Origin of the sequence: Curtobacterium sp. VKM Ac-2922 (genome assembly GCF_022815645.1) — a bacterium.
Taxonomy (GTDB): Bacteria; Actinomycetota; Actinomycetes; order Actinomycetales; family Microbacteriaceae; genus Curtobacterium.
This window is the reverse complement of the sequence record NZ_JALGRO010000012.1, coordinates 57672-112668: the sequence shown is the minus strand read 5'-3', so window position 1 is coordinate 112668 and position 54997 is coordinate 57672. Positions and strand designations below refer to the sequence as shown.

The 54997-nt window shown below is 72.6% G+C and carries 59 protein-coding genes, 1 pseudogene and 1 riboswitch (1 of these 61 running past the window's edge); of the genes and pseudogenes, 27 read left to right on the top strand and 33 right to left on the bottom strand.

What is annotated here, in order from left to right; all coding sequences use genetic code 11:
- Nucleotides 1–38 carry the 5' portion of an HNH endonuclease family protein gene (locus tag MT346_RS14515; RefSeq protein WP_243563805.1) on the bottom strand. The gene continues 802 nt to the left of window position 1, outside the view, so only the first 38 of its 840 coding nucleotides appear in the window; it begins with the start codon at nucleotides 36–38; its stop codon lies beyond the left edge, outside the window.
- 86 nt (nucleotides 39–124) lie between these two features.
- Here MT346_RS14515 and MT346_RS14510 point away from each other — a divergent pair, with 86 nt between their 5' ends.
- Both MT346_RS14510 and MT346_RS14505 read left to right on the top strand, forming a co-directional pair.
- Nucleotides 125–904 carry an aldo/keto reductase gene (locus MT346_RS14510; protein WP_243563804.1) on the top strand — a complete coding sequence of 260 codons (780 nt, stop codon included), beginning with the start codon at nucleotides 125–127 and terminating at the stop codon, nucleotides 902–904.
- Between the two features lie 21 nt (nucleotides 905–925).
- Complete coding sequence (locus MT346_RS14505) at nucleotides 926–1474, top strand: cysteine hydrolase family protein (RefSeq protein WP_243563803.1); 549 nt, start codon at nucleotides 926–928, stop codon at nucleotides 1472–1474.
- A 4-nt stretch (nucleotides 1475–1478) separates the two neighbouring features.
- On the opposite strand, the gene MT346_RS14500 is transcribed toward MT346_RS14505, so the two are convergent.
- The 3 genes from MT346_RS14500 to MT346_RS14490 form a co-directional block, all read right to left on the bottom strand.
- On the bottom strand, nucleotides 1479–1904 hold the full coding sequence (locus tag MT346_RS14500; RefSeq protein ID WP_243563802.1) for a PIN domain-containing protein: 426 nt from the start codon (nucleotides 1902–1904) through the stop codon (nucleotides 1479–1481).
- Complete coding sequence (locus MT346_RS14495) at nucleotides 1901–2101, bottom strand: hypothetical protein (RefSeq protein WP_243563801.1); 201 nt, start codon at nucleotides 2099–2101, stop codon at nucleotides 1901–1903. Before MT346_RS14495 ends, MT346_RS14500 begins: the two co-directional genes overlap by 4 nt.
- Nucleotides 2102–2168: 67 nt before the next feature.
- Nucleotides 2169–5564 carry a DEAD/DEAH box helicase gene (locus tag MT346_RS14490; protein ID WP_243563800.1) on the bottom strand — a complete coding sequence of 1132 codons (3396 nt, stop codon included), beginning with the start codon at nucleotides 5562–5564 and terminating at the stop codon, nucleotides 2169–2171.
- 97 nt (nucleotides 5565–5661) lie between these two features.
- Here MT346_RS14490 and MT346_RS14485 point away from each other — a divergent pair, with 97 nt between their 5' ends.
- Nucleotides 5662–6102, top strand: a complete 441-nt coding sequence (locus MT346_RS14485) for a BLUF domain-containing protein (RefSeq protein WP_243563799.1) — start codon at nucleotides 5662–5664, stop codon at nucleotides 6100–6102.
- Here MT346_RS14485 and MT346_RS14480 read toward each other — a convergent pair.
- Both MT346_RS14480 and MT346_RS14475 read right to left on the bottom strand, forming a co-directional pair.
- Nucleotides 6099–7514, bottom strand: a complete 1416-nt coding sequence (locus tag MT346_RS14480; protein ID WP_243563798.1) for an amino acid permease — start codon at nucleotides 7512–7514, stop codon at nucleotides 6099–6101. The two genes, MT346_RS14485 and MT346_RS14480, sit on opposite strands and share 4 nt — an antisense overlap.
- A 121-nt stretch (nucleotides 7515–7635) precedes the next feature.
- Entirely contained in the window at nucleotides 7636–7968 is a 333-nt protein-coding gene (locus tag MT346_RS14475) for a hypothetical protein (protein ID WP_243563797.1), read from the bottom strand.
- 91 nt (nucleotides 7969–8059) lie between these two features.
- Here MT346_RS14475 and MT346_RS14470 point away from each other — a divergent pair, with 91 nt between their 5' ends.
- From MT346_RS14470 to MT346_RS14460, 3 genes are all read left to right on the top strand, one after another.
- Nucleotides 8060–8440, top strand: coding sequence for a hypothetical protein (locus MT346_RS14470; RefSeq protein ID WP_243563796.1), 381 nt, complete (start codon nucleotides 8060–8062; stop codon nucleotides 8438–8440).
- A gap of 5 nt (nucleotides 8441–8445) precedes the next feature.
- Nucleotides 8446–8859, top strand: coding sequence for a hypothetical protein (locus MT346_RS14465; RefSeq protein ID WP_243563795.1), 414 nt, complete (start codon nucleotides 8446–8448; stop codon nucleotides 8857–8859).
- 100 nt (nucleotides 8860–8959) lie between these two features.
- On the top strand, nucleotides 8960–9397 hold the full coding sequence (locus MT346_RS14460; protein WP_243563794.1) for a hypothetical protein: 438 nt from the start codon (nucleotides 8960–8962) through the stop codon (nucleotides 9395–9397).
- Nucleotides 9398–9466: 69 nt separating this feature from the next.
- On the opposite strand, the gene MT346_RS14455 is transcribed toward MT346_RS14460, so the two are convergent.
- Nucleotides 9467–10087, bottom strand: a complete 621-nt coding sequence (locus MT346_RS14455) for a hypothetical protein (RefSeq protein ID WP_243563793.1) — start codon at nucleotides 10085–10087, stop codon at nucleotides 9467–9469.
- Nucleotides 10088–10180: 93 nt separating this feature from the next.
- On the bottom strand, nucleotides 10181–11671 hold the full coding sequence (locus tag MT346_RS14450) for an APC family permease (RefSeq protein WP_243563792.1): 1491 nt from the start codon (nucleotides 11669–11671) through the stop codon (nucleotides 10181–10183).
- Between the two features lie 141 nt (nucleotides 11672–11812).
- Here MT346_RS14450 and MT346_RS14445 point away from each other — a divergent pair, with 141 nt between their 5' ends.
- Entirely contained in the window at nucleotides 11813–12241 is a 429-nt protein-coding gene (locus tag MT346_RS14445) for a hypothetical protein (protein ID WP_243563791.1), read from the top strand.
- Nucleotides 12242–12302: 61 nt separating this feature from the next.
- On the opposite strand, the gene MT346_RS14440 is transcribed toward MT346_RS14445, so the two are convergent.
- From MT346_RS14440 to MT346_RS14430, 3 genes are read right to left on the bottom strand one after another with little or no spacing between them, the layout of a single operon-like run.
- Entirely contained in the window at nucleotides 12303–12902 is a 600-nt protein-coding gene (locus MT346_RS14440; RefSeq protein ID WP_243563790.1) for a uracil-DNA glycosylase, read from the bottom strand.
- Nucleotides 12902–14104, bottom strand: coding sequence for a glycosyltransferase (locus tag MT346_RS14435; RefSeq protein ID WP_243563789.1), 1203 nt, complete (start codon nucleotides 14102–14104; stop codon nucleotides 12902–12904). The genes MT346_RS14440 and MT346_RS14435 overlap by 1 nt, the downstream gene beginning before the upstream one ends.
- Nucleotides 14101–14949, bottom strand: coding sequence for a DUF429 domain-containing protein (locus tag MT346_RS14430; RefSeq protein WP_243563788.1), 849 nt, complete (start codon nucleotides 14947–14949; stop codon nucleotides 14101–14103). Before MT346_RS14430 ends, MT346_RS14435 begins: the two co-directional genes overlap by 4 nt.
- Before the next feature lie 106 nt (nucleotides 14950–15055).
- On the opposite strand from MT346_RS14430, the gene MT346_RS14425 reads away from it, so the two are divergent.
- Nucleotides 15056–15709, top strand: coding sequence for a G5 domain-containing protein (locus MT346_RS14425; protein WP_243563787.1), 654 nt, complete (start codon nucleotides 15056–15058; stop codon nucleotides 15707–15709).
- 31 nt (nucleotides 15710–15740) lie between these two features.
- On the top strand, nucleotides 15741–16799 hold the full coding sequence (ligD, locus tag MT346_RS14420) for a non-homologous end-joining DNA ligase (protein WP_243563786.1): 1059 nt from the start codon (nucleotides 15741–15743) through the stop codon (nucleotides 16797–16799).
- Here ligD and MT346_RS14415 read toward each other — a convergent pair.
- The 3 genes from MT346_RS14415 to MT346_RS14405 all read right to left on the bottom strand — a co-directional run bounded on the left by MT346_RS14415 (nucleotide 16796) and on the right by MT346_RS14405 (nucleotide 18251).
- Nucleotides 16796–16939: a hypothetical protein gene (locus MT346_RS14415; protein ID WP_243563785.1), complete on the bottom strand. Its 144-nt coding sequence runs from the start codon at nucleotides 16937–16939 to the stop codon at nucleotides 16796–16798. The two genes, ligD and MT346_RS14415, sit on opposite strands and share 4 nt — an antisense overlap.
- Complete coding sequence (locus MT346_RS14410; RefSeq protein ID WP_243563784.1) at nucleotides 16936–17097, bottom strand: hypothetical protein; 162 nt, start codon at nucleotides 17095–17097, stop codon at nucleotides 16936–16938. The genes MT346_RS14415 and MT346_RS14410 overlap by 4 nt, the downstream gene beginning before the upstream one ends.
- Nucleotides 17098–17207: 110 nt before the next feature.
- Entirely contained in the window at nucleotides 17208–18251 is a 1044-nt protein-coding gene (locus MT346_RS14405) for an ATP-dependent DNA ligase (RefSeq protein WP_243563783.1), read from the bottom strand.
- A gap of 84 nt (nucleotides 18252–18335) precedes the next feature.
- On the opposite strand from MT346_RS14405, the gene MT346_RS14400 reads away from it, so the two are divergent.
- On the top strand, nucleotides 18336–19385 hold the full coding sequence (locus MT346_RS14400; RefSeq protein ID WP_243563782.1) for an MBL fold metallo-hydrolase: 1050 nt from the start codon (nucleotides 18336–18338) through the stop codon (nucleotides 19383–19385).
- 30 nt (nucleotides 19386–19415) lie between these two features.
- Here the strand turns inward: MT346_RS14400 and MT346_RS14395 are convergent, their stop codons facing one another.
- The 4 genes from MT346_RS14395 to MT346_RS14380 all read right to left on the bottom strand — a co-directional run bounded on the left by MT346_RS14395 (nucleotide 19416) and on the right by MT346_RS14380 (nucleotide 23828).
- Complete coding sequence (locus tag MT346_RS14395; protein WP_243563781.1) at nucleotides 19416–20048, bottom strand: FMN-dependent NADH-azoreductase; 633 nt, start codon at nucleotides 20046–20048, stop codon at nucleotides 19416–19418.
- A gap of 98 nt (nucleotides 20049–20146) precedes the next feature.
- Complete coding sequence (locus tag MT346_RS14390; protein ID WP_243563780.1) at nucleotides 20147–21691, bottom strand: hypothetical protein; 1545 nt, start codon at nucleotides 21689–21691, stop codon at nucleotides 20147–20149.
- Between the two features lie 195 nt (nucleotides 21692–21886).
- Nucleotides 21887–22792: a hypothetical protein gene (locus tag MT346_RS14385; protein WP_243563779.1), complete on the bottom strand. Its 906-nt coding sequence runs from the start codon at nucleotides 22790–22792 to the stop codon at nucleotides 21887–21889.
- A 124-nt stretch (nucleotides 22793–22916) separates the two neighbouring features.
- Nucleotides 22917–23828, bottom strand: coding sequence for a LysR family transcriptional regulator (locus tag MT346_RS14380; RefSeq protein ID WP_243563778.1), 912 nt, complete (start codon nucleotides 23826–23828; stop codon nucleotides 22917–22919).
- 83 nt (nucleotides 23829–23911) lie between these two features.
- Between MT346_RS14380 and MT346_RS14375 the strand changes: the two genes are divergently transcribed.
- The gene (locus MT346_RS14375; RefSeq protein ID WP_243563777.1) at nucleotides 23912–27391 is read left to right on the top strand and encodes a proline dehydrogenase family protein; all 3480 of its coding nucleotides are present in this window, start codon (nucleotides 23912–23914) and stop codon (nucleotides 27389–27391) included.
- A gap of 196 nt (nucleotides 27392–27587) precedes the next feature.
- Nucleotides 27588–28025, top strand: coding sequence for a VOC family protein (locus MT346_RS14370; RefSeq protein WP_243563776.1), 438 nt, complete (start codon nucleotides 27588–27590; stop codon nucleotides 28023–28025).
- A 216-nt stretch (nucleotides 28026–28241) separates the two neighbouring features.
- On the opposite strand, the gene MT346_RS14365 is transcribed toward MT346_RS14370, so the two are convergent.
- Together MT346_RS14365 and MT346_RS14360 are read right to left on the bottom strand one after the other, a co-directional pair.
- Nucleotides 28242–28676: a thioesterase family protein gene (locus MT346_RS14365; protein WP_243563775.1), complete on the bottom strand. Its 435-nt coding sequence runs from the start codon at nucleotides 28674–28676 to the stop codon at nucleotides 28242–28244.
- On the bottom strand, nucleotides 28673–29266 hold the full coding sequence (locus MT346_RS14360) for a QsdR family transcriptional regulator (RefSeq protein WP_243563774.1): 594 nt from the start codon (nucleotides 29264–29266) through the stop codon (nucleotides 28673–28675). The genes MT346_RS14365 and MT346_RS14360 overlap by 4 nt, the downstream gene beginning before the upstream one ends.
- 46 nt (nucleotides 29267–29312) lie before the next feature.
- Between MT346_RS14360 and MT346_RS14355 the strand changes: the two genes are divergently transcribed.
- Entirely contained in the window at nucleotides 29313–30506 is a 1194-nt protein-coding gene (locus MT346_RS14355) for an acyl-CoA dehydrogenase family protein (RefSeq protein WP_243563773.1), read from the top strand.
- 109 nt (nucleotides 30507–30615) lie between these two features.
- Here MT346_RS14355 and MT346_RS14350 read toward each other — a convergent pair whose 3' ends face one another.
- Genes MT346_RS14350 through MT346_RS14340 form a run of 3 tightly spaced genes read right to left on the bottom strand, consistent with a single transcriptional unit; the run spans nucleotide 30616 to nucleotide 33983 of the window.
- Nucleotides 30616–32760 (bottom strand): alpha/beta fold hydrolase, encoded by a 2145-nt coding sequence (locus MT346_RS14350; protein WP_243563772.1) that lies wholly within the window; start codon nucleotides 32758–32760, stop codon nucleotides 30616–30618.
- A gap of 28 nt (nucleotides 32761–32788) precedes the next feature.
- Entirely contained in the window at nucleotides 32789–33661 is an 873-nt protein-coding gene (locus tag MT346_RS14345; RefSeq protein ID WP_243563771.1) for a patatin-like phospholipase family protein, read from the bottom strand.
- Between the two features lie 34 nt (nucleotides 33662–33695).
- Nucleotides 33696–33983, bottom strand: a complete 288-nt coding sequence (locus tag MT346_RS14340; protein WP_243563770.1) for a helix-turn-helix domain-containing protein — start codon at nucleotides 33981–33983, stop codon at nucleotides 33696–33698.
- A 134-nt stretch (nucleotides 33984–34117) separates the two neighbouring features.
- On the opposite strand from MT346_RS14340, the gene MT346_RS14335 reads away from it, so the two are divergent.
- Complete coding sequence (locus MT346_RS14335) at nucleotides 34118–34927, top strand: GAF domain-containing protein (RefSeq protein ID WP_243563769.1); 810 nt, start codon at nucleotides 34118–34120, stop codon at nucleotides 34925–34927.
- A 32-nt stretch (nucleotides 34928–34959) separates the two neighbouring features.
- Nucleotides 34960–35136, top strand: coding sequence for a hypothetical protein (locus MT346_RS14330; RefSeq protein WP_243563768.1), 177 nt, complete (start codon nucleotides 34960–34962; stop codon nucleotides 35134–35136).
- A gap of 231 nt (nucleotides 35137–35367) precedes the next feature.
- On the opposite strand, the gene MT346_RS14325 is transcribed toward MT346_RS14330, so the two are convergent.
- Both MT346_RS14325 and MT346_RS14320 read right to left on the bottom strand, forming a co-directional pair.
- Complete coding sequence (locus tag MT346_RS14325) at nucleotides 35368–36396, bottom strand: NADPH:quinone reductase (protein WP_243563767.1); 1029 nt, start codon at nucleotides 36394–36396, stop codon at nucleotides 35368–35370.
- A gap of 45 nt (nucleotides 36397–36441) precedes the next feature.
- Entirely contained in the window at nucleotides 36442–36807 is a 366-nt protein-coding gene (locus MT346_RS14320; RefSeq protein WP_243563766.1) for a helix-turn-helix domain-containing protein, read from the bottom strand.
- Nucleotides 36808–36957: 150 nt separating this feature from the next.
- Between MT346_RS14320 and MT346_RS14315 the strand changes: the two genes are divergently transcribed.
- Nucleotides 36958–37605: an NAD(P)-dependent oxidoreductase gene (locus MT346_RS14315; RefSeq protein ID WP_243563765.1), complete on the top strand. Its 648-nt coding sequence runs from the start codon at nucleotides 36958–36960 to the stop codon at nucleotides 37603–37605.
- Nucleotides 37606–37794: 189 nt separating this feature from the next.
- Here MT346_RS14315 and MT346_RS14310 read toward each other — a convergent pair whose 3' ends face one another.
- The gene (locus MT346_RS14310) at nucleotides 37795–39120 is read right to left on the bottom strand and encodes an MFS transporter (RefSeq protein WP_243563764.1); all 1326 of its coding nucleotides are present in this window, start codon (nucleotides 39118–39120) and stop codon (nucleotides 37795–37797) included.
- A 123-nt stretch (nucleotides 39121–39243) separates the two neighbouring features.
- On the opposite strand from MT346_RS14310, the gene MT346_RS14305 reads away from it, so the two are divergent.
- Nucleotides 39244–40101 (top strand): LysR substrate-binding domain-containing protein, encoded by an 858-nt coding sequence (locus MT346_RS14305; RefSeq protein ID WP_243563763.1) that lies wholly within the window; start codon nucleotides 39244–39246, stop codon nucleotides 40099–40101.
- An 87-nt stretch (nucleotides 40102–40188) separates the two neighbouring features.
- Here the strand turns inward: MT346_RS14305 and MT346_RS14300 are convergent, their stop codons facing one another.
- Nucleotides 40189–41178 (bottom strand): hypothetical protein, encoded by a 990-nt coding sequence (locus MT346_RS14300; protein ID WP_243563762.1) that lies wholly within the window; start codon nucleotides 41176–41178, stop codon nucleotides 40189–40191.
- A gap of 144 nt (nucleotides 41179–41322) precedes the next feature.
- On the bottom strand, nucleotides 41323–41973 hold the full coding sequence (locus MT346_RS14295) for an NADPH-dependent F420 reductase (protein WP_243563761.1): 651 nt from the start codon (nucleotides 41971–41973) through the stop codon (nucleotides 41323–41325).
- 51 nt (nucleotides 41974–42024) lie between these two features.
- On the opposite strand from MT346_RS14295, the gene MT346_RS14290 reads away from it, so the two are divergent.
- The 4 genes from MT346_RS14290 to MT346_RS14275 all read left to right on the top strand — a co-directional run bounded on the left by MT346_RS14290 (nucleotide 42025) and on the right by MT346_RS14275 (nucleotide 44054).
- Nucleotides 42025–42321, top strand: a complete 297-nt coding sequence (locus MT346_RS14290) for a GNAT family N-acetyltransferase (RefSeq protein ID WP_243563760.1) — start codon at nucleotides 42025–42027, stop codon at nucleotides 42319–42321.
- Nucleotides 42322–42342: 21 nt separating this feature from the next.
- Entirely contained in the window at nucleotides 42343–42804 is a 462-nt protein-coding gene (locus MT346_RS14285) for a VOC family protein (RefSeq protein ID WP_243563759.1), read from the top strand.
- A gap of 189 nt (nucleotides 42805–42993) precedes the next feature.
- The gene (locus MT346_RS14280; RefSeq protein WP_243563758.1) at nucleotides 42994–43515 is read left to right on the top strand and encodes a MarR family winged helix-turn-helix transcriptional regulator; all 522 of its coding nucleotides are present in this window, start codon (nucleotides 42994–42996) and stop codon (nucleotides 43513–43515) included.
- Entirely contained in the window at nucleotides 43512–44054 is a 543-nt protein-coding gene (locus MT346_RS14275) for a metallophosphoesterase (protein WP_243563757.1), read from the top strand. Before MT346_RS14280 ends, MT346_RS14275 begins: the two co-directional genes overlap by 4 nt.
- 53 nt (nucleotides 44055–44107) lie before the next feature.
- Here MT346_RS14275 and thiD read toward each other — a convergent pair.
- The 3 genes and pseudogenes from thiD to thiM all read right to left on the bottom strand — a co-directional run.
- Nucleotides 44108–45463 (bottom strand): annotated as a pseudogene (gene thiD, locus MT346_RS14270) (bifunctional hydroxymethylpyrimidine kinase/phosphomethylpyrimidine kinase); the annotation flags it as partial.
- A 14-nt stretch (nucleotides 45464–45477) separates the two neighbouring features.
- On the bottom strand, nucleotides 45478–46227 hold the full coding sequence (thiE, locus tag MT346_RS14265) for a thiamine phosphate synthase (protein WP_243563756.1): 750 nt from the start codon (nucleotides 46225–46227) through the stop codon (nucleotides 45478–45480).
- Nucleotides 46224–47069, bottom strand: a complete 846-nt coding sequence (gene thiM / locus MT346_RS14260) for a hydroxyethylthiazole kinase (protein WP_243563755.1) — start codon at nucleotides 47067–47069, stop codon at nucleotides 46224–46226. Before thiM ends, thiE begins: the two co-directional genes overlap by 4 nt.
- A riboswitch (TPP riboswitch) is annotated at nucleotides 47058–47153 on the bottom strand. Its footprint overlaps the gene before it by 12 nt.
- Nucleotides 47154–47221: 68 nt before the next feature.
- On the opposite strand from thiM, the gene MT346_RS14255 reads away from it, so the two are divergent.
- From MT346_RS14255 to MT346_RS14240, 4 genes are all read left to right on the top strand, one after another.
- Nucleotides 47222–48127: an NUDIX domain-containing protein gene (locus tag MT346_RS14255; protein WP_243563754.1), complete on the top strand. Its 906-nt coding sequence runs from the start codon at nucleotides 47222–47224 to the stop codon at nucleotides 48125–48127.
- A gap of 168 nt (nucleotides 48128–48295) precedes the next feature.
- Entirely contained in the window at nucleotides 48296–49042 is a 747-nt protein-coding gene (locus tag MT346_RS14250; protein WP_243563753.1) for a phosphotransferase enzyme family protein, read from the top strand.
- 19 nt (nucleotides 49043–49061) lie between these two features.
- Nucleotides 49062–50186, top strand: coding sequence for a winged helix DNA-binding domain-containing protein (locus tag MT346_RS14245; protein ID WP_243563751.1), 1125 nt, complete (start codon nucleotides 49062–49064; stop codon nucleotides 50184–50186).
- A 98-nt stretch (nucleotides 50187–50284) separates the two neighbouring features.
- Nucleotides 50285–51226: a DnaJ domain-containing protein gene (locus MT346_RS14240; protein ID WP_243563750.1), complete on the top strand. Its 942-nt coding sequence runs from the start codon at nucleotides 50285–50287 to the stop codon at nucleotides 51224–51226.
- A gap of 28 nt (nucleotides 51227–51254) precedes the next feature.
- On the opposite strand, the gene MT346_RS14235 is transcribed toward MT346_RS14240, so the two are convergent.
- Nucleotides 51255–51617 (bottom strand): RNA-binding S4 domain-containing protein, encoded by a 363-nt coding sequence (locus MT346_RS14235; protein ID WP_243563748.1) that lies wholly within the window; start codon nucleotides 51615–51617, stop codon nucleotides 51255–51257.
- A 34-nt stretch (nucleotides 51618–51651) separates the two neighbouring features.
- On the opposite strand from MT346_RS14235, the gene MT346_RS14230 reads away from it, so the two are divergent.
- Both MT346_RS14230 and MT346_RS14225 read left to right on the top strand, forming a co-directional pair.
- The gene (locus tag MT346_RS14230; RefSeq protein WP_243563746.1) at nucleotides 51652–51909 is read left to right on the top strand and encodes a hypothetical protein; all 258 of its coding nucleotides are present in this window, start codon (nucleotides 51652–51654) and stop codon (nucleotides 51907–51909) included.
- 230 nt (nucleotides 51910–52139) lie between these two features.
- Nucleotides 52140–53327 carry a hypothetical protein gene (locus MT346_RS14225; RefSeq protein WP_243563744.1) on the top strand — a complete coding sequence of 396 codons (1188 nt, stop codon included), beginning with the start codon at nucleotides 52140–52142 and terminating at the stop codon, nucleotides 53325–53327.
- Here the strand turns inward: MT346_RS14225 and MT346_RS14220 are convergent.
- Nucleotides 53324–54850, bottom strand: a complete 1527-nt coding sequence (locus MT346_RS14220) for a S1C family serine protease (protein WP_243563743.1) — start codon at nucleotides 54848–54850, stop codon at nucleotides 53324–53326. The genes MT346_RS14225 and MT346_RS14220 overlap by 4 nt on opposite strands.
- Between the last annotated feature and the right edge of the window lie 147 nt (nucleotides 54851–54997).

The window sequence follows — 54997 nt, the reverse complement described above, 5'->3', positions numbered from 1 at the left end:
AGGGTCAGGCGGGTGGTGCGGCGTCGGCGGGACGTCATGCGGCGTGGTGCTCCTGGTGATGCTCGGTGGATCGTCCGTCCGATCCTGGTGGACGCATCCGACATCGCCGCGTAGACACGGTGGCATGACCGACTACGCAGAACCGTCCGTGCCGGTGACCGGTGGAGCGATGCCGCTCCTGGGCTTCGGCACCTGGCAGATCGACGACGCTGACGCCCCCGCTGCCGTCAGCGCAGCGCTCGACGCGGGGTACCGCCACATCGACACCGCGACCGGGTACAGCAACCAACGTGGAGTGGGGCAGGCCATCGCCGACTCGGGTCTGCCCCGTGGCGACCTGTTCGTCACCACGAAGCTGCCGCCGGACAACGCCGACCGCGTCCGCGAAACGATCGAGGAGAGCCTGGAGCAGCTGGGCCTCGACCACCTGAACCTGTGGCTCGTGCACTGGCCGCCGAACGGCCAGGCGCGCCCCGACGTGTGGGAGCAGGTCGTGCAGGCGCAGGCCGACGGGCTGACGAAGGCCGTCGGCGTGAGCAACTACTCGCTCGCGCAGATCGACGAGCTGACCCAGGCGACCGGGACCACCCCGGCCGTGAACCAGATCAAGTGGAGCCCGGCCCAGTTCGACCGCGCGGTCGCCGACGGACTGCGTGACCGCGGTGTCGTGCTCGAGGGCTACAGCCCGTTCAAAGCGAGCAACTTGCAGGACCCGACGCTGGTGTCGATCGCCCAGGCGCACGACGTCGACACCGCCCAGGTGATCGTCGCGTGGCACGTCGCGCACGAGTTCGTCGTCATCCCGAAGTCGTCGAACCCGGAGCGCATCCGTTCGAACGCGGCCGGCGCGACCGTGCCCCTGTCGGACGACGAGGTCGCCCAGATCGACGCACTCGGGCACTGAGCTGGCGGTAGCGTCGGGGAGGTGAGCAGCGCACTCCTCGTCATGGACTACCAGAACAGCATCGTCGACCGCCTCGGGACCCCCGAAGCCCTTGCCGCGGCGGTCGACGCCGTCGGGGCAGCGCGAGAGCGGGGGATCCCGGTCGTGTTCGTCCGGGTGGCGTTCCGGCCCGGCGCTCCCGAGGTTGCCGCGTCGAACAAGATGTTTGGCGGGATGCGCGAGCGGATGGGCGCACAAGCAGCTGACGCCACCGAGGTGCACCCGGCGTTCGCGCTGCGCGACGACGACCTCGTCGTCACGAAGCTGCGGGTGAGTGCCTTCGCGGGCTCCGACCTCGAGGTGCTGCTGCGGGGGCTGGACGTGCGCGACCTGGTGCTGTGCGGCATCGCGACGAGCGGCGTCGTGCTGTCGACGCTGCGTCAGGCGGCGGACCTGGACTTCGGGCTCACGGTGCTGGCGGATGCGTGCTCGGACGGCGACGACGAGGTGCACCGGGTGCTGCTCGAGAAGGTGTTCCCGCGCCAGGCCGAGGTCGTGTCGACGGCGGACTGGGTCGCGTCGCTCGCCTGAGCGTTCAGGCCGCCCACGGCGCGTCCCACTCGAGGTCGTCCGGGGCGCGGTCGATGACGGGGAACCCGATCGCCCGCGCGACGCGGGCGAGCTTGGCATCGAAGGTGACCAGCGCGTCGCTGGTCATCATCGCGGTGTGCAGTGCGACCGCGTCCGGGATGGCGAGGCGGTGGTGCGCGCACAGCGAGGCAATGCCCGCTGCGTCGTCGTCTTCGACCGGGACGACGAGCACGCCGAGGGCGTCGATGCGGCGGAGGTACTGGTCCGCCCAGGCGCGGCGCACCGGTCGGACGAGCACTTCTGCGAGCGTGACCGCGGGGGTGATGAACTCGTCCCACTCGTGGTGATCGAGTACCTCGACCGCGCGTTCGTGTGTGGAGTCGAACTGGTCCCACCGCGCGATGAGCACGTTCGCATCGAGCGTGATCACAAGCACCCCGCCCGGAGGTCCCGGAGGTAGTTCGGCGGGTAGGTCATCCCGGGGGTGAAACCGACGAGGTCGACCGTCCGTCCGTTGCGGAGCGTGATGGAGGAGGACATCCCGTTGTCGGCGCGACGGAGATGTGGGAGCGGTGGTGGATCGTCGTCGGGGAGATCGGTCAGCTTGGTGTCGTCGAGCAAGGTCATGATCCGACGCTAGGAGCGCCCGGTCTCCATCGACAAGCTCTCCAGATGTCGTATGTCGCCGCGCCGCTCAGTCGAGCAGCGACCGGATGTCCTCCGCCGACAGGTCGTCCGCGAACAGCGCGTCGTCGTCGATCATCGTCGCGAACAACTGCGCCTTGCGGGCGGCCAACGCCAGCACCTTCTCTTCGATGGTGTCCTCGGCGATGAGCCGGTTGACGTTGACCGACCGGGTCTGCCCGATCCGGTGCGTGCGATCGACGGCCTGGGACTCGGCAGCGGGGTTCCACCACGGGTCGAGCACGAACACGGTGTCCGCCTCGGTCAGGGTGAGCCCGAATCCGCCGGCCTTGAGCGAGATCAGGAACGCCGGTGTGGTGCCGTTCCGGAAGCGGTCGATGACCTTCGTGCGTCCTCGCGTCGACCCGTCGAGGTAGTCGTACCCGATGCCGCGTTCGTCGAGTGCGGCAGCGACCATGCGCAGGAACGACGTGAACTGGCTGAACACCAGCGCGCGGCGACCCTCGGCGGCGAGCTGCTCGAGCTCGTCGAGCAGCAGGTCGAGCTTGGCGGACGGGATGTCCGACGCGCCTTCGCCGACCAGTGCCGGCGAGAGCGCGAGCATCCGCAGCAGCGTGAGCGACCGGAACACGATCATCCGGTTGCGGTCGAGGTCGTCGATCAGGTCGAGGACCTTCAGGCGCTCCCGGTTGAGCGTGCGCTCGTAGACGTCGCGGTGCGCCGGGTCGAGCGTGACCCGCACCACCTGCTCCTGCTTCGGTGGCAGGTCGGACGCCACGCTCTCCTTCGTCCGGCGCAGCATGAGCGGACGGATGCGCCGTCGCAGCCGGGCGGTGAGTTCACTGCGTGCCGCACCCCGCAGGTCGGGCGAGGCGAGCGGCTTGACGTAGTCGTCCCCGAACCTGGTCCACGACGACAGCAGTCCGGGCGCGACGATCGCGAACAGTGCCCACAGGTCGGTGAGCCCGTTCTCGAGCGGCGTGCCCGTGATCGCGATCTTGACCGGGGCATGCACGTCCGATGCCGCCCGGTGGGTCTGCGACTGGGGGTTCTTGACGAACTGCGCCTCGTCGAGCAGCAGCGCCGCGAACGGCAGCTCGGTGTAGGCGGGCGCGTCGAGCCGCAGCAGCGCGTACGAGGTCACGACGACGTCGGCGGACGCCGCGACCCGGGCCACCAGGGACGGGTCCTTCAGCGAGGTCGTCTCGATCGTCGCCACCCGCAGCGACGGCACGAAGCACGCGGCCTCGGCAGCCCAGTTGCCGACGACCGACGTCGGCGCGACGACCAGGAACGGCGGGTCGTCGGGCGCTGCCTGACGGCGGGCAGCGATCATCGCGAGCGCCTGCAGGGTCTTGCCGAGGCCCATGTCGTCGGCCAGCACACCGCCGACGCCGTGCTCCATCAGGAACGACAGCCACGCGTACCCGGAACGCTGGTAGGGACGCAGGTCCGCGTGCACGGTGTCCGGTACGACGACGTCACCGGGGGGAGCGGCGTCGAGCAGTCGTTCGGCCATCGACCGCCAGCGCTCGTCGTGGTCGGTCTCGTCGGCGAGCTGGTCGAACGCCGACCACAGCCCGGCCTGCAGCGGCGTGACCGTCATCGGCTGCGACGGCTCCCACTCGTCCTGCTGCCGCGCCTCGTCGATGAGCTCCTTGAGCCGGTCGAACGCCGGGTCGGCCAGGGACAGGTACGAGTTGTCGACGAGCTTCATGCGCCGCTGCCGACTGGCGAGCGCGGTGAGCAGCGGCGTGAAGGGGATCTCCTTGCCGTTCACGCTGACGAAGATGCCCAGGTCGAACCAGTCGTGCTTGTCGGACGGCATCGTCGTGACGCGGATGTGCGGGCGCCCGGTCAGCCGCTCGTAGTCCAGCCGTTCGCCCTGCACGACGACGCGTACCCCGTGCTCGGCCAGGGCCGGCAGCAGTTCGTTGGCCAGCACCGCGACGTCGGCGCCCTCGACGGTGCCGTCGACGAACCAGTCCAGTCCGCCACCCGGTCCGGTCGTGTGTCCGACGGGAGGCTCGGCCCGGCTGCCGTCGTCGGCTGCGGTCGTCGACGGGGCCGCGTCCACGGCATCGGTCGCCGCGGCCGCGTCGGTGTCTGCCGCATCCGCGTCGTCCGCTGCGCGGACGCGGGTCAGGTCGGGCAGCGGTCCGTGCATCGCGACCGGGTCCTTCCGCCCGTCGACGTGCCAGCGCCACTGCACGTGCGCGACGTCGTCCGTACGGGGAGCCCGAGCCGGCTCGAAGGTGACCGTCAGCACGAGTTCGGGCGGTGTGCGCTCCGGCAGCTCGATCGAGCCGTCGGAACTGACCAGCCCGAGTGCACCGCGCAGTCGAGGCGACCAGTCGGCCAGGAACTCGTCGACCTCGGCCGCGGGGACGTGGATGCGCGTGCCCTCGGTGAGCATGCGGCGCTGGTCCTCGGGCACGGGGTCGGGCGTCGGGGCCAGGTCGACGTGGAACTCGGGCGACTCGCGGAACGCGTACAGCCCGTGGTCGCCGATCAGCCGTGCTGCACCGTCGGCGATGGGTCGGCCGTCGAGCACCGCGCTGGTGCCGATCGTCAGGCCGTCGTCCGACCGGGCGACGTCGAGCAGCACCCGCGCGTCACTGCCCAGGACCGCGCCGCCCTCGCGCTTGCCGGTGACGAACGCGATCCCGAGCGCCGGTGCCTGGCGCAGGAGCTGCCAGAGCAGCGGGCTCGGGAAGTCGTCCAGGTGGATCCAGTCGCTCTCGCCGGGCAGCCCCGCCAGGGCTCCGGCGCGGTGCAGGGCAGCGAGCTGCAGGAACCACGCGTGTTGTTCGGCACCCAGACCCAGACGGTTCATGGAGTAGGGGAGCGTTCCCCACGTCAGCTGTCCGCGCACCCAGTTGCCCGCATCGCTGCGGGTCACCGGGCGGACGCCGAGCCGCACCGACCGCGAGGCCGTCGGCAGCGCACGACCCGCGGCACGCGCCCGCGCTGCCATCCGCGCGGGGACCGCGTCGCGGAGCTCGAACTGCAGGCCCAGCGGCGTGGTGGTCTGCAGCGCGGCAGAGGGCGGGGTGTCACCGGCGAGGCGGGCGACCTCGTGCCTCCAGTCCGGGGCCGGCGGTTCGGGCGGTGCCTCGGCGCGTGGGCCGGCGTGTGCGGCGACCGCACGGGCGTTGATCGTGAGCAGCAGTGCGGCGACGTGCTTGCACTCGCCGCCGATCGGGCACGTGCAGCGGGAGCGGACCGGGCGGACGAACTCGCCCCGCGCGGCCGTCGTGTCGACGTGCACGTCGTACGGGTCGTCGGCGGACCCGGCGACCACGCCCGTGATCGTGCCGGCATCGTCGTCCCACACGGCGGACTCGACCAGACCCTGCCGCACCAGGTCCCGCGCACGGCCGAAGGTCTGCGGCCCGACGAAGCGGATGACGTCGACGGCGTCGATCATCGGGGCGGCAGGCACACGCCCATCGTGCCAGTCCCCACCGACGCCTGCGGACCGGACCGCACCCGGAGTGGGGCTGTCGCGCACGGCGCCCGAGGGGCAGGCTGGTGGGACCATGCTGCAGTCACTGCTCTACATGAGCTCCGCCAAGGAACCCTTCGACGACGACGCGCTCGACGCCCTGCTCGAGCACGCGCGCACCCGGAACACGGCGGACGGCCTGACCGGTCTGCTCGTGCACCGCGCCGGGCGCTTCATGCAGCTGCTCGAGGGACCGTACGACCCGGTGATGGCGACGTACGCGCGCATCCTGGCAGACGACCGGCACGGCGACGTCGCACTGCTGGTCGAGGAGTCGCTGCACACGCGGCGCTTCCCGGAGTGGACCATGGCGTTCGACCGGGCCGAACCGCAGGACGTGCCCGAGGGGTTCAGCGACTTCCTGGCCTCCGGCGACGCCAGCGCCGACCGCAGCCGATCGCGCGAGCTGCTGCGGTGGTTCCGCAACCACCCGATGGCCGACCCGACGGCGTCGGCGGGCAAGCACCGCCGCTAGCGCTGCCGCTCGGCCGCCAGCTTGCTGTGCTTCCGCGAGTAGCCGAAGTACACACCGAGCCCGATCGCGAACCACACCGCGAAGCGCACCCAGGTCTCCCACTGCAGGAACGTCACGAGCCACAGCGACGCGATGACCCCGACGGCCGGCACGATCGGCATGAAGGGCAGCTTGAACTGCCGGGGCAGGTCCGGCTGGGTGTAGCGCAGCACGATGACCGCGGTGCAGACCACCACGAACGCCAGCAGGATGCCGATGTTGGTCAGCTCCGCGACGACGCCGATCGGCAGCACGCCCGCCAGCACCGCCGACGCGATGCCGAGGATCCACGTGACCCGGGTCGGGACGTGGCGCTTCGGGTCGGTCTTCGAGAACCACTTCGGCATCAGGCCGTCGCGGCTCATCGAGAACCACACGCGGGACGCGCCGAGCATGAAGGTGATCAGCACCGTGACGATGCCGACGATGGCGCCGATCGCGATGACGTTCGCCACGCCGCCCAGCCCGACCGATGCGAACGCGGACGAGAACCCGGACGCCGGGTCGATGTTCTTGTAGTCCTGCATGCCGGTCAGGACGATGGTGGCCAGCACGTACAGCACCATCGAGATCGCCAGGGACAGCAGGATCGCCTTGGGCATGTGCTTGCGGGCGTCGATGGACTCCTCGGCCGCGGTCGACATCGCGTCGTAGCCGAACACCGCGAAGAACACCGTCGCGGCACCCGTCATCACGCCGCCGAAACCGAACGGGAAGTACGGGTCGTAGTTGGCGCTGTTGATGTGGAACACGCCGAGCACCACGATGAGCACGACCAGCGCGACCTTGATGCCGACCGCGACGAACTCGAACCGGGCAGCGCTCCGGATGCCGCGGGTCAGCACGAAGGCCGTCAGCAGGCAGAGCAGGATCGCGAAGACGTCGACCACGTGCCCGTCGCCCGTGCCCGGGGCACCGAGCATCCAGGCGGGCAGGTCGATGCCGAACTGGCCGACCAGGAACCCGACGTAGCCGGAGATGCCGATCGCGACCACCGCCACGATCGCGGTGTACTCCAGCAGCAGGTCCCAGCCGATGAACCAGCCGACGATCTCGCCCAGCACGGCGTAGCCGTACGTGTAGGCGCTGCCCGCCTTGGGGATCAGGCCGGCGAACTCGGCGTACGACAGTGCCGCGGCAGCGCTCGCGACGCCGGCGACCAGGAACGAGATGAGCACGGCCGGCCCGGCGACCCCGTGGGCGACGGTGCCTGCCAGGGTGAAGATGCCGGCGCCGATGATGCCGCCGATGCCGATCGCGGTGAGCTGCCACAGCCCGAGGTGCCGCTTCAGGCCGCCCTCGCCCCCGGTGTCGTCGTCGATCTCCTCGATCGGCTTCCGGCGGAACAGGGTGGGTCGCGGCGTCGTTGTCACGCGCCCACTCTGCACCCTGAGCGCGCGGTGTGTGCGGCGGTCCTGCGGCGCGTCCGGCACGTCCGGTGCGTCGTGTCGGACTGGAGGCCCGGTGGCGGGCCGGCACCGGGCCTCCAGTCCGTCAGGGGGTCGCGTAGGGCGACCAGAACGGCGCCGGCACGGCGCCGCCGGTCAGGATGAACACCACCTGGTAGGCGATGGCGAGGAACGCCAGCCCGACGATGACGATGCCGGTCCACGCCCAGAAGCGCGGACCGCGTCGCCGTCCTGCTATGGCGAGGGCGCGCCAGCCGCTCAGCAGCCCGACCACGCCGAACGCCCCGCCGAGCACGGCGTGCTGGGTGAGCTCGGCGGCGGGCATCAGCAGGCCGAGGTACAGGGCGATGCACCCGAGTACGACGGCGACGGACGCGGGTGCCGCGGGGGGCTCGTGGTCACGGGGCGTCGCCGTCATGTGCTGAACCTACCGATGCTCGTGGCGTCCGACGGACGCGGGTCCTCGGCGTCGGCGTGCGCTGGACCCGCGGGCCGGGCATGCTGGGTGCATGCGTTCGTTCGTCCGTGTCCTGCTCGGACTCGCGCTGGTCTTCGCCGGCACGAGTCACCTCACCTTCGCGCGGAAGGACTTCCAGGCCCAGGTGCCGGACTTCGTGCCGCTCGACACCGACACCACGGTGCTGGCCTCCGGCGTCGCCGAGATCGGTCTCGGCTCCGCGCTCCTGCTCGCCCCGCGCGGCCGCCGCCGGTTCGTCGGCAACCTGCTGGCGTGGTTCTTCGTCGCCGTGTTCCCAGGCAACATCTCGCAGTGGCTCAACCGCCGCGATGCCTTCGGGTTGGACTCGGACACCAAGCGCATCGGCCGGCTGTTCGGGCAGCCCCTGTTGATCGCCGCGTCGCTCTGGTCCACGCGCGGCGGGTCTCGCTGACACCGATGACCGCGCCGGTGGCGCCGTCCGAGTCCGGTCCGGCCGGGCCCGGTGTGCGTGTCCGGCGCCCGGTGGTCGGTGGCCGTCGTGTGGCGGACCTGGTGGCCACCATCACCCTGCTGTCGATCGACGCGGTCGTCGCGCTCGTCGCCGGGTGGGGGATCGTGTTCCTGTCGCTCGGGTTCGGGTCGTGCACGGCTCCGGGGAACAGCTGCGACGAGACGCTCGGTGGCGTGGCCGTGTACGCCGGGCCGGTGCTCGTGGCACTGGCCGTGGCGCTCGCGATCGTGTTCTCGGTGCTCCGCCTGGTGCGTCGTCGGCTGGCGTGGCCGATCCCGCTCACGGGGCTGGTGGCCGTCGTGGTGGTGTTCTTCGGGGCGCTCGCCCTGGTCGACAGCGCGATCACGCACGGCATCTGAGTCCGCTCCTCCTTCCTCCACAGGTCGGCGCCGGATCTGGTTCGTCCACAGTTGTGGTCCCGGTCCGCTGTCGGCGCGTGTGGTCCGCGACCGTTGAGCCATGCCAGACACCGACGTGCTCGAACGACTCGAGCGAACCGCAGTCCGTACCGACGACGACGTGGTCGACCTCGTCGTCGCCCTCCTCGAACGCCCCATCCGGCGGCAGTGCTGGGTGCTCTTCCTCGCTGCCCGCGGGATCCCGATCCAGCTCGTCGTGCCGATCGCCGACCTGCCGTACCAGCCCGACGACCACGTCGAGGACTTCGGCGCGCTGATCGCCGACCTGGTGGAACAGGTCGACGCCGCGCAGGTCGTCCTGGCGTGGGAGCGCCCCGGTGCCCGCGACCTCAGCCCGGTGGACTGGGAGTGGGTCGACGCGATGGCCTGCGTCCTCGGCGAGCACCACGTGCGGCTGCGCGGCCAGGTCGTCGTGCACGACGGCGGTGCGGCGATGGTCGAGCTCGACGACGACGAGGTGACCGGGGCAGCGGCGTGACGTTCGGCGTGGGCCGGCGTCGGTCGGGCCGGCGTCCGGCGGGCCGGTGTTCGGCCTGAGCCGGGGGCGTCAGCCCTGGGGAGCGGTGTCCGGCACGTCCTGGCCGGTCAGTCCCTCGACCACGGCCTTCGCCGTCGGCCACGACTTCGCGTAGTGGTCCGGGTCGGCGTTCACCTGCACCGCGTGCGCCATCTGCGTCGGTGTCATGGTCTTCCACCCGGGGACCTTGACCAGCTTCGCGTAGAACATCGACGCCGCCGTGTACGGGTCCATTCGTTGCTCGTACGTGCCCCAGGCGCCGTTGTCCCGCTGCTGGAACAGTCCACGGCTGTCGGGTCCGACGGCGTCGCCGTGGTCCAGGTTCTGCAGGCCGGACTCGCCGATCGCGGTCATCACCCCGACCGCCTGGGTGTGCGGGCCGATGCCGAGCGACCGGGCGGCCTGGATGACGTAGGCGGCGTTCACCAGGCGGTCCTGGCAGTACCCGGCGACCGGCCCCTCGGGGACCACGATGCCGCCGATCGTCTTCGACGCGGCGGACGGGCAGGTGACGGCCTGCGGCGTCGAGGTCGAACCCGCGAGGCCGGACAGCGAGTTGACGGCGATGACGACCAGCACGACGACGCCGACGCCGACGGCCACGATCCCGGCGCCGAACACGGACGCCAGGGTGATGCCGACACGGTGCATGTTCGGGTCCTTCCGTCCGGGTGCCAGGACGAGGGTACGAGGGCGGCCTGGGAACGGCCGCCCTCGACATGCCCCAGTTCAGGTGCCCGGTGGTCAGCGCCCGTCGCGGTCGGCGTCGGTGTCGGCGTCGGTGCCGGTGCGTGCGCTGGCATCGGCGTGGACGACCTGCATCGGCTCGGTGACGACGCCGGTGGGTGCCTTCTTGGTCTGCTTGCGACCGTGCGTGAACCACGTCACGACCCACAGCAGCACGCCGAGCGCCAGCAGGGCGCCCGCGATCTGGTACTGCTCGATCGCGCGACCGGACGAGAACGGCAGCACGAGCCACAGGCAGGTGGCCACGCCGATCACGGGGATCACGATGCCCGCCTTGAAGTGCTTGTGGCCGATCTTGTCGCGTCGCAGCACCAGCACCGACAGGTTCACCACGGCGAACACCGACAGCAGCAGCAGCGACGTGGTGCCGCCGAGCACGACCACGATGGGGGAGTCCGGGCTCAGGGACACCCAGCCGATCAGGGCGAGCGAGATGAGCGTCGTGAAGACGATCGCGGTCGACGGGGTGCGGCGGGTCTGCGACACCTTCGACAGGAACCCGGGCAGCACGCCCTGCTTGCTCATGCCGTACAGCAGCCGCGACGCCATCATCATGTTGATGAGCGCGGTGTTGGCCACGGCGAACATCGAGATGAAGGGCAGCAGGTTGCCGATCGGGAAGTCCGGGGCCGCGGTCTGCACGACGGTGACCAGCGGCGTCTCGTTGCCGGCGAGCTCACCGATCGGCACGACGGCGACCGCGCAGATGGACACGAGCACGTAGATCACGGCGGTGATGCCGAGGCCCGTCAGCATGACCTTCGGGAAGATCCTGGACGGGTCCTTGGTCTCCTCGGCCATGTTCACCGAGTCCTCGAAGCCGACCATCGCGAAGAACGCCAGCGACGTCGCCGTGGAGATCGACAGCAGCAGGCTCTTGTCTTCGGGGGTCTCGAACATCACCACGCGCGAGAAGTCCGCGTTGCCGCCCGCGATCGCCCAGAACCCGATCAGGATCACCATCACCAGACCGCTGAGTTCGACCAGGGTCAGCACGACGTTGGTCTTCACGCTCTCGCTGACACCGCGGAAGTTGATCGCCATGACGGCGAGCATGAAGCCCATCGCGATGAGCATCACCACGCTGTTCGGCAGTTCCAGCCCGAAGCCGACGCCGAGGTTCGCCGCGAACGCCCGCGATGCCGTCGACGCCGAGGTGATCCCCGAGCACATCACGATGAACGTGACGATGAACGTGATGAAGTGCACGCCGAAGGCCTTGTGCACGTACAGTGCCGCGCCGGCCGTCTGCGGGTACTTCGTCACGAGTTCCAGGTACGAGAACGCCGTCAGCAGAGCGACCGCGAACGCGATCAGGAAGGGAAGCCACGCCGCTCCACCGACCTCGGCGGCGACCTGACCCGTCAGGGCGTAGACGCCCGTGCCGAGGATGTCCCCGACGATGAACAACAGCAGCAGCTTGGGACCGAGGACGCGGCGCAGCTCGGGCTGCTCGGTCGTCGGACGCTCGGTGTCGGTTGTGGCCATGCACCACACTGTCCACCGTGGCGGCTTCCCTGTCCAGTCTCACAGAGTTCTCGCCGGGCATCGCAACACGCTCGTGTCCTGCGCGAAACGCCCCAGCGGAGAGCCAGGCGTTGCTCGGGGCGCGCCGTTAGCATCCGCTGCATGGACGACGAGTCGAACACCACCGAGGAACCGATCGAGTTCGCCGACTTCAACGCGAAGCTGCTGGTGCTCGACGTGCTCTGCTACGACCTCGACGTGCTCGAGCCCTACGACGCCGACGATGCGGACGAGTCGGACGAGGACATCGACGTCGAGGGGCAGGACGGCCGCGCCCGCGAGTACTACGACGACCTCGACCTGCTGCCCTCGCACCTGGCGCTGGTCTCCGAGTTGACCGTGGACTCCGATCTCGAGGTCCTGCAGGACGTGCACCCCGGGTGGGAGGGCACCGACGACCGCTTCGACCCGCAGAACTGGGACGACGTCGTCGAGCTGCCGGCGCTGCGCACGGTGTACGTCGCCACCCGCCTGCCCCCGCACGTGGCCGAGGCGCTCACCGCCAAGGGCGTGGACATCCAGCCGGCCTGACCTCCGGCGCGCGCCGACGGTCCGGAGTACCCCCGGAGTACCCCGGTGGACCGCTGCGGGCTCAGTCGGACAGCGCCGCCAGCTGCTCGGTGAACTGCCGCGCGCCTCCCTGTGCCGGATGTCGCACCGCGACCGCGTCGATGCCCGCACTCGCAAGCGCGCCCTGCGCCTTCCGTCCGACGGCGACGATCCGCGATGCGCCGAGCGCCCGCAGCAACGCCAGCGTCACCGGGGCGCCGTCGCGCACCTCAGACGGACGCGGGGTCCGGTTCGTCAGCCGGTCCGTCCCGACGAACGGGTGGTGCGGGACGATCGCCCACGCGACGGGCAGCGGTCCACGCCACCCCTCGAGCGCCGCGTGCACGACCCGCGACGACGCCTCCCACGGCGCCGTCGGTTCGGGTGGCGTCAGGTACTCGGGCCCGAGTTCCCGCATGCTCGTGAACGGGATGCCCGTGTTCGTCATGCCACGCCACCCAGGGGCCTCGGCCACCAGCAGGGTGTCGGCTCCGGGCCCGACCGTGTCGAGGTACCGCGTCAGGTTCTGACGGCGCAGCCGACTGTCGGCCGTCGCGACGTCGTAGAGCGCCTCGGCGTCGTCCGCGACCGGGACCGCGTCGAGCGCCGCCCAGAACGGGCCGAGGTCGAGCGTCCGGCCCATCAGTCCCGCCCGAGCACCCGGCGGTACACCCGCTCCAGGCCGGCGGCCGAACGGTCCCAGCTCAGGCGTTCGGCGTGCTCGCGGCCGGCGGCGGACAGGCCGGCCGCGTAGGCGGGTTCGGTCAGGATCCGTTCGATCTCGGCGGCCCACACCTCGGGCGCGCGCGATTCGAGCACCACCCCGGTCTCGCCGTCGACCACGGCCTCGCGGAGACCACCCGCGGCGGCCGCCACGACCGGCACCCCGGACGCCGAGCCCTCGAGCGCCACGAGTCCGTACGTCTCGGAGTGTGACGGCACGAGCACCGCCGACGACCCGCGGAACAGCAGCGCCAGGTCGGCGCGGGTCTGCGGCCCGATGAACGTGACCCGGTCGGCGACCCCCAGCGAGGTCGCCAGGGCCTGCAGCTCGGCGAGGTGGTCGCCGGCCTCGCTGGACGAGTCCCCGGCGATCACCAGGGTCGGACGGACCGACTCGGAGATCCCGGCGATGGCCTCGATCGCCAGGTCCAGGCCCTTGAGCGGCTGCACCCGCGCCGCGGCGACGACGTAGGGCACCGACGGACGACGAGCGCCGGCGGCAGCGGGACGGAACACCGAGCCGTCGACCCCGGGCGGGACGATCCACAGGCGAGCAGCGTCACCGCCGAGCCGGTCTCGGACGGTGTCGGCCTCGGCCTCGCTGATCACCACGACGGCGTCGGAGTCGCGTGCGAGCATCGCCTCGCCCGCCATCCGACCCGCCGACTCTGGGCGTTCGCCCTCGGACAGCGGCGAGTCGGAGTCGGCCGCGATCGAGTGGAAGGACTGCACGTGCGGGACGCCGCGTTCGCGCGCCACCGGCAGCGCGGCCACGCCGGAGAACCAGTGGTGGGAGTGCAGGACGTCGTAGGTGCCGAGGGCGGCCAGCTCGTGCCGGAACGGCTCGATGAACGCGTCGTGCTCGCCCTTCGGCACGGGTTCGGCCGGTCCCGCCGACAGGAACCGCAGGCACACGCCCGGCACGAGCGACACGGAGTCGGGCTGGGTGGGCGAGGACCGTCGGGTGATGATCTCGACGTGGTGGCCGCGGTCCGCGAGTGCTTCGGCCTGGTGCCGCACGACGACGTTCATGCCGCCGACCTCGCCGGAGCCGGGTTCGTCGCCGGGGGAGGTGTGCAGCGAGACCAGGCCGATGCGCAGGAGTTCGGGGGCGTCGCTCACGTCTCCAGCCTAGCCGCGGGCCGCCGCTGCGACCCGCGCGCCGGCGCCACGACGACGCCCTGTCGGCCCGCCTGGTCGACGGGGTCGGACGGGAGGCCCGGGTCGCCTCCGAGCACCTGCACGCGCTGGTCGCCGTGCCGCTCCCAGAACGCGGCGGTCCAGGCACACAGGACGCCGTCCAGCAGGTCCTCGCGGTGTTTGTGCGTCGGCCCGTGCAGCACCGACGGGTCCGCGAGCGCGGCCGTGCGCGGATGGGCATCGAGCACGAGCGGCGGGTCGAGCGGTGTCATCCGCAGCCGTCGGACCAGCTCGTCGAACGCCACGGCCCGTCGTGCGCGGGCCTCGGGTGCCGGCAGCGCCGTGTCGAGTCGCTTGTACCGGGGACGTTCGTCGTCGTAGCCGAGCTCCTCGACCCCGACGAGGGTCGTGTAGGGGTAGCACTCGAACACCGCCGGCCCGGTCCGCTCGTGCATCGCGGTCGTGTCGCTGACGTACCCGATGCCGAGCGCGGTCAGCCGGTCGAGCAGGTGTGCACCGGCGCTCGCCGCCGAGGCCAGGTTGGTGGGGTTCGCGGCGACCTTCCACCGGCCGTAGCGCTGTCCGACCTGCCGTTCGGCCTCGCGGATCCCGGTCGGGTTCGTGACGACCAGTGACGCGTCCACGCCGATCAGGGTCCGCGGCCCGAGGTGGTCGACGACCCACGCGGTGACGTCGTCGACACCGCGGGCCCACCCGGCGTCGAGCACCCGTCCGTCAGCGTCGAGCGCTGCGAGTCCCGTCTCGTTCGGCGTGCGCCGCTCAGTGCCGAGCCCCCACGCCAGGTCCACTCCGAGGTACGCGATCACACCCCAATCCTGCCCCGGCTTCGTCCCCGGAGCGCGGAATCCCGCACTGGGGGTGGGGCGGAGACGGAGCATCCCTCATGGTTGAGGCGATCGAGAGGAACCAGGGATGCGCTGGGCAGCACTGACAACGAAGACCAAGGCGACCGTGGTGGTCGTCGTCGCCGGCCTGCTGTGGATCGGGGGCGTCGGGACCGCGGGAGCCGTGGTCGGTGCCGTCGCGACGGCGGCCGGGCCGTCCCAGTCGCACCAGGTCGCTGCCGTCGACGCAACGCACGCACCGTCCCCGACGCCCACTCCCACGCCCACTCCCACTCCGGTGGTCACCGTCTCCGAGGCGACGACCGTCTCGCCGGTGCCGTTCGAGCGCACCACCGTGGACGACCCGGCTCTGCCGAAGGGGCAGACCCAGCTGCGGACCACCGGCGTCGACGGCGAACTGACCGCCACCTGGCGCATCACGACGACCGACGGTGTCGAGACGGCGCGCGACGAGGTCGACAAGGCGGTCACGACGCCTCCGGTCGCCGAGGTCACCGCGATCGGTTCGTACGTCGCGCCGGTACCCGCACCCGCGCCCGTGGAACAGGCTGCCCCGGCGCAGCAAGCCCCCGCCGCGCCGGCTCCCGCCGCGATCACCCCGGGAGCGTTCTGCGCCGACGCGCAGAGCGGGTCCGTCGCGCAGGCCGCCAACGGCCGGTCCTACCAGTGCGGCGGCAAGGGGCCGGACGCGAACGGCCACCTGCACTGGAACACGATGTGATCCTCGGGCGGCGCCGAGTACGGTGCCCAGCATGGCGAGTGAAGCGACGACGCTGACGGTGCCCGGCCCGGACGGCGACCGCGAGGTCCGGATCAGCAGTCCATCGCGCGTGCTGTGGCCGGACGCGGGCATCACCAAGCTCGACCTGGCGCAGTACCTGGTCGACGTGGGCGGCCCGTTCGTCCGCGCGAACGGCGACCGCCCCCTGTCCCTGCAACGGTTCCCGGGCGGGGTCGACGGCGAGCAGTTCTTCTCGAAGAACCCGCCCAAGGGTGCCCCCGAGTACGTGCGCTCGGTGACGGTGACCTACCCGAGCGGTCGGAAGCACCCGCAGCTGGTGCTCGACGAGCCGGCCGTGGCGGTGTGGGCAGCGCAGATGAACACCGTCGTGTTCCACCCGTGGGCCTCGCGCGCCGCGGACAGCGACCATCCGGACCAGCTCCGCATCGACCTGGACCCGCAGCCGGGAACCGACTTCCACGACGCCGTCCCCGCGGCCGAAGCACTGCGGACGGTGCTGGACGAGGTCGGTCTGACCGCGTGGATCAAGACGAGCGGCAACCGCGGCCTGCACGTGTTCGCCCCGATCGTGCCCGAGCACGAGTTCCTCGACGTCCGTCATGCCGTGATCGCAGCAGCCCGCGAACTCGAACGGCGGATGCCCGACCATGTCACGACCGCGTGGTGGAAGGAGGAGCGCGGACAGCGCGTCTTCGTCGACTTCAACCAGGCGAACCGCGACCGCACGATGGCCGGCGCGTACAGCCCGCGTGCCCTGGCGCACGCCGCGGTGTCGACGCCGATCCGGTGGGAAGAGCTCGCAGATGCCGACCCGACGACCTTCACGGTGCTGACGGTGCCCGGTCGTCTGCGCGAGCACGGCGACCCGTGGGAGACCATGGGGGAGCAGCCCGGGTCGATCGCGCCACTGCTGGCATGGTGGGAGCGGGACCTGGAGAACGGACTGGGGGAGCTGCCCTTCCCGCCGGACTTCCCGAAGATGCCGGGCGAACCGCCGCGCGTCCAGCCCTCGCGGGCGAAGCGGCCAGCGACGGAACAGCCGGCAGCGGACCAGCCGGCAGCCGACTAGAGCGTCGGGCGGTCCGGACGACGGTCGGAGTCGTCGACGCGCTTGGTGTGCGTCGGCAGGTCGACCGTGGCGGTGTGCAGCCGGTTCAGCCGCGACCACGTGCCGCGGTTGGCGGGGGAGATGCCGTCGACGACGATCATGCGCCGAGTCCCATCGTGACGAGCGCGAGGGCCGTCGCGGTCACACCGACGATGCCGCTGATGACCGCACTGATCTGCAGTGCCCGCTGGTGCCGCGCTTCGCGCACCTCGGTGAAGGGGTGCCGCTGCGAGTGTCGAACGAGGGTTGCGTGGCTCATGTCGATCCGCTCCGATCCGGTCGACACTCGTCCGTGGTGCCGATGGATCGATCGTTCCACGGGGTCACTAGTTTGTCTAACTAGATTCGAGAAACGGACACGAACTGGGGTCAGGACAGCACTTTCCGGAGGTCGTACGCGCTCGGAACCTCGAGCTGGTCGAACCCGCACGACGCGGCGTCGCGATCCGGGCGCCACCGTTCGAACTGCACGGTGTGCCGGAACCGATCGCCCTCCATCTGGTCGTACCGCACCTCGAGCACCACCGTCGGCTCCAGCCGGACGAACGACGTGTCGCGACCCGACGCGAACCGCGACCGTTCTCCGGCGCCGGTGACGGGCCTCCCGTCCGCATCGCGGACCACCGCTGCGTCGAGTTCGTCGACCAACGCGAGCCGCCGTTCGTCGGAGAACGCCGACACGCCCCCCACCTGGCGGAGCTCGCCGTCGTCGCCGTACAGCCCGACCAGCAGCGACCCGACCCCGCTGCCGCTCTTGTGCACGCGGTACCCGATCGCGACGACGTCGGCGGTGCGGTGGTGCTTGATCTTGAGCATCGTGCGCTTGCCGGGCTCGTAGGGGCGCGTCCGCGGCTTCGCGACGACCCCGTCGAGCCCGGCCCCCTCGAACGTCTCGAGCCACGCGCGCGCCTGGTCGACGTCGAGGGTCGTGCGCGTGACGAACAGCGGATCGGCGAAGTCGCTCGCCAGCGCCTCGAGGCGTTCGCGACGCTCGTCGAACGGCAGGTCGACCAGCTCGGACCCGTCCGCCGCCAACAGGTCGAACGCGACGAACTGCGCCGGGGTCTCCGCGCTGAGCTTGGTGATGCGAGACGCGGCGGGGTGGATCCGCTGCGACAGGGCCTCCCAGTCCAGCCGCTCGTGCCCGGGTTCGCCGGTCCGCAGCACCACCTCGCCGTCGAGCACGACCGGGTGGTCCCGACCACCGAACTGCGCGCGGAACGCGTCGACCAGCTCGGGGAAGTACCGCGTCAACGGCTTCGCACCCCGGCTGCCGATCGCGACGTCGTCGCCGTCGACGGTCACGATCCCGCGGAACCCGTCCCACTTCGGTTCGTAGCGCAGCCCACCGGGCACGCTGTCGGGTTCGGGGACGTCGGCGACGGCCTTGGCGAGCATCGGTGCGATCTCCATGCGCCCTGTCTACCCGCCTGCGGCAGGCCGGACTGGAGGATCGGATCGCCGCGGCGACGACGGTCGCCTGGTTAGGGTGGCCGGGTGTCGACCGTTCCGTCCCCGCCGCCCGCAGCCGCGCCTCCGGCACCCGTCAGTCCCGTGCAGGCCCGCGCGCTCGCCGACGGGGTCCTGCCGCCCGTCGAACAGGTGCGTCCGGGCATCTGGACCGTTGCGGTCCCGTTCCGGTTCGGCGTGCCCGACGCCACGCTGGTGTACGTGGTCGAGGGCTCGGACGGCGTGCTCACCGTCATCGACCCGGGCTGGGACGAGGACGGCTCGCTCGACGTGCTGTCCGCCGGGTTGGCGGCGATGGGTCGCGCGGTGTCGGACGTCGGACACGTCGTCGTCACCCACCTGCACGCCGACCACCTCGGAGCCGCTGCGGCACTCCGTCGGGCGTCCGGGGCGCAGGTGGCGATGCACGGGCTCGAGGTCCGGGCGCTCGACGACGAACGCGTCGACGCCGAGCGGCACGAGACGGACATCGCCACGTGGGGGATCCCGGACGACCTGCGCGCCGGCGTCAGCGCTGCCTGGGGCACCGGCCGGCGGATGGGCCTCGGCGCGACCGAGCGACCGTTCGCCGACGTCCTGCTCGACGACGGCGACGTGCTGCCCGTGGCTGGTCGGACGATCCGGGCGCTGTGGACCCCGGGGCACACGGCGGGACACCTGTCCTTCGTGGACCAGCAGGACGGGCTGTTGTTCACCGGCGACCACGTGCTGCCGCGGATCAACTCGGGCATCGGGCTGGGCGGCCGCACGGACACGAACCCCCTCGGCGACTACCTGGCGTCCCTGGCTCGGCTCGACGCGTACGCCGAGCTCGAGGTCTGCCCCGGGCACGAGTACCGGTTCAGCGACGTGGTCACCCGGGCCCGGACGCTGGCACGGCACCGCGAGGAGCGCAGCCGGCACGTCGCCGCGGCCCTCGACGTGCTGGACGCACCGACGCTGTTCGAGGTCGCCTCGCGCGTGCCGTTCAGCGGCGGGATCGAGTCCATGTCCGGGTTCCTGCTGGCGAGTGCCCTGACGCAGACCGCGTTCCACGCCGACCTGCTGGGTCGTGCGGACGAGATCCGCCCCGCCTGATCGGGTTCCGCTGCTGGCGGGCCGCTTCCGTCAGACGACCGTGGTGGCGAGCCGTTCGAGCGTGGTCTTCGCGTCGTGGAACTCGGCCGCGGCGTGGTCGGCGAGGGGCGCCAGGTCGGGCAGGCGGTCGGCGAGCGTGGCACTCACGGTGACGGGGTACTGCCGCATCCCCAGGGCGCTGGCCAGGATGAGCTCGAGCACGGGCGACCCGTGGTCCCAGTGCTCGGTCGGCGTGCCGGCGTCGTAGGTGCCACCGCGGCTGACGACGGTCACGACGGGGCGTCCGGCGAGCGGCTGCACGTCACCGGCCAGCACACCCGGGACGTGGACCCGGTCGATCCACGCCTTGAGGGTGGACGGCACCGTGTAGTTGTACAGCGGGGCACCGATCACCACGGCGTCGGCGGCGAGCAGCTCGTCGATGACCTGCTGGCGCAGCGCTTCGGCGGACGGGTCCACGGACTCCTCGGCGGTGCGGTCCGTGGCGGCCCAGTGCAGCGCGGAGGTCTCCAGGTGCGGCAGCGGCGATGTGTGCAGATCGCGGCGCACCACCGTGTACTCCGGACCCCGGGCGTGCCAGGCGTCGGCGAACGCGGCGGTCAGGGCGCGCGAGCGGGAGTGCGCGAGGTCGGCGGACGAGTCGATGTGCAGCAGGGTGGGCATGTGGCCAACGCTACCGACGCGACGGGGTGCGGGCGGGGAACGAAACGGCCCCGCCGACCCCGGTGACGGGGCTGGCGGGGCCGTGACGGGCCTCCCGGCTAGCGCTGGGTGCGGCGGCGGAACGTGCGGAAGCCGATCAGGCCGGCGCCCGCGGCGAGCATCGCGATGCCCCACGGCAGCGCGTCCGTGGTGTCCGAGCCGGTGAAGGCGAGCTGGCCCTTCGGCGTGGTCGGGGTGACCGCGGCGACCGGCGCGACGGTCGGGACGACCGTGACCGGGAAGGACACCGAGAGTGCGTCCTCGGCCACCGTCAGCACGTGGGTCGAGGCGTGCGGGAAGGTCACCTTCGTGGCGAAGGAGTCCTCGTCGAACGCGATCTGGTCCGTGGCGTAGCTGCTCGTGACGGTCGGCTGCGGGGCGTTGCCCTCGTCGTCGTACTGCGTCGTGTCGTTGCCGTACTGGTCGACCGGCGAGCCGTTCACCCAGAGCGAGGCGCCCTGCTTGACGGTGGGCTGTCCGCCGTCGGTGAAGGTCGGTTCCTGGTCGAGGTCCGCCGGGAACGAGATGGTGACGATGTGCCCGTCGGGCTCGATGATCCAGGCGTTGGTCGGGTGCACGCCGTCGAAGCTGTCCTCGTTCGACCGGTCGGTCGCCGCGGCCATGATCCCCACGGCTGCGGCCGGGTCGACGGTGACCTCGACGTACTCGGTCGCATCCGAGGTGCCGTTGCTGGCGACGACCGTGAAGTCGTACGTGCCGGCGCTGATCAGCGTGCCGGACAGGGTCGCGGTCGCGGGGTCGAAGGTGGCTTCGAACGGCAGGTACGAGTCCGGGGTGTCGTTGTCCGGGTCGACGCTGTCCGGGTCCGTGTAGCCGAGCGCGTACGTGACGTCGCCGCTGCCCTTGGCCACGGTGAAGGTCTCGTCCACCGTGTCACCGGCGGTGACCTCGATGGTGCGCGGGGCGTCGGCCGTCGTGGTGTCGGCGAACGCGACGTCCTCGGTGACGGCGTCGGCGGTCGTCGCGGTGGCGATGTCCCCGGCCGAGTCGGTGACGACGACGCTGATGCGCTTGCCGAGGTCGGCCGAGGTCACCGGGTACGAGCTCTTGTCGGACGCGACGGTCACCCCGTCGTCGGTGGACCACGCGTAGGTGTAGGTACCGCTCAGCTCGGGGGCGTCGACGCGCAGGGTCTCGCCGACCTTCGCCTCGCCGACGATCGTCGCCGCTGACGACGAGGCGCGGGCTGCCTTCGAGGTCTTCGTCGGCGCGGTGGTCGTCGTCGGCGCGGTGGCCTTCGGCGTGCTGGTCGCCGGCGCCGTCGGCGTCGGGGTGCTGGTCGGCGTGGCCGAGCCGTCGGTGGTGCCGGTGCCAGGGCCCGAGCTGGTGCCGTTGCCGGTGGTGTCCGTGCCGGTGCCGGCATCGGTCGTGCTCGTGCCGGCCGTGTCGGTGCCGGTGGTCCCGGTCGTCGGGTCGGTGGTGACGTCGGTCGTGCCGGCGTCGGCCGGTGCGGTCGAGGTGACCGGTTCCGCGGCCGAGGCCGAGCTGGCCGCGAAGACGCCGAGGCCGGTCGTCAGGCCGATGAGTGCGATGGTGGTGCCGACGGCGCAGGCGCGTCGGACTCCGGAGGTGCTGCGGTGCACGGGTTCCCCCAGGGGTCAGGTCCGGTCGGATGCCGGATCATAAGAATCAGCCGAGAATCTCCGGCGTGATCGGAGCGTAGCGGGTAACGCGGTCGACTCGATGGCGGCGGCGCGGATTGTGACCCGGGTTGGGGGTCTGTGCGCTCCCGCGCCCCGGAGCAGGCGCCGATCGGCGTGCTCCGGTGCGGGAACCGGTCAGGCGCGGCGGCGACGCAGGCGGTGCAGCAGCAGCATGCCGCCGGCTCCGAGCAGTCCGAGCGCCCAGGCGAGCGGCCCGGTCTCGTCGGCTCCCGTGAAGGCCAGCTGGCCGGTCGGGGTACGCCGTGTCGTCGAGCCGGCCGTCGGCGCCGCTGCGGTCAGCGGGTCGACCTCGACCGAGAAGGTCCGGGTGAGCGATCCGGAACGGGCCGTGATGACGTGGGTGCTGGCGTGCGCGAAGCGCAGCGTGACCGCGTCGGTGCTGGTGGTCGGCGTGAACGTGTCGCCTCCCACCGACGACGACCAGGTCAGGTCGTCGAGCCCCGGGACGACGTTGCCCTGCTGGTCGAACCCGAGCGCGTCGAGTTCGAGCGACCCGTCCTGACGCACGCGGATCGGCGTGGCGGGGTCGCCCGACTGGACCTCCGAGGAGTCGCTGTACGTCACCGTGCCGTCCGCAGCGATCGACCAGGTCGGCGCGGTCGTCGCGGTGCCCTGCCCACGGACCACCACCACCAACGCCGTGGCGGCCTCGGTCGCGGCGGGCGTCGCCGTCGGTGCGGCCGGTGCCCCCGTCGACACGGCCACCGGCGTCGCTGCGGGTTCCGGCAGCGTGGTGGGGGTCGCGGTGGGTGTCGCGTCGGCCGTCGGTGTCGGCGTCGGCGTCGACGCGGCTGCGCGGTCCGTGTCCGTGCCCGTCGTCGTCGCGGCGGCGGCGGCGGTGTCGGCGGCGGGCGGAGCGGCGTGCGCGGGAGCCGGCACGACGGTGACCGTGGTGCTGGGCGCCGCGGTGTCGGCGTTCGCCGCGGTCGCTCCGAAGCCGAGCGTGGTCGCTCCGACGGCGACCAGGACGGCCGTGGTGACCGTGCAGCGACGGAGCGAGTGAGTGGTGGTCGTGAACAAGGTGTCCCCCCGAGGAACGAGATCCGAGATCGAGCACGCGGGTCGGTGCTGCGGTCCGATCGTAGGACTTCGACGGACACGGAAACCGCTGGTCAGGGTCACGATTCCGTTATCGCGGACAGTGTCAGGATCGGGCGTTTCCCGACATGGAGGCCGCCCGCTCGAGGGCGTCGCGGAACGTCGACACGGCCGGGGAGTCCGCGCTCGCCAGGCGTTGCGCGGTGAAGATCGTGCGTCGAGCCGGCACCGGGAGCTCGAGCAGTCGACAGCTGGTGGACCTGCCCGCCCAGACCAGGTCGGGCATCAGCGCCACGGCGTTCCCGGACTCGATCAACCGGATCTGCGCCTGCAGGTCGGCGGTCTCGTAGCGGACGTCCGGCTCGAACCCGGCGCGGCGGCAGGTCTGCTCGGCGAAGTGCCGTGACGCTGCCCCGCGCGGCTCCATCACCCACGGCAGCCCGGCGGCCGAGGCGAGCGAGTCGACCGGCCGCAGCGCGGTCTCGACCGGGGGCAGCGCGAGTCGTACCGGGTCGGTGGTCAGGTCACGGGCGTCCAGGCCGGGGAAGCGTGGTGCCGCGTGCGCCGGGTACCGCTCGGCGACGACCATGTCGAAGTCGCGCGCCCAGGTCTCGTTCAACGCGGTCTCCGGTTCGCGCTGGACCATCTCGACCCGCACGTCGGGGTGCTCGAGCGCCATGGTCCGCAGTGCACTCGGCATGAGGGCCAGCGCGGCCGACTGGAAGACGGCGACCCGGATGCGCCCCTGCACGGTGGTCAGGGTCGACTCGACGGATGCCTGGGCGCGCTCGAGGGTGTCGAGCACGTCGCCCGCGGCAGCCACCAGCACCTCGGCCTGCGGGGTGAGCTGCAGACGCCGACCGGCCTTGCGGAGCAGCTGCACGCCGGCCTCGCGTTCGAGCACGCCGAGCTGCTGCGAGACCGCCGAGGGTGTCAGGTTGAGCGCCTCGGCAACGGCCGCGACGGTCCCGCGGATCGACAGCTCACGCAGGAGGACCAGGCGTCGAACGTCGAGCATGCGCAAAAGCGTAGTTCAACTGAACGGAAAGCGTCAGGAAGAGTTGCTTCCGCTACCGGAACCCCGAGCGACACACTGATCCCATGACCGACGTCCAGCCCCGCAACGACGCGCCTGCCGCGACCACCTCCGACGACCTCGCCGACGCGTCCGTGGCGCTGGTCCGGCAGTGGCTCGCCGAGGCCGAGACGTACCCGGTCGACGGTTCGGCGAAGCAGCTGGCGGGCGTGCTCGCCGACCCGAAGGGCCTGGCGTTCGCCGTCGGGTTCGTCGACGGGGTCGTCCGACCGGAGGACCTCGGCGTCGCCGCTCGCCGCCTCAAGCAGATCGCGCCGGACGCACCCGGCTTCCTGCCCAGCGCGCTCCGCGGTCTGGTGCGGCTGGGTGGCGGACTTGCACCGGGCCTCCCGGGGGTCGTCGTGCCCATCGCCCGACGCGTGCTGCGCACCATGGTCGGCCACCTGATCGTCGACGCCACCGATGCCAAGCTCGGTCCCGCGATCGCGAAGATCAAGCGCGACGGCGTGCGCCTCAACGTCAACCTGCTTGGCGAGGCCGTGCTCGGCGAGCGTGAAGCCGCCCGTCGGCTCGAGGGCACGCACAAGCTGCTCGCGCGCGACGACGTCGACTACGTGTCGATCAAGGTCTCGTCGACCGTGCACCCGCACTCGCCGTGGGCGTTCGAGGCGGCCGTCCAGGACATCGTCGACAAGCTCCGGCCGCTGTTCGAGCGGGCCGCGGCCGCGTCGCCGAACACGTTCATCAACCTCGACATGGAGGAGTTCAAGGACCTCGACCTGACGATCGCGGTCTTCACGCAGCTGCTCGACGAGCCCGCGTTCCAGCAGCTCTCCGCCGGCATCGTCCTGCAGGCCTACCTGCCGGATGCCCTGTCCGCCATGCAGCACCTGCAGGAGTGGTCCGCCGCCCGCCGTGCCCGTGGCGGCGCCGACATCAAGGTCCGCCTGGTGAAGGGCGCGAACCTGCCGATGGAACAGGTCGAGGCGTCCGTGCACGGGTGGCCGCTCGCCACCTGGCACACCAAGCAGGACTCGGACACGAACTACAAGCGCGTGCTCGACTGGGCACTCACCCCGTCGCGCATCGCGAACGTGCGGGTCGGCATCGCCGGTCACAACCTGTTCGACGTCGCCCACGCCTGGCTGCTCGCCGGGCAGCGCGGGGTCCGCGACGGCATCGAGTTCGAGATGCTGCTCGGCATGGCACAGGGGCAGGCCGAGGCCGTCCGCCAGACCGTCGGGTCGCTGCTGCTGTACGTCCCCGTCGTCCATCCGGGGGAGTTCGACGTCGCCATCGCGTACCTCATCCGCCGATTGGAGGAGGGCGCGTCCCAGGACAACTTCATGTCCGCGGTGTTCTCCCTCGCATCGTCGCCGTCCCTGTTCGCACGCGAGGAGTCCCGGTTCCGCGACTCGCTCGAGCCGCTGTCCGCACCCGGCGGGCTGGACGCCCCCGCCTCGCACCGTGTCGCCGACCGGTACGCGGCCGTCGGCCGTCCCACCCCCGGGCACTTCGAGAACACCCCCGACAGCGACCCGTCCGTCGCGGCGGTCCGCTCGTGGGGTGCAGCGATCACGTCGCGGGTCGCGTCGTCGACGCTGGGCGCGTCGGCCGTCCGGGAGGCCCGGGTCGACTCCGCAGCGACGCTCGACACCCTGCTCGGCCGGGTCCGGGCCGCCGGTTCCGTCTGGGGGACCTGGTCCGGTGCCGCGCGCGGCGCGGTGCTGCACGCCGTCGGCGACGCGCTCGAGGCGAACCGTGCGGCGCTCATCGAGGTGATGGCGTCCGAGACCGGCAAGACCATCGACCAGGCCGACCCCGAGGTGTCCGAGGCGGTCGACTTCGCGCACTTCTACGGCGACCTGGCCGCGTCGCTCGACGACGTCGACGGTGCGACGTTCTCGCCCGCTGCCCTGACGCTCGTCGCGCCGCCGTGGAACTTCCCGGTCGCGATCCCCGCCGGATCGACGCTCGCCGCACTCGCCGCCGGGTCGGCCGTCGTGCTGAAGCCCGCGCCCCCGGCCGCCCGGTGTGGTGCGGTGCTGGCTTCGGTGATCGACACGGCCCTCGACGCGATGGGTGCCCCGGCCGACGTCCTGTCGTTCGTGGACGTCGACGAGTCCGCTCTGGGCACGGCCCTGGTGTCCTCGCCGATGGTCGACCGGGTGATCCTGACCGGCGCCTACGAGACGGCCGAACTGTTCCGGTCGTTCCGCCACGACCTGCCGCTGCTGGCCGAGACCTCGGGCAAGAACGCCATCATCGTCACCGCGTCGGCCGACCTCGACCTGGCCGTCAAGGACGTCGTCGCCTCGGCGTTCGGGCACGCGGGACAGAAGTGCTCCGCGGCGTCCCTCGTGGTGCTCGTCGGGTCAGTCGCACGCTCGCGCCGGTTCCACAACCAGCTGATCGACGCGGTGTCGTCGCTGACCGTCGGGTACCCGTCCGACCCGACGTCGCAGATGGGCCCGGTGGTGCAGCCGGCTGCGGGCAAGCTGCTCGACGGCCTGACGGAGCTCGGGGCGGGGGAGTCGTGGGCCGTGCAGCCCCGCGAGCTCGACGACACGGGGCGGCTGTGGAGCCCGGGTGTCCGTGGTGGGGTCCGTCGCGGGTCCGCGTTCCACACGACGGAGTACTTCGGCCCGGTGCTCGGTGTGATGCGCGCCGCGACGCTGGACGAGGCGATCGACATCGTCAACCAGGTCGACTACGGCCTGACCTCGGGCATCCACTCGCTCGACCCGACCGAGATCGACACGTGGCTGTCCCGCATCGAGGCCGGCAACCTGTACGTCAACCGCGGGATCACCGGTGCGATCGTGCGTCGGCAGCCGTTCGGCGGGTGGAAGAAGTCGGCCGTGGGCGCCGGCACCAAGGCCGGCGGCCTGAACTACCTGGTGGGCCTGGGTTCGTGGTCGTCCGCCGAAGCGCGATCGGGCTCCGCCCCGTCGGCCGCCGTCTCGTCCTTCGTGCGGGCCGCCGGGGTGTCGTCGCCCTCGCTCGACCGCGCGCTGGCCTCCGACGAGCTCGCGTGGACGTCGCTGTTCGGCACTGCGACCGACGTGTCGGCGCTCTCTGCCGAGCGGAACATCGCCCGGTACCTGCCGTACCCGGGGGTGCACGTCCGCCTGGCGTCCGAGCTGCCGGACGACGTCGAGGCGCTGGTGCGTGTCGTCGCCGCGGCCCTGCGTGCCGGCACCACGATCGACGTCTCGTCGGCGGGGTTCGTGCCGCCGGCGGTCGCCGCGCTGCCGAACGTCCGCAGCGTGACCGCGTCCGAGTCCGACGCGGCGTTCGGCGCCCGGGTCGCCGGGGGCCCGTCGACGCGCGTGCGCCTGGTCGGCGGTTCGGCATCCGAGCTGGCTGCCGGTGCCTCGGCGCTGTACGCCGCCGTCGATGGTCGCCCGGACGTGGCGGTGTACGCCGAGCCGGTGACCGAGGCCGGGCGCATCGAGCTGCTGCCGTTCCTGCGCGAGCAGGCCGTGTCGATCACCGCGCACCGCTTCGGCACGCCGAACCACCTGACGGACGACCTGATCTGAGTCGCTGGCGGGGCTGCTGCGGCTTCCCCCGTTTCGCACCCCCGTGCGGACATCGCGCCCCGTTCCCTCGGGGCGCGATGTCGTGGCGGGGGTGCGAAGCCGGTCCGGCACGCCGTTGGTCGCCGCCGAGGCCGGCGGTGTCCGGGTTCCGCGTCGGCTCGGGGCGCTCGGAGCGCGTGGGCGTTGGGTCGGACGCATGAGTGAACCGATCGCCCGCCCCTCCGCCCTGGCCCACGTCCGCGTGACCGTGACCGACATCGCCCGCAGCAAGGCCTTCTACCAGCAGCTGCTCGGGTCAGACCCGGTGATCGACTTCAGTGACCAGGTCGACGAGCCGGGTGTCCGCGAGGACCGCACGAAGTTCTACGGCGGCTGCGTGTTCCAGCTCGGTGACCAGGTGTTCGGGCTGCGTCCCGTGGCACCCGCGGGTCAGCGGTTCGACTCCGAGCGGGTCGGGCTCGACCACGTGAGCTTCGTCCTCGGATCGGTCGACGAGCTGCACCAGGCCGCGACGCGACTCGACGCCGCCGGCATCGAGCACGGCGAGGTCACCGAGCTGGGTGACGCCGGCATGACGATCCTGTCCGTGCAGGACCCGGACGACATCAACCTGGAGTTCGCCGCCGTCCGCTGACCCCGGCCGGTCGGGGATCGCACCCCCGGACGGACATCGCGCCCCGGAGCACCGGGGCGCGATGTCGTCGCGGGGGCGCGACGCGGGCGGCCGGGCGGGGCGCGATGTCGTCGCGGGGGCGCGACGCGGGCGGCCGGGCGGGGCGCGATGTCGTCGCGGGGGTGCGACGCGGGCGGCCGGGCGGGGCGCGATGTCGTCGCGGGGGTGCGACGCGCGTCAGGCGTCGACGGCGACCGTCATCGTCTGGGTCACCAGGGTGCGCAGGGCGTCCGGCACGGGGCGCGGACGGCGGGCACCCTCGCGGTCGATGATCACGTGGACGAACTCACCCGTGGCCAGCAGCGCGCCGTCGGACTGGCGGAACAGGCCGAACTCCCACGACAGGCTGGTGTTCCCGAGGCGCTTCGAGCGCATCCCGACCTGGATGACGTCCGGCCACACCGCGGACTCGACGAAGTGGCAGCTCGAGGTCACGAGCACGGCGATCCAGTCCGACGAGAACGGGTCGAGGCCGGCCTGCTCACGGAACCAGTACGTCGCGGCGTTGTCCATCGCGCTGTAGTAGATCGTGTTGTTCACGTGGCCGAACATGTCGTTGTCGTTCCACCGTGTCGGGTAGGTGCGGCGGAAGGGGTACTCGTCGATGGTCATCGGTCTCCGATCGAGGGCGGGGGCAGGGCTGCAGTCGGCCGCAGCACGTACTCGAACGTCGCCCGGGCCCGAGCGGGGTCGGGGGTCTCGCCCGAGATCAGGTCGGCGTACGTGAAGGACTCGGAGATCCGGACGAGCAGCCTCGCGAGTTCGTCAGCGGACAGCGGCGCGGGATCGAACGTACCCGACTCCTGCTCCACGGCGACCAGCTCGGTGACCGCGTGCACGAACCGACTCTGCACGTCGCTGTCCGTCGTCGTGAGCAGCCGCAGTGCCCGTGCGGGTTCTCGGGTCAGGAACACGCGGAAGTACGGCGCCTGGATCAGGTCGGCGGTGAACCGGTCGAGCACGTCGACGATGCGTGCGGCCCCGGTTCCCCGCGCCGAGCGTCGGGCGCTGTCGAGCGTCGGGACCGCGAGCGACCACAGCACCTCGGACAGCAACCGGTCACGGTTGCCCACCCAGCGGAACAGGGACGTCCGGTCGACGCCGAGCGTGGCAGCCAACGCGCCCATGTCGATCCGTGAGCCGGCGATGAAGGTGTGGCGCGCCTGGCGGAAGGCGCGCAGCGCGGTTTCCGACGTGTACACAGATCCCCCCTTGCAACGTTTTCCAGAATGATGCATCGTAGTGGGTATGTCAACGTCCATCGCCCTGCCTGCCCTGCTCGAGTCGGACTTCTACGGGTTCGCCCAGCAGCTGACCGACCAGGAGCGCGAGTCGATCGGGCGGGTGCGCGAGTACCTCGAGCGCGAGGTCGCTCCGATCGCCGACGGGTACTGGGCGCGCGCGGAGTTCCCGATGCAGGTCATCAAGCCGCTCGCTGAACTCGGGATGTACGGTCCGGGTGTGCCGCTGGTGCGCCAGTTCGAGAACTCGGCCGTGTACCGCGGGTGGGCAGCGCTCGAACTCGGTCGCGTCGACGCCAGCGTCGCGACGTTCATCGGCGTGCAGTCCGGCCTGGCGATGAACTCCATCGCGGTCGCGGGCAGCGACGAGCAGCAGCAGGAGTGGCTGCCGCGCATGGCCGCCGGCGAGCTGATCGGGGCGTTCGGCCTGACCGAGCCGCTGTCGGGCAGCGACTCCGCCAAGGGCCTGCGCACCACCGCGCGTCGCGAGGGTGACACGTGGGTGCTCGACGGCGAGAAGCGCTGGATCGGCAACGCCACCTTCGCCGACGTCGTCGTCATCTGGGCCAAGGACGTCGCGGACGACCAGGTCAAGGGCTTCCTGGTCACGACCGACACCCCCGGCTTCACCGCCACCAAGATCGAGGACAAGATCGCCCTGCGCAGCGTGCAGAACGCGGACATCGTCATGCAGGGCGTCCGGGTGCCCGAGTCGCGCCGGCTGCAGCGCGCGACGTCGTTCCGCACCACCGCCGAGGTGCTCCGCCTGACGCGCACCGAGGTCGCCTGGCAGGCCGTCGGCATCGCCGTCGGTGCGTACGAGGCAGCGCTCGACTACGCCAAGACCCGCATCCAGTTCGGCAAGCCCATCGCCTCGCACCAGCTCGTGCAGGACCTGCTCGTGAAGTCCATCGCGAACATCACCGCCTCGATCGCGCTGTGCACGCAGGCCTCGGCGATGCAGGATGCCGGTGTCGGCGGCGACGAGCACTCCGCGCTGGCCAAGGCGTTCGCGACGGCGAAGATGCGCGAGACCGTCGGTTGGTGCCGCGAGGTGCAGGGTGGCAACGGCATCGTGCTGGACAAGGGCGTCGCCCGGTTCTTCGCGGACTCCGAGGCGATCTACTCGTACGAGGGAACGCGCGAGGTCAACACGCTCATCGTCGGCCGAGCGATCACGGGTCAGGCCGCTTTCGTGTGACGGCCCGGTCCGCCCGGAGACGGACGGACGAGCCGATCGACGGATCGGGCAGCCCCCACAGACCGGGCGTGCGGCGTTTCGGGTCGCCGCACGCCCCCCACCACCACCGCTACCCGAGCAGCTCCGGCCGCTCCCACTCGGCACCGAGCACGTGCTGGCCGAGGAACGCGAACACCGTCTGGTACCAGATGACCGCGTGCTGGGGCTGCAGCACCCAGTGGTTCTCGTCCGGGAAGTACAGGAACCGGTGCGGCATCGACCCGTCCTCGGCGGCGTGGTGCTCGGCGAGCTCGGACCACAGGCGCAGCCCCTCGCCGATCGGCACCCGGTAGTCGTGGTCGCCGTGGATGACGAGCATCGGTGACACGATGTCGGCGACGAACCGGTGCGGGTCGTTCTCGCGCATGCCCGACGCGTCGAAGATCGACTGCCAGTACTCGGACGCGTCGGTGGTGCCGGCGAACTGCTCGAGCGCCCACAGGCTGGCGTGCGTGACGATCGCGCGGAACCGGTCGGTGTGCCCCGCGACCCAGTTCGCCATGTACCCGCCGAACGAGCCACCCATCGCCGCGGTGCGGGTCTCGTCGATGTCGGTCCGGGCCTCGACCGCGTCGGTGATCGCCATCAGGTCGGTGTACGGCGCCTGGCCCCACGCGTTCCAGCCCCGGTTGACGAAGTCGAGTCCGTACCCGGTCGACAGGGCCGGATCGGGTAGCAGTACCGCGTAGCCCTGCGCTGCCGCGAGCATCGGCGTCCACCGCCACGACCACTGGTTCCACGAGTTGAGCGGTCCGCCGTGGATCCAGAGCAGCAGCGGGTGTGGCCCGTCGCCCTCCGGCAGTACGAGCCAGCCACGTACCCGGGTGCCGTCCTCGGCCGTCGTCTCGACGTCCTCCAGACGGCCCGGGACCGCCGGCAGGGGAGCGGGCGTCGCGAGCGGGGTCACCCCGTCTGCGTCGATCCGGACCGGGTGCAGTGGCGCCGCCCAGGAGGCCCGCAGCGCGACGACCACGCCGGTCGCCGCCGACACGCGCAGGTTCGAGTACGCCCAGTCGTCGTCCGTCAGCTGCTCGACGGCGCCGCCGTCGAGGGGGATCCGGAAGACCGGCGCGCGGCCGTCCTGGTCGGCGGTGGCGAGCACCGCCTGGTCGTCGGGTGCGAACACCAGCTCGCTCGGCCAGCGGTCCCAGTCGGTCGCGATGCGACGAGCGTCCGACCCGTCGAGCTCGGCCGTCCAGACCTCCTGCGGCTGGGCACCGGCCGGCGTGGACTTGACGGTGCGGACCCAGGCGATCCGCGTGCCGTCGTGGCTCAGGCTCGGCATCTCGTGGTCGATCCCCTGGTCCGCGAACAGCACGGTCCGCGTCCCCGTCGCGACGTCGATGGCCACGACGGCCGCTCGTGCACCGCGGGCCTCGGGGATGCCGACCTGCACGACCAGGGTCCGGCCGTCGGGGGTGAGTCCGCCGCTGACGTGGTCCAGGCTGCGGCCGGGGGACGGGGTGAGGTCGACCGGCGTCGGCAGCGCCGCGGGGTACGGCTGCACAGCGTCGTCGGTGGCACCGGCGGCACCGGCGTCCGCGGCACCGGCGGCGTCCGAGCGGTCGGCGTTGTCGGAGCCGTCGGCGGTCCCCGCGGGTGGGACGTCCAGCGCGTCGTCCCGCAACTGGGCCAGGTCGAGCCCGAGCACGTGCGTCTCGTCCGGGCCCAGGTCGTGGTCCCAGTACCGGACCGGGTACGTCTCGTGCAGGATCGCGTGCACCTTCTTGTCCGTGCGGCGCTTCCGCAGCGCGGCATCGCGCATCACGGCACCGTCCCGGTCACCGGCGGCCGCGGTCGGCAGCAGGTCCGCGGTGAGCGCGACCACGTCGCTGGCGCTCGCCGTCGCGAGGACGCCACCCGCGCCTCCCGGCAGTCGGGTGACCGGACGTGCCTCGCCACCCGCGGCGGGCAGCAGCCAGAGCTGGGCCGCTTCGCCCTCCGGCGCGTCGGCGTCGGGGCGGCCCGAGACGAACAGCAGGTCGCCGGAACGGGTGAACGCGATGCCGGCCTCGCCCTTCGCCGACCGGGTCAGTCGGCGCGCACCCGCGTCACCGCTCGTCGGCACCGTCCAGACAGCGCGCCGGTACGCGGTGCGGTCCGGATCGAGCAGGCTGACGGTCAGCGCGACGTGCGCACCGTCGGGGCTGAGTGCGATGCCGTCGACACGCGGCAGGGCGATGAACTGGTCGAGGTCCGAGAACGGCGTCGTCATGGCCCCACGCTAGCGAGGCCGACGGCACTCACGCCCAGAACGCGGCGATCCCCTCGGCGACGGCGCTGCCCTGCGCGTGACCGGCCTCGGCCGACGGACGCTGCGTGGACAGGGCGAGCGAGTTCGTGCCGAAGGCCTGCATCGCCGCACTGTCCGCCACGACGACCTCGACGCTCGACCCACCCGCGCGCAGCGCCTCGACCGACTGGTCGAGCCAGGGTCCGAGCGGCGACGGTGCCTCGGGGCCGCAGGCGAGCACGAGGACCCGCTCGTACCCGGCCGCGACGTCGGCGTTCGTCGCGGAGCGCATCCCGCCGTCGATGTACGGACGGCCCTCGATCTGGACCGGGGACCACACGACGGGGACCGAGCAGCTCGACGCCACGGCACGGGGGAGCGGGATGCCGTCGGCCGCGGTCAGCACGCGGAAGGTGCCGTCGACGGCGTCGATCGCGGTGACGCCGAGGGGTCGTTCCGGCCACGCGCTCGAGGGCAGCATCTCGGTGAACGTCTCGACACGCTCGTCGTCCGTCTGACCCGTCGTGACCTGCTGCGCCAGGTGTCCGAGCCGCGCGCGGGCGTCCTGCTCCGAGGTGGCGCCGGCGAGGGCCTGCGCGATCTGCTGCTGCACGAGCTCGGCGTCGATCCGGGCGGGTTCCTCGTACGTGGTCGGGGCCGGGGCGCTCTGCTGTGCGAAGGCGTCCGCGATCCCACCCTGCCGCAGGAGCGTGCCGACGACGCTGCCGGCACTGGTCCCCACCACGAGGTCGGCCGCATCGAGGTCGACGCCCGCGTCCTGGAACGCGGACAGCACACCGAGCTCCCAGGCGATGCCGGCGACCCCGCCGCCTCCGAGGACGATCGCGCGGGTACCGGCGGCTGGCGTGGCAGGTTGGCTCATGCACCATGTCTACCAAGAGCCACCGATGCCCGGGTCACCGTGCGGCAGCAGCCCCCAGCGCGCGCAGCTTCTGCCCGAGCTCGAACCGCTTCTGGTCACGCAGGTGCACCAGGTAGTCGGCGCTGACCAGCGCATGCAACAGCCGGTACGCGGTCGGCAGCGGGTAGCCCGTCGCCTCGGCGACCTCCTTGGCGGTGGCACCGCCGCGGTCGGCCACCACCTCGAGGATCGCGAGGGTCTTCTCGACCGTCTGCACCGTGCCGGTGGGTGGGTCCGGACGGGAGGCTCGGGTCGGCTCCGACGGATCGTCACTGATGCGCATCCTGCGATGGTCCCCGCATCGGGTCGCGTTGGCAATGGTGGATCGAGGGTGCGCTGCCCGCGCCGGGTGTGCTGTGCACGCCCGGGTGCGCCGGGTGCCGCTGGGGCGTCGGTGGTCGCCCCTAGCGTCGAGGCGTGGGGCAGGGGAACGAGCGGGTGCGCGGCAGGCGGTACGGCGACGTCGTGCTGCCGATCGTCGCGGCAGCGCTTCCGACGGCGGTGTTCCAGCTGCCCAACCTGGTCGGGGTGCCCGTCGAGCGTGCCGTGCTCGTCGTCGCTGCCCTGGTGGTGTTCGCCGCGGTCGTCTTCTGGCAGGTGGTCCGCGCGCGGCGCACGGCAGCGGCCCGCCGTCGCGCCGAGGACACCGGTGCCGCGGCGCGCGCCGCCTACGAAGTGGCGGTGCAGTACGGCTTCGGGCAGATCGCGACGCGGCTCACACGCTTCGCGGCGCACGACCATCCGACGCGCCGCTCCGAGCTCGGAGCGTTCGCCGACCGGGCTGCCGCGGCACTGGCGTTCTACCTGCTGCCGCACGTGCCCGACGTCCGCGCGAACGTGTACCTGCTGTCGCCGGCGCTCGACGCGCTCGAGCCGATCGGCCACGGGGGTGCCGACGACACCGCTGGCACCTTCCGCGCGGGCACGCCCTACGGCGACCGCAACCTCGAGTGGGTGCTGACGGGCGGCCCGCCGCGGGTGGTGGGCGATCGCGAGTCCGACGTCGACGCCGCCGACGATGCTCCGGACTTCGACCCGCGCTACCGCTCGTACGTCGCGGTGGTCATCCGGGGAGACGGCTACTCGTTCGGCATGCTCACCGTCGACTGCCCGACACCGGGGGCGTTCGCCGACCTCGACGTGCGCAACGTCGACGTCGTCGCGCAGTACGTCGCCGTGGCGTGCACGCTGGCGTTCCCCGTCCGCGAGCGGCAGCAGGCGTCGTGACCACTGTCGGTCCGCAGTCGTACCCTGGCGCCATGACGAGCGTGCACCCGGGTCCGTTCTCGTTCGGCCGTGCGCCGATCCGGTCGGAGCGCCGGGCCGAGGCCACTGACGCCGACTACGACGACCCGGTCGTCGTCGCCGCCAACCTCGAGCGTGCGCTCCGCGCGGCGCGGGCGCGGCTGACGCTCCGTCCGCGTCGTCGGCGCTGACGTCGCCGAGCGCTCCGCCCGCACGGCCCCGCTGTCCGCTCCGCTGCGTCCGCTCCGCTGCGTCCGCTCCGCCTTCGTGTCGCACCCCCGGACGGACATCGCGCCCCGAGGGAACGGGGCGCGATGTCACTGCCGGGGTGCGACGCGCGGGCGTGCGACGCGCCGGGGTGCGACGTGCGGAGCGTGCGGCGCCGCGGGTGTGCGACGCGCAGGCAGGGCGGCGGCCCGCCCCTACGCCTCGGTGACGTCGATCAGGACCTTGCCGACGGTGTCGTTCTCGACGGCGTCGTGCGCGGCAGCCGTGTCCGCCAGAGCGAACCGTGTGAGCGGCAGTCCGGCGTCCGGCCCGACGGGCAGGACCCCGTCGTGCAGTGCCTCGGTGATGTCCTCGGCCGCGGCGGCCAGGGCCTCGTCGCCGATCGTGTAGAGCAGCAGGAACTGGTACCGCGCGTTGACGCTCATGTTCGGGCGGATCGGCAACGAGGCCGCATCCCCACCGTTGTTCGCGTAGATCGACACCACGCCGTGGTTCGCCAGCACGTCGGCGACCAGGTCGGCGTTCTGCGGGATCGACACCTCGACGACGATGTCGACGCCGTCGGGTGCGATCGCTCGGATCTGCTGCGCGGCGTCGTCGGAGCGGTAGTTCACCGTGTGGTGCGCCCCTGCTGCGGTGGCCAGCGCGGCCTTGGCGTCCGAGCTGATCGTCGAGATCACGGTCGCCCCGGCCCACCGGGCGAGTTGGATCGCCGCGTGGCCGACCGCGCCCGCGCCGCCCGCGACCAGGACCGTCATGCCCTCGAGCGCGCCGGGTCCCAGGCGGGCCGGACCTTCCTCGTGCGTGGTGAGTGCGCGGTGGGCCGTCATCGCGGGGACGCCGAGCGACGCACCGACGTCGAACGAGGTGGCGTCCGGCAGGGCCACGACGCGCGCGGCCGGCACGACGGTGTACTCCTGCGCGGTGCCGGTCGGGCGCGATGCCGCGGCCATGAACAGCCACACGCGGTCTCCCACGGCGAGCCCGTCGACGCCCGGGCCGACCGCATCGACGACGCCGGCGCCGTCCTGGTTCGGCGTGATCTCCGCGAAGGGCAGGCCGTCGCCGTACGTACCGCCCGCGCGGGCCTTCCAGTCGGTCGGGTTCACGCCGGAGACGACCACACGCACGCGCACCTCGCCGGCAGCGGGCTCCGGCAGGTCACGGTCCACGAGGGAGAGGACGGACGAGTCACCGGGCTGGGAGTAGACGATCGATCGCATGTCTCCAAGCAACCACCAGCGCGGCCGGTCGATTCCAGGGACCGGTCAGTGTGCGGCGTCGTACTGCTCGCGTGCGTCGGCGACCGAGGGCATGTGCGTCGTCGCCCAGTCCTCGAGCGGCTGCAGCACCGTGCGGAGCGACCGGCCGGCGTCGGTGAGCGCGTACTCGACGTGCGGGGGGATCTCGGGGAACACCGTGCGGGTGACGAGCCCGTCGCGTTCGAGGGCCCGGAGCGTCTGCGTCAGCATCTTCTGCGACACGCCCTGCACCGCCGCTGCGATCGCGGAGTACCGATGGGGGCCGGACGCCAGCGTGCCGATCGTCAGCACGCTCCACCGGTCACCGATCCGGTCGAGCAACTGTCGCGACGGGCAGTCGGCCGCGTACGGGCTGTACTCGAGGGCACTCATGGACACTCCTGACGCGCGACGGCGGGACGAACGGGACGAACGGGACGAATTGAGCCAAATGGCACGCACCACCAGGTGCCTACTTACCCAAAGAGAGTAACACCCCTAGAGTGAGTCACGACAGACCGCATCACCACGAGAGGAACACGCATGAGCACCATCGTCGTCTTCGGAGGCACCGGCTACGCCGGCTCCGCCATCACCCACGAGGCACTCTCGCGCGGCCACCAGGTCGTCGCCGTCGCCCGTGACACCTCCAAGCTCGACCCGGCCGACAACCTGACCCTGGCCCAGGGCGACGCGTTCGACGCGGCCTTCGTGGCCCAGGTCACCAAGGACGCCGACGTCGTCGTCGTGTCCCTGCACGCCGTGCAGGCCGACGGCAGCGAGCTGAAGGACAAGTTCCAGCACTTCGTCGACGCTGCCGCTGCGGCCGGCGCACGCCTGGGCATCGTCGGGGGTGCGGGCTCGCTGCTCGTCGCCGAGGGTGGCCCCGCGCTGTTCGACACCGCCGAGTTCCCGGACGCGTTCAAGGGCGAGGCGAAGAGCCACGCGCAGGTCCTCGAGGCGCTGCGCTCCAGTGGCACCGACGTCGACTGGTTCTACGTCAGCCCGGCGGCGGCCTTCGGCGGCTACAACCCCGGCGAGCGTCGGGGCACGTACCGCACCTCGGACGACGTCCTGCTGACCGACGCCGACGGCAACTCGGACATCTCCGGTGCCGACTACGCCATCGCGTTCGTCGACGAGATCGAGCGTCCGGCGCACCACCAGGCGCGCTTCGGCGTCGCGTACTGATCCACCGCGGCAGGTCGCACCCCTGAACGAGCATCGCGCCCTGTCCCGACGGGGCGCGATGCTCGTGGCGGGGTGCGACGCGCAGATGGTGACCACCATCGGACGGGAGGCCCGGTGCCAGCTGGCACCGGGCCTCCCGTCCGTCAGCGGTGCACGTCGAGCGCCGTCAGCGGCCTGCGTCGATCGCCGTCAGCGGTGCCCGACGATCGCCGGCAGCGGCACGTGGTGCCGCACCCGCACGCCCAGGTGGAAGCCTCCGCGTCGGGCGAGCACCACGCCGATCACGGCCGCGGCGGCTGCCGGCACCCCGCCGGCGACCATCATCCCGACGTGGGCGCCGAAGTGGTCGACGACCTGGCCCATCAGCGGCCCGCCGATGGCCTGCCCGCCCAGCAGCACCAGGATGTACAGCGACATCACCCGACCGCGGATCGCGATGTTCGACGACAGCTGCACGAGCGAGTTCGACGCCGTCATGAACAGCAGCTGCGACATGCCGACCGCGACGAGCATCACGGTGAACGGCGCGATGACGGGGATGCTGCCGCTCACGACCAGCAGGATCCCGGTCCAGAACACCCCGCCGACGATCGTGCGCAGCCGGACCACCGCGCGCCGGGTCGACAGCAGCGCTCCGACCAGGGCGCCGACCGCGACCGCGGAGTTGAACAGGCCGTACCCGCCGGCACCGACGTCGTAGACCTTCGAGGCGAAGGCGGACAGCAGCACCGGCATCGTCAGGGCGAAGACGGAGAAGAACGCGACCAGGATGACCGGCACGATGATCGTGGGCTTGCCGACGGCGTAGCGCAGCCCCTCGACGAGCTGGCCCTTGCCGCGGGGGGCCGCCGGCGTTCGGTGCAGCTCCGAGGTCTTCAGGAACCCGAGCGTGACGACGACCGCGACGCAGGCCACGGCGTTCACGCCGAACGACCACCCGGCACCGACGGCCACCAGCAGCGCACCGGACAGCGCCGGGCCGATCATGCCGCCCAGCTGGAACACCGACGAGTTCACGCTGATGGCGTTCCGCAGGTGCTCGTGGCCGACGATCTCGGTGACGAAGACCTGCCGTGCGGGGTTGTCGATCACGGTGACCATGCCGACGACGAACGCGATCGCCCAGATGTGCCACGCCTGCACCACCCCGGTCAGCGTCAGCACCGCGAGCAGCAGCGACAGGACCGCGAAGGCGCCCTGGGTGATCATCATCAGCGCGCGCTTGGAGAACCGGTCGACGATGACGCCGCCGAACAGCCCGAAGAACAGCATCGGGGCGAACTGGCACGCCACGGTGATGCCGACCTGCGCGACGGAGCCCGTCAGCTGCAGCACGAGCCAGTCCTGCGCGATGCGCTGCATCCAGCCCGCGGTCATCGCCACCAGGTTGGTCGCCGTGAACAGCCGGAAGTTCGGCACGGACAGCGCGATCAGCGTGTGGCGCCACGGCGGGCGGGTGGTCTGGATCGGGAGGGGTTCGGTGGGCGGGGGGAGGGTCGTCGGTGACGCGCTCACGGTGCAGGGACTCCGAAACGTCGGATGCGGACTGGTACCCCAACGAAACTACGTGACACCGACCCATTCGATCCCCGTATGGTTGCTATCACTCCATTGCGATGTCGAATGAGAGGCACCCGCGTGCTCGATCCCGTCCTGTTGCAGACCTTCCTGGCCGTCGCCGAGACGCAGAGCTTCACGCAGGCCGGCGCCCGACTCGGCATCAGTCAGCCGACCGTGTCGCAGCACGTCCGTCGGCTCGAGACCGCGGTGTCGCGCACCTTGGTCGCACGGGACACCCGCGGCGTCCGCCTGACCGACAACGGCGACGCGATGGCCGGGTTCGCGCGGACGATCCTGGCGGCCCACGCCACCGCGGACGCGTACTTCTCCGGCTCGGCGACCCGCGGGCGACTGCGGTTCGGCGCGGCCGACGACCTGGCGATCACGCAGCTGCCCCGGATCCTGCGCGACTTCCGACGGCTGCACCCCCAGGTGAACCTCGAGCTGACCGTGAACCAGTCCGCGCCGCTGCTGCGCCGGGTGCACGCGGGGGCGCTCGACCTGGTGTTCATCAAGCAGACCGCGGGCGAATCGGCCGAGGGCACGCGGGTCGCGACGGACCAGATGGTGTGGATGGCGCAGGACGGCATCGTGGTCGAGCGGGACGAGCCGGTGCCGCTCATCGCCTACCAGGCGCCGAGCATCAGCCGACAGATGGCGATCGACGCGCTCGAGGCCGCCGGTCGGACCTGGCGGATCACGTGCAACACCCGCGACGTGAACGGGGTGCTCGCGGCGGTGCGTGCGGGCATCGGCGTGGCGGTGTTCCCGCACTCGCTGATCCCGGCCGACCTGGTGAAGGTGTCGCAGCGCCTGGGCCTGCCGGACCTCCCCGCCGTCGACTACGTGCTCATCGCGAACCCGACCGTGCAGCGCGAGCCGATCGACGCCCTGACGAACGCGATCACGTCCCGCGGCGTCGTCCGCGCGGTCTGATCCGCGCGCGCCCGTCCGCCCGCGCCCGCCCCCGCGCGTCCCGTTCGTCGAGAGAAGCGCCAAGAGGAGCGCGAGAGGAGGCGCGCGTCAGGGAGCGAGCGTGGGGACCGTGGCCGTGCCGGTCAGGTCCGGCAGGGTGATGCCGGCTATCGGCAGCAGCGCGGTCGCGACGGCCCACAGCAGCACCACGGTGCCGACCGCGCCGAGCACGGCTCCGAGCAGCGCCACCGGACGCTGCCACGTGGCCGCGCGGTCACGCAGTGCGACGGACGAGCACACGATCGCGACCAGGCCGAGCAGCAGCCCGACGGCGTGCACCGTTGCGGGAGCGGTGAACCACCACGCGGCGAGGCCGAGCGTCGCGATCCCCGCGACGGCGCCCAGGGCAGCGGCCGGGGTCGCCCCGAGCGTGCGGCGAGCGTCGGCAGCCGTGTCGGACGGGAGGACCGGGTCGGCTTCCCCGGCAACGGTCACGTCCGGCAGGTCCGCCGTCGGCAGGTGTCGGGTCACCGTCTCCGGCTGCACCGCGGGTGCGGCCAGGACGGCATCGAACGACCGGTCCGGTGCCACCACGGAGCCGGCCTGCTGGTGGGCGAAGCGTGCGGGCGTGCGGTAGCCGACGGGTCCGGTGGTCTCCGGCTCGGTGCCCTCGACGAGCACGTGTTCGAGTCCGGGGACCGAGAACCGGGGCTGGCCGGTGCGCGGCACGACGGGCCCCTGGTGTGCGGGACCGGCGAGTGCCGGCTCGCGGACGGCGTCGATCGGGGACACCGGCGCGGCGGTCGCGACGACCGGTTCGGCGGACGACGAGCCCAGTGGCGCGGTGTGCAGCGCGGGCGAGGTCGGCGCGGGCGGCAGCGACTCCTGGGACGGCGGGTAGTCCGGCACGACCGCGTGCGGGTCGAGCCGCGGGGCCGGGGCCGGGGCCGGCGTCGCAGAGGACCCGGGTGCCGCACCGGACACGGACGGCGCCGGTGCGGCTGCGGGCGGGGCTTGCGGAGCCGGGGGCTCGGTCGCGGACGCCTGCGAGGCGGACGCGACCGGGGCCTCCTGGCCGTCGTCGTGGGGGGCCGTCACCCAGGCCGGGACGCTCCGGCGGGGTCGATCGGAATCGGGCATGCGATGCGACGCCACGTGCGCAGCTCCCTCCGTCGGCTGATCCATCGTCAGTTCTATCGGCGGAGGTGCCGGCCCACCCAGCCCCAGTTCCGGGGGCGCGGGCTACGCCATGTCGCGGTAGCGCTTGGCGTCGGCGACGAGCTGCTCGAGCTCCGTCACGTCGGCCGGCTTGCCGTAGCCGGGGGTGTCGCGCTGGATGCGCCAGCCCTCGGCCAGGGCGCCCACGTCGACGGCGTCGAAGCCGAACTCGTCGAGCAGGTCGGACACGACGCGCTTGGCCTGGGCGTCGTCGCCCGCGATCACCAGGGCACGACGGCCCTGGGTGCCGGACGGCGCGCCGGCGGTGGTCAGCTCGGCGGCGCCGATGTGGTTGAAGGCCTTGACGACCTTCGCGCCCCGCAGGTGGTCCTGCAGCAGCTCCGCCGTCGTGGTCGACTCGTCGTCGAGCGCCGCGATGTGTCCGTCGCGCTCGGGGTAGTAGTTGTTCGTGTCGATGACGACCTTGCCGACCAGGGGCTCGACGGGGATCGTCTCGATGGCGGCGAGGGGCGTGGTCACGACGACCAGGTCGCCGGCCGCTGCGGCCTCGTCGCGGGTGACGGCCCGGGCGCGGTCACCCAGTTCGGTGACCAGGTCCTGCAGGGTCTCGGGGCCGCGGGAGTTCGCGATCGCCACGTCGTGGCCGTGCTGCACCGCCAGTCGTGCGAGCTGTGAGCCGATGTGTCCTGCGCCGATGATGCCGATGGTTGTCATGCACGATGCAACTCCGCGCCCCGCGACGGCATTCCGCGGCATGATGGCGGCATGGCACACGAGTTCCACCACGAGATCGATCGGCAGCGGTACGCGATGTACGTCGACGGTGCACTGGTGAGCGTGCTCGACGAGCGGGAGAACGACGACGCCGTCGCGTTCCCGCACACGGTCACGGTGCCCGCGCACCGGGGTCACGGGTACGCGGCGGAGCTGGTCGCGTTCGCCGTGGCCGACGTCGAACAGCGGACGGACAAGCGCATCGTGCCGATGTGCTGGTTCGTCGCGAAGTGGTTCGACGAACACCCCGACAAGGCAGCACTGCTCACCCGCACCGCCGCGGGCTGAGCCACGACGACAGGACACACCATGCGGCAGATCGTCCCCTTCATCTGGTTCGACGGGCAGGCCGAAGAGGCCGCCACCTTCTACGCTTCTGTCATCCCCGACTCGTCGGTCGACCACGTCGACCGCCTGCCCGACGGGTCGACGCTCGTCGTGCAGTTCCGGCTGCACGGTCAGCCGTACCGGGCGATGAACGCCGGCCCCGGGCACCCGCACTCGGACGCGATCTCGTTCCAGGTCGACGTCGACGACCAGGACGAACTCGACCGCATCTGGGACGCGTTCCTGGCGAACGGAGCGACGCCCTCGATGTGCGGTTGGCTCACCGACGCGTGGGGGGTGTCGTGGCAGGTCACCCCGGCGAACTGGGGCGAGCTGATGAGCGCGGGCGGCGACCCCGAGGCCTCGGCGCGGGCGTTCCAGGCGATGATGCAGATGGTGAAGCTCGACATCCCGACCCTGCAGGCGGCGATCCGCGGCGAGTGACGGCGGCCGTCCCACACGTCGGTGCGACGGCCGGGACGGGTCGTGGTCGGTCTGACGGTCGAACCGTGACCGCCTGCGCGAAGACGCACGAGCAGGCCGGATCGCGCAGACGACCTCGGTGCGTCGCGGTCTGGTGCGGAGACCCACAGGTATGGTGACCGCCGAGGGAACACGATGGTTGGAGGCACCATGAACCAGCCGAGGCCCGACGTCCGCACCGCCGACATCGGTCGCGCGTACACCGAGCTGTCGCGCATCACCCGGCGAGCGAGCATCCGGGCACGCGGCACCGATGCGGTCCTGAGCATCGTCGACCAGTCGCTCGTCGACTTCGTCGTGCAGCACCCCGGCTGCATGGCGATCGACATCGCGCGCTACCTGCACCTGAACCGCTCGACGATCTCGCGCCAGCTCGCGGGCCTGCTGGCGGCCGGGCTGATCCGCACGACGGACGGTGGCACCGGCAACGCGAAGCCGCTCGAGGCGACCGACGCCGGGTGCGCGGCACTCGACCGGTCCGTGCAGCTGCACCGGGACGCGCTCGACGAGCGGATCGCGAGCTGGTCCGACGACGACATCGCCCTGCTGGCCGGCCTGCTCGAGCGGCTCGGCCAGGCCGACGAGGCGGGCCTGCCGATGCCGCACCGTGACCCGGATGCGGATCCCGACGCGGACGCCGACGCGCACGCGGATCCCGACGCCGACTCGTGAGCACCGCGCTCCTGCTGCTGTCGGACACCCACCTGCCGAAGCGGGCGAAGGACCTGCCCGCGGCACTGTGGGACGACATCGACGCCGCCGACCTGGTCGTGCACGCGGGCGACTGGCTGGACCTGGCGACCCTCGACGCCCTGCAGGCCCGCAGCCGCTCGTTCGTCGGGGTCCGCGGCAACAACGACGGCCCGGAGTTCGACGATCGCCTGCCCGTCGTCGCCCGGGTCACCGTCGAGCGACTGCGGTTCGCCGTCGTGCACGAGACCGGCTCGGCGACCGGGCGGGAACGTCGCGCCGAGGCCGCGTACCCCGACACCGACGTGCTCGTCTTCGGGCACTCCCACATCCCCTGGGACACCGCGGCCCCCGGTGGCCTGCGGCTGCTCAACCCCGGATCACCCACCGACCGTCGTCGTCAGCCGGACCACACCTGGATGCGCTGCACGGTGTCCGACGACGGCGCGCTCGACGTCCGGCTGGTGCGGCTCGCTCCGGGTGCGGCCACGCCGCGCGAGGAGCCCTCGCCGAGGTCGTAGGGCATCGCGAAGAACGCCGCCTCCCACGCGGTCGACGTCCGGAAGGCACGCGCCATCCGCCCTCGGACCGCCGGGGTCGACGCCGCGGCCAGCTCCTCGACGTGGTCGGTCGCACTCCGGCTCGCCGCCGCGAACGCCGGGTCGCCGTAGGCGCTGACCCAGTCGGCGAACGGGTGTCCCGCCGCCGGCTGCCGCAGCTGCTCACCGACCCACGCGTACACGCGGAAGCACGGCAACACGGCGGCGGCGAGCACGGCGTCCGAGTCCCGTGCCGCCGCGTCGAGGTGCGCCAGGTAGCCCGCACACGTCGGGTGCACCCCGCCGTCCGCCCGGGTGCCGCCCAGTCGACGGTGGTGCAGCGCCGCCGCCTCGTCCGCACACCCCGCCGCTGCCCGGGTCCAGAACGCGGCTGCGTCGCCCGTCGCACCTCGGCCGAGCGCCGCCAGGTGCCGCTCGTACGCCCGCAGGTAGTGCACGTCCTGCGCCAGGTACCCGGCGAACACGGCGTCCTCGAGCGTGCCGTCTCCGAGTGCCACCAGGAACGGGGAGCGGATCGTGGCGTCGAGCACCTCGTGCACGTCCCGCCACCACGCATCGGTCCACCGGACGACGGGCAGGGCTGCCCGCACGACGGCGCCGTGGTCGATCGGCCCGGCGCCCGCTCCGACGTGCAGGGTGTCCGCTCCGCGCAGTGCGTTGGTCAGCCAGTCCTTCGCGAGCCCCACCGCCACCTCCCAGTCGCCGTGCTGCGCGGCCAAGGTCGCGATCGCGCTGGACAGCGAGCAGCCCGTGCCGTGCGTGTTCGTCGTCGCGACCCGTGCGGCCCGGAACACCCGGACGCTGCCGTCGGGTGCCACGAGCACGTCGTCCGAGCTCGGCCCGTCCCCGTGCCCGCCCTTCGCCAGCACCAGGACGTCGAACGCGGCGGCCACCACGCGGGCGGCGGCCACGGGGTCTGCGTCCGGAGCCGACGGGTCCACGAGCCCCGTCAGCACCGCCAGCTCGGACCGGTTCGGCGTGACCAGGTCCGCGAGCGCGAACAGCTCCGTCACCGCGCGTTCGGCGTCGTGGTCGAGCAGCCGGTCACCGCTCGTGGCGACCATCACCGGGTCGACGACCACGACGGGTGGCCGGTGCGCACGGAGCCACTCGGCGACCTGCCGGACGACGGCGGTCGTGCCGAGCATCCCGATCTTCACGGCGTCCACGACCACGTCGTCCGACACCGCGTCCAGCTGGTCGCGCAGCACCTCGACGCCCGGCACGTGCACCGACCGCACGCCGCGCGTGTTCTGCGCGACCACCGCGGTCACGACCGCCATCCCGTACCCGTCGTGTGCGGCGATCGCCTTCAGGTCGGCCTGCAGTCCGGCGCCGCCGGTCGGGTCGGTCCCGGCGATGCTCAGCACGCGCACCGGCCCGCTCACCGCGCACCCCCGTCGGCCAGGAGGCCCGGCAGCCGTCCGACGCCCACCCGCCCGTCCGGCGCACGGCCGGGTCCGGCACCGCGCCACGCCGACACGAACGCCGCCGCAGCAGCGCCCGGGTCGGCGGCCGCGCAGATGCCCGACACCACGGCGACACCGGCAGCGCCGGCTGCCCGGAGTGGGGCGACGTCGTCGAGCGTCACGCCGCCGATCGCCACGCAGGGCAGCTCCGCCCGGTCGGCGATGCCGGCGAACCCGGCGATCCCGAGCGCCGGCGGGTGGTCGGGCTTGCTCGCCGTGGGGTGCACGACACCGACCCCGAGCAGGTCGACCGTGCCGCGGGGCAGCCGGTCCAGCGCTGTGAGGTGCTCCGGGGTGTTCGCGGTCAGGCCGACCAGCGTCTCCGGGCCGAGCAGGGCACGCGCTGCGGTGACGGGCACGTCCGACTGCCCGAGGTGCACGCCGGCGACGCGGTGCCCCGCGTGCCGCGCGGCCAGCACCACGTCGAGTCGGTCGTCGACCACCACCCGCGCGGTGTCGCCGACCGCGTCCGCCACGGCGGCCGTCAGCGCCAGCAGGTCCCGCGCGCTCGCGTCCTTGTCCCGCACCTGCACGATCCGAACACCCGCGCGGACGGCAGCCCGGACCACGGCGAGCACCCCGTGTCCGTGCCGGTCGCACAGCGTGCCGTCGGTCACCAGGTACACGCCGACGTCCCACGGTTCGTCGGTCCACGCCCCGGTCACGCCGTCGACTCCTCGGTGACCCGGGCGTGCCGGACGACGTCCTCGGGTGTCAGCGCGGCCAACCGGTCGAGGAACAGCGGCTGGAAGGTCCCCGGACCGGCGGCGTCCCGTGCGGCGAGTTCGGCTGCAACGGTGTGCACCGTCGTTCCGGCCACCGCGGCGGCGACCGCATCGCCGTCGGTCACCGCCGTGAACGCGGCGATCACCGCGCCGAGGGCGCACCCGCCACCGGTGATCCGCGTGAGCAGGTCGGTGCCGTTCCCGACCCGGACCAGCGTGCCGGGGCCGCCGGGTGCCCCGGGGCCGACCACCAGGTCGACGGGACCCGAAACAGCCACCGCGCCCACGGTCCTCCCGGCCGCGGCGACCGCCGATCCGCGCGCGTCCTCGGTACCCGCCGTGCTGTCGACCCCGCGCCCACCGGCCGACGTCCCGAGCAGGGCGAGCACCTCGGACGCGTTGCCACGCAGCACCGTCGGTCGGAGCGCGAGGAGCTCGCGCGCCAGGGCCGTCCGGACCGGCAGCGACCCGACGGCCACCGGGTCCAGGACCCACGGCGTCCCGGCAGTCGTGGCCGCCCTGGCGGCCTCGACCGACGCGGCACGCGGCTCGGCGTGCGGTGTGCCGGTGTTGACCAGCAGGGCGTCGGCGATCCCGGCGAACGGTCCGGCCTCGGTCGGCACGTCGACCATCGCGGCCGAGGCGCCGAGTGCCAGCAGCACGTTCGCGGTGACGTTCTGCACCACCGTGTTCGTGATGCACTGCACCAGGGGACTCCGGGCACGGACGGCCTCGAGCAGTTCGGCGGTGTGCGCAGCCCGTGCGGGCGCAGCGTTCTCCATGGACGATCCCTTCGCGAGTACGAGCTCGAGCAGGTTCGACGGGTGTGATCTCAGCCGCTGGATGCGGCACCCCGTGTCTCTGGGCAGCACCGTACACGACGCCGAGCGACGCATCACGGCCGCGTGCGAGGAGCGTGTGGAAGGGTGGACACGTGCCCGACGTCCTGCCCCCTGGTCCGCCACCCGGTCCCCGCGATCCCGGCGACGCCTGGGCGTACGGACCCGACGGCACCAAGGCGTGGGGACTGTTCGGAGCCGCCGGCCTGCTGGTCGACGACGGCGCCGGCCGCGTGCTGCTGCAGCACCGTGTCGAGTGGAGCCACCACGGCGGCACGTGGGGGATCCCCGGCGGTGCTCGCCACCAGCACGAGGACGCCGTCACCGGAGCGCTCCGCGAGTCCGCGGAAGAAGCGGGGGTGCCCGACGGCGGCGTCGACCTGCGCCACACGGCCGTGCTCGACCTGGGGTTCTGGACCTACACGACCGTCGTCGGCCGCGCTGCCCGTCCGTTCGAGCCCGTCATCGCCGACCGCGAGAGCCTGGCGCTGTCGTGGGTCCCGGTCGCCGAGGTCGACGACCTGCCCCTGCACCCGGGCTTCGGCGCATCGTGGCCGGCTCTCCGCGCGGTGATCGACGTCACCCCGCACGTGGTCGTCGACGCGGCGAACGTCGTCGGCAGCGTGCCCGACGGCTGGTGGAAGGACCGTGCCGGCGCGGCCACCCGGCTGCTCGACGGGGTGACGGCGCTCGCCGCCTCGGGGCTCCCCGCCGCCGCGCTCGGACTCGGGTTCGACCGGTGGTGGCCGCGCTGGTCCGTGGTGCTCGAGGGTGCTGCACGCGACGCCGACGCCTCCGACGACCGGCCGGACACCGTCGCGGTCGTCCGTGCCGACGGCTCCGGGGACGACGCCGTCGTCGAGACGGCCGCCGCAGCCGTGGCCGCGGGGGCCGCACCGGTCGTCGTGGTGACCGCCGACCGGGGTCTGCGGGCCCGGGTGAGCGCGCTGGGCGACCAGGTCGTGGTCCACGGGCCGAGCTGGTTGCGCGAGCAGCGGTAGCGCGGGCCGTCCGAGCGAGCTGGCAGAGCGCACGAGCGGCTGGAGCGTGGGTGCCGCGACGGCCTTGTCCGATCACGGATGGATCGCGACATCGGTGGCACCGAGCCGCTACGCTGACCGACACGTCAGCAGCACGTCAATGACGACGACCGCGACAGGAGGGCTCTCATGGAGCGCATCACCAGGGCAGCGGACCGCGTGCACCGGCCGGCCGGACCGTGGACCCCCACCGTGCACCGCCTGCTCGGGCACCTGCACGAGCAGGGCTTCGTCGCGGCACCGGAACCCATCGCCCTCGGCGACACCCTCGAGACCGTGTCGTTCGTCCCCGGCGTCGCGGGCGAGTACCCGTGGACCGAGGACATCGCCAGCGAGGCCGCGCTCGTCACCAGCGCCCGGCTGCTCCGGCACTACCACGACGCCGCCGCCACGTTCCCGCTCGACGATGCGGTGGACGTCTGGTCGCAGTCCGCGCGGTCGCCCGTCGAGACCGTCGTGCACGGGGACTTCGCGCCCTACAACTGCGTGTACGACGGCATCCAGGCCGTCGGCGTCATCGACTTCGACACGGCGCACCCCGGCCCCCGGGTGTGGGACGTCGCCAGTGCGGTCTACCGGTTCGCGCCCTTCACCACCGGGGTGGTCGAGGGCAGCACCGCGCCGTCGCTCGACGAACGCCTGGCCCGCGCGGCGGAGTTCTGCGGCGCGTACGGGCTCGACGCCGAGTCCCGCGCCCGGCTCGCGCCGACGATGGTGGCCTCGATCGTGGCACTCGTGACCACGCTGGAGTCCGAGGCCGCCGCCGGCAACCCGAAGTTCGTCAGCGACCTGCAGCACGGACACGCCGAGCTGTACCGCGCCGACGTCGCCTACCTCGACGAGCACGCCGACGCGATCACCCGCGCGGTCGCCTGAGCACGAGCACGAGCACGGCATGAGCACCGCAACCGACGGCTCTGTCCCCGTGCCCCCGACCGCCGTCCAGCTGCGTGCGATGCGCCTGGCCGCCCAGCACGTCGGGCACCGGGGCGGGACACCGCTCGACGTCGTGCAGCACCTGCACGCGCTGCAGGGGCAGGACCTCGGCCAGTCCCTGTGGGCCGTCGGCGCACGCGCCCTCGGCATGACGCGCGCCGACGTCCGTGCCGCGCTCGACCGGGGCGACTTCGTCCGGTCGTGGCCGATGCGCGGGACCCTGCACGTCCTGCACGCCGACACGCTGCGGACGATCCTGTCGCTGACCGCCGAGCGGACCCTGCGCGGACTGACCCGGCGGGCGCGCGAGCTGGAGATCGACGACGCGCTGGTCGGGCGGGCCCGTGACGCCACGATCGCCATGCTGCAGGGCGGGAGGTCCCTCGGTCGCGACGACGTCTTCGCCCGCTGGCGCGACGCGGGCATCGACCCCGCGGGCCAGCGCGGGTACCACCTGCTGCTGCACCTGTCGCAGCAGGGACTCGTCGCGTGGGGACCGACCGGCCGCGTGGGACAGGAGCTCGTCCTGCTGGACGAGTGGGCACCCGCCACCGAGCCCGTGCCCGACCACGACGAGGCACTCCGCCGCACACTGGTCGGGTACCTGCGGGGCCGCGGGCCGGCGACCGAGTCCGACGCCGCGCACTGGACGAAGCTGCCGCGCGGCGACCTCCGCCGGGCCCGGGCCGCAGCAGGCGACACGATCGAGGACCTCGGCGGCGGACTCCTCGCGCTCGCCGACCGCCCTGAGCCAGACCCAGCGCAGCTGACCCGCGCGCACCTGCTGCCCGGCTTCGACGAGTACCTGCTCGGGTACGCCGACCGCACGGGCCACCTGGCCCCCGAGCACGCGCACCGGGTCGTCCCCGGCGCCAACGGCATGTTCCTGGCGATGGTCGTGCACCGCGGACAGGTCGTCGGCACCTGGCGCACCACCGAACGCACCCGCGACGTCCGCATCACCGTGACGCCGTTCGCCGCACTGTCCGGCGCGGCCACCCGTGCCGTCGAGGCCGCCGCCGGCCACGTCGGACGGTTCCTCGACCTGCCCGTGGTGCTGCAGGTCCTGGACCCGGCCACCTGACGGTCCGCACCGCTCCCGCAGCGTCGGTGGGACCTCCAGGCAGTCCGCAGCGCGCATGCGGCTGGTCCATACGAACGGTCGGGTACTGTGCCAGGGCCATGACCGACAGCCCGGCCGACGCCACCCCGTACGAAGTCCTCGGCGTCGCCGCGACCGCCGACGACGAGGAACTCCGTCGCGCCTACCGCCGCGCCGCGCGCGAGACGCACCCCGACCTGGGCGGGGACGCCGTCCGGTTCCGCCGCGTCCAGATCGCGTGGGAACGCGTCGGCACCCCCGCCGCCCGGCGCGCCTACGACACGGGGTCCCGCCCCACGTCCGCCCCGACGGCACCGTCCGGCGGATCGGACTGGAGGACCGGCACGGCCCGCGACGCCTACGCACCACCCACGGCACGTCGCGACTCCCGCCCCCGGGCCCGGTCCCACGGACACCCCGGCGGTCGGTCGCGCGAGGTGTTCCTGGCCGCGGAACGCGAGTGGGTCGGCCTCGGCGACCCGATCGACGACCCGTACGACCCGTCGCTCATCCGCTCCGCGCCCCGGTTCATCCGCCGGCTGCTGGGCGAGGCGCTCGCCGAAGAGGCGACCGCGTCGATCGTCGCCGACATGGGCATCGGCGTGACCGTCTGGCACGACCTGGACGCCGGGGCCGAGGGCAAGCTCGACCACGTCGTGCTCATGCCGAGCGGGCTCTGGGCGCTCGAGTCCATCGACTGGGGCGGCCCGGTGCGCATCGAGCACGGCGAGGTCGTCGGCGAGACCCTCGAGCCGGGGGAGCGTCCCGTCAAGGAGCTCGTCCGCGCCGCTCGAGCCGTGCAGAAGCAGACCCGCGTGCGGTTCACCGGGCGGCTGCTGGTCGTGCCGGACTCGGCGGTCGACGTCGACGTGCAACTCGTCGGCCCGCAGCGCAAGCCCACCGCCTTCGTCGTGCGGCGGAGTGCGCTCGGGCAGGTGCTCAACGGGGTGTGGTCGCCCGAGGGTGCCGTCGACGTGTTCGAGGTCCGCGACCGGCTGCAGCAGACCGTCCGCTTCGTCTGACGGGTCGGGGAGCTGGCGGGTCGGGCGCTCAGTAGCCGCGGAGCTTCTCGAGGTCGCGGCGCTCCCGCTTGCTCGGTCGACCGGCGCCGCGCTCGCGCATCGGGACGAACCCGGCCTCTTCGGCGGGCAGCCGCGGGGGCGTCCGGTCGTCCAGGTGCTTCGCCGCCTCGGTCGCACCGACGCGTTTGAGGATGATGCTCTTCACGACGACGATCCGGTCGAACCCGGCCTGTCGCACGCGGACCTCGTCCCCGGGGCCGACGGGCTGCGCGGGCTTCGCGCGTTCGCCGTTCACCTTGACGTGCCCGGCCTTGCACGCGGTCGTGGCGGCGGACCGGGTCTTCGTGATCCGGACCGCCCAGATCCATGCGTCCACCCGGGCCCTGTCCATGTCCCCACCCTAGGCGCGCCGTACCCTCGGGTGCATGGGTGCCGAGGCGCAGGACGTGATCGCACGGGGGCTCGCGCTCGAGCTGCTCGCGGCGGTGCAGATCGGCGAGCGGGTCGTCGTCCGGGCGCACGACGGCGACGGTGCGCGCGATGCCCTCGGGCAGGTCGCGGTGCGGACGGCGGACGCCGTCACGATCGACACCCGCCGGGGACCCGTGGTGGTGGCCCTGGCGGACGTCGTCGCCGCGAAGCGCGTGCCGCCGCCGCCGGCTCCGCGGACACGGGGGCGCTGAGACACCGCTGCACCGGCGCCGCACCGTGCGCGGGTCGGCACCGTGCGAGGTTGGTCGCCGGTGCGAGGTCGATCGGGTGGTGCGGGGAACGTTCCTCGCACGGGCCGGTCGACCTCGCACCAGCGCGCAGACCCGCACCGTGCGGGGGGTGGCACCGTGCGCGGCGCCAACCCGCCCGACCCCGGCGAGCCGCGACCGACCGGTGCACCCCGCCGTCGTAGCCTCGGCCCATGCCTGTCCCCGTCCCACTCGGCACCGAGGACCGCACCGCACGCCTCGCCCTGCGCCACCCGGACTCCTGGCAGCGCGAGGACACCGCCCAGGCCGACCTGCGCATCACCGGCGACGACGTCGTCCTGACGGTCCGCTCGCGGCCGAGCGACCGTGCGATCGGCGACGAAGCAGCGTCGCTGCTCGACCGGCTGCCGGGAGCCGTCGACGGGCTGCTGCTGGTCGGGTGCGACGTGTGGACCAGCGTCGGCGCGCCGGCACGGCTGGTCGAGTACGTCCGGCCGGACACCGGCGGTGACGACGAGGACGGCCACGGGGACATCGCCGGCGCCCACCTGCTCTTCGTGACCGGCCGGCACCGCGTCGACGTGACGGTCGAGCGCCCCCTCGCCCGACTCCAGGCCACCGACGACGTCGTGTTCGCCGTCCTCGAGTCCGTCCGGGCGACCGGGCCCGTCACCGCCCGCGACACCCGCGAGCTCGAGGCACTGCCCGTCCCACCCGCACCCACCGAGCTCGCCGGGCCCCGCATCGGCGACGAGGCCCTCGCGACCCTGCAGAGCATGGCCGGCAAGCGCTGGAGCCCGACGCTGTTGCGGTCGGCCGGGGGCCGCGAGCTCGTCGAGGCGGGCCTGGTCGGCCGCTTCGGGACGCTCCCCGCGACCACGCAGGCGCTGCTGGAGCCGTGGAGCGACGACCAGGCACCGACCACGCTCGAACAGCACCTGCCCGACGGGCGCGTGACGCGCCTCCAGGCCTGGTCCGGAACGGTGGTCGACACACCGGACGACCGCGGCTCGGTCCTCGCGCAGCTGTCGGCCGAGCGCGTGCTGCAGACCGCGGCCGGGAGGCTCGGTGTCGGTCCGGCATGGACCTTCCCGTTCCGCACGGGGGCGCTGCGGGCCGACCTGGTCGACCGGCGCCTGGCCGGTGGCGACGACGCACCCGACCTGCCGGCGGAGGTGGCCGAGGCCGACCCGCGGCTGGCACGGTTCTGGGCCGCACCGTGGACGGTGTCGTACCTGCGCCGTCCGGGGAAGCCGCGGCCGGTCACGATCGTCCGGGCCGAGGGCATCGGGTTCGCGCGCGTCGGACGCACGGAAGCCGGCGCCACCGCGTTCGGAGCGGAGTCGCCGGCCAACGTGTACCGGTCGCTGGTGCGGGCGTTCCTGCCCGCTGCTTCCTAGACGGCGGGTCCCGCCGTGAGCGTCACCGTGGTGGTGGTCGATGCGCCGGTGGTGTTGGTGTAACCCACCTGCACCTTGTCACCCACGGACTTGGACTGGATGACCTGGGTCAGCTGGTCCGCGCTCGTGATCGCCGTGCCGTCGATCGAGGTGATCGTGTCGCCGGCCACGAGCCCCGCGTTCGCCGCGCCGGACTCGGCGATGGTGCCGGCCACCGCGACGCCACCGCTGGTCGCCGTGCCGCTGACCTGCACGCCCAGGAACGCGGGCAGGCCGATCGTGATCGTGCCACCGGCCTGGCCGTCGAGGATCTTGTCCGCGATGGACTTCGCCGTCGCGATCGGGATCGCGTAGCCGGTGACGTCCGCCGAGCCCGACGACGCCGCGGTCGCCATGCCGACGACCTCGCCCTCGGAGTCGAGCACCGGACCGCCCGAGTCGCCGGACACGACGTCAGCCGCGAGCTCCATCAGGCCGGTCAGCGACTCGGTGCCCGTGCCGGACTCGCTCTGCACCTGGATGTCCTGGTCGGTCGCGGTGACGCTGCCCTCGGCCGCCACCAGGTTCCCCGTGCCCTCGGCGTTGCCGACGTCGGTGATCGTGTCGCCGGTCTTCGCGCCGCCGTCGTCGTCGAGCGACACGGTCGACAGGCCCGAGGCACCCTCGAGCTTCAGCACGGCGACGTCGTTGGTGGCGTCGGCGCCGACCACGTCGGCCTTGTACTCCTTGCCGGTCGTCTCGTCGGTCACCGTGATGCTCGTCGCGCCCTGGATGACGTGGTTGTTCGTCAGGATCGTGCCGTCGCTGGTCAGGACCATGCCGGTGCCTGCCGCCTGCGACGAGGCGTCGTAGTTCAGCACCGTGTTGATCGTGACGACGCCCTTCTTCTGCGCTGCGGTCGCTGCGGTCGCGGGGCTCTGCGTGCTCGTGCCGGAGCTGCCGTCGCTGCTGCCGCTCCCGCTGCCGTCACCGGGCACCGTGAAGCCGTTCGTCCCGCTGCCGTCCGATCCGGTGCCGCTGCCCGAGCCCGTGCCGGGCAGGGTCGTGGTGCCCTGCGACTGGCTCGAGGTGGTCTGCGTGCCGTGCGACGACAGGCCGAGGGCCGTACCGCCGGCAGCGCCGACGATCGCCAGTGCGGCGATGCCCGAGCCGATCATCAGGCCCAGGCGACGCTTCTTCGTGCCGGGCTGCGTGCCGAACGCGCCGCTCCAGCCCTGCGGGGCGTGCGCGCCGCCGTACGGTGCGCCGGCGTGCTCGCCGTGCTGCGCCGCGTGGGCCCAGGTGTGTGTGCCGGCCAGCGCCGGGCTGCCGATCAGGTACGGGCCGCGGCCGTCGGCAGCGTAGGCGTACGGGCCGGAACCATCGGGAGCGTAGAGGTACGGACCGGAGCCGTCGAAGGCGTAGGCGGGGCGGAGCGTCGACGCGTCCGCGTGCGGGGCCTCCCACGTGGAGCGGGGTGCGGCGTCCTGTGCGTCGATCGGCGTGGTGCCCGGTTCGGCGTCGGGGTTCGGGGTCTCGTTCATCGGTGCTCTCCGGTCGCTCTCGACGTCCCGGTCGGGCGTCGATGGGTACGAGTACAGGCCTCGAACCCATGACGGAGCTATGAACGGGCCCTGCGCCTGCTCATGACTCGCTCGGCGATCACCGAACGGGTGTCCACGTTAGGGTTG

Coding starts and splice junctions, on each gene's coding strand:
- MT346_RS14510 (WP_243563804.1), top strand. CDS start 125: ATGACCGACTACGCAGAACCGTCCGTGCCGGTGACCGGTGGAGCGATG.
- MT346_RS14495 (WP_243563801.1), bottom strand. CDS start 2,101: ATGACCTTGCTCGACGACACCAAGCTGACCGATCTCCCCGACGACGAT.
- MT346_RS14485 (WP_243563799.1), top strand. CDS start 5,662: ATGCTGCAGTCACTGCTCTACATGAGCTCCGCCAAGGAACCCTTCGAC.
- MT346_RS14475 (WP_243563797.1), bottom strand. CDS start 7,968: ATGACGGCGACGCCCCGTGACCACGAGCCCCCCGCGGCACCCGCGTCC.
- MT346_RS14470 (WP_243563796.1), top strand. CDS start 8,060: ATGCGTTCGTTCGTCCGTGTCCTGCTCGGACTCGCGCTGGTCTTCGCC.
- MT346_RS14465 (WP_243563795.1), top strand. CDS start 8,446: ATGACCGCGCCGGTGGCGCCGTCCGAGTCCGGTCCGGCCGGGCCCGGT.
- MT346_RS14460 (WP_243563794.1), top strand. CDS start 8,960: ATGCCAGACACCGACGTGCTCGAACGACTCGAGCGAACCGCAGTCCGT.
- MT346_RS14455 (WP_243563793.1), bottom strand. CDS start 10,087: ATGCACCGTGTCGGCATCACCCTGGCGTCCGTGTTCGGCGCCGGGATC.
- MT346_RS14450 (WP_243563792.1), bottom strand. CDS start 11,671: ATGGCCACAACCGACACCGAGCGTCCGACGACCGAGCAGCCCGAGCTG.
- MT346_RS14445 (WP_243563791.1), top strand. CDS start 11,813: ATGGACGACGAGTCGAACACCACCGAGGAACCGATCGAGTTCGCCGAC.
- MT346_RS14440 (WP_243563790.1), bottom strand. CDS start 12,902: ATGGGCCGGACGCTCGACCTCGGCCCGTTCTGGGCGGCGCTCGACGCG.
- MT346_RS14425 (WP_243563787.1), top strand. CDS start 15,056: ATGCGCTGGGCAGCACTGACAACGAAGACCAAGGCGACCGTGGTGGTC.
- ligD (WP_243563786.1), top strand. CDS start 15,741: ATGGCGAGTGAAGCGACGACGCTGACGGTGCCCGGCCCGGACGGCGAC.
- MT346_RS14415 (WP_243563785.1), bottom strand. CDS start 16,939: ATGATCGTCGTCGACGGCATCTCCCCCGCCAACCGCGGCACGTGGTCG.
- MT346_RS14410 (WP_243563784.1), bottom strand. CDS start 17,097: ATGAGCCACGCAACCCTCGTTCGACACTCGCAGCGGCACCCCTTCACC.
- MT346_RS14405 (WP_243563783.1), bottom strand. CDS start 18,251: ATGGAGATCGCACCGATGCTCGCCAAGGCCGTCGCCGACGTCCCCGAA.
- MT346_RS14395 (WP_243563781.1), bottom strand. CDS start 20,048: ATGCCCACCCTGCTGCACATCGACTCGTCCGCCGACCTCGCGCACTCC.
- MT346_RS14380 (WP_243563778.1), bottom strand. CDS start 23,828: ATGCTCGACGTTCGACGCCTGGTCCTCCTGCGTGAGCTGTCGATCCGC.
- MT346_RS14375 (WP_243563777.1), top strand. CDS start 23,912: ATGACCGACGTCCAGCCCCGCAACGACGCGCCTGCCGCGACCACCTCC.
- MT346_RS14370 (WP_243563776.1), top strand. CDS start 27,588: ATGAGTGAACCGATCGCCCGCCCCTCCGCCCTGGCCCACGTCCGCGTG.
- MT346_RS14365 (WP_243563775.1), bottom strand. CDS start 28,676: ATGACCATCGACGAGTACCCCTTCCGCCGCACCTACCCGACACGGTGG.
- MT346_RS14355 (WP_243563773.1), top strand. CDS start 29,313: ATGTCAACGTCCATCGCCCTGCCTGCCCTGCTCGAGTCGGACTTCTAC.
- MT346_RS14350 (WP_243563772.1), bottom strand. CDS start 32,760: ATGACGACGCCGTTCTCGGACCTCGACCAGTTCATCGCCCTGCCGCGT.
- MT346_RS14345 (WP_243563771.1), bottom strand. CDS start 33,661: ATGAGCCAACCTGCCACGCCAGCCGCCGGTACCCGCGCGATCGTCCTC.
- MT346_RS14340 (WP_243563770.1), bottom strand. CDS start 33,983: ATGCGCATCAGTGACGATCCGTCGGAGCCGACCCGAGCCTCCCGTCCG.
- MT346_RS14330 (WP_243563768.1), top strand. CDS start 34,960: ATGACGAGCGTGCACCCGGGTCCGTTCTCGTTCGGCCGTGCGCCGATC.
- MT346_RS14325 (WP_243563767.1), bottom strand. CDS start 36,396: ATGCGATCGATCGTCTACTCCCAGCCCGGTGACTCGTCCGTCCTCTCC.
- MT346_RS14320 (WP_243563766.1), bottom strand. CDS start 36,807: ATGAGTGCCCTCGAGTACAGCCCGTACGCGGCCGACTGCCCGTCGCGA.
- MT346_RS14315 (WP_243563765.1), top strand. CDS start 36,958: ATGAGCACCATCGTCGTCTTCGGAGGCACCGGCTACGCCGGCTCCGCC.
- MT346_RS14295 (WP_243563761.1), bottom strand. CDS start 41,973: ATGACAACCATCGGCATCATCGGCGCAGGACACATCGGCTCACAGCTC.
- MT346_RS14290 (WP_243563760.1), top strand. CDS start 42,025: ATGGCACACGAGTTCCACCACGAGATCGATCGGCAGCGGTACGCGATG.
- MT346_RS14285 (WP_243563759.1), top strand. CDS start 42,343: ATGCGGCAGATCGTCCCCTTCATCTGGTTCGACGGGCAGGCCGAAGAG.
- MT346_RS14280 (WP_243563758.1), top strand. CDS start 42,994: ATGAACCAGCCGAGGCCCGACGTCCGCACCGCCGACATCGGTCGCGCG.
- thiM (WP_243563755.1), bottom strand. CDS start 47,069: ATGGAGAACGCTGCGCCCGCACGGGCTGCGCACACCGCCGAACTGCTC.
- MT346_RS14250 (WP_243563753.1), top strand. CDS start 48,296: ATGGAGCGCATCACCAGGGCAGCGGACCGCGTGCACCGGCCGGCCGGA.
- MT346_RS14245 (WP_243563751.1), top strand. CDS start 49,062: ATGAGCACCGCAACCGACGGCTCTGTCCCCGTGCCCCCGACCGCCGTC.
- MT346_RS14240 (WP_243563750.1), top strand. CDS start 50,285: ATGACCGACAGCCCGGCCGACGCCACCCCGTACGAAGTCCTCGGCGTC.
- MT346_RS14235 (WP_243563748.1), bottom strand. CDS start 51,617: ATGGACAGGGCCCGGGTGGACGCATGGATCTGGGCGGTCCGGATCACG.
- MT346_RS14230 (WP_243563746.1), top strand. CDS start 51,652: ATGGGTGCCGAGGCGCAGGACGTGATCGCACGGGGGCTCGCGCTCGAG.
- MT346_RS14225 (WP_243563744.1), top strand. CDS start 52,140: ATGCCTGTCCCCGTCCCACTCGGCACCGAGGACCGCACCGCACGCCTC.
- MT346_RS14220 (WP_243563743.1), bottom strand. CDS start 54,850: ATGAACGAGACCCCGAACCCCGACGCCGAACCGGGCACCACGCCGATC.